General features: G+C 65.7%; 50 protein-coding genes and 4 pseudogenes (1 of these 54 cut by a window edge). 23 read left to right on the top strand and 31 right to left on the bottom strand.

The features are described from left to right. Positions 1–179, top strand: partial view of an MFS transporter gene (locus J6500_RS29770; protein WP_376707874.1) — the end only. The gene continues 1,447 nt to the left of window position 1, outside the view; the window shows 179 of its 1,626 coding nt (coding positions 1,448–1,626); the start codon falls outside the window, past its left edge; it ends in the stop codon at positions 177–179. Positions 180–246: 67 nt separating this feature from the next. Here J6500_RS29770 and J6500_RS29765 read toward each other — a convergent pair whose 3' ends face one another. Then, entirely contained in the window at positions 247–720 is a 474-nt protein-coding gene (locus J6500_RS29765) for a secondary thiamine-phosphate synthase enzyme YjbQ (RefSeq protein ID WP_225716269.1), read from the bottom strand. 156 nt (positions 721–876) lie between these two features. Continuing rightward, positions 877–1,395 (bottom strand): hypothetical protein, encoded by a 519-nt coding sequence (locus J6500_RS29760; protein WP_225716268.1) that lies wholly within the window; start codon positions 1,393–1,395, stop codon positions 877–879. A 426-nt stretch (positions 1,396–1,821) separates the two neighbouring features. Here J6500_RS29760 and J6500_RS29755 point away from each other — a divergent pair, with 426 nt between their 5' ends. The 5 genes from J6500_RS29755 to J6500_RS29735 all read left to right on the top strand — a co-directional run bounded on the left by J6500_RS29755 (position 1,822) and on the right by J6500_RS29735 (position 4,437). Then, positions 1,822–2,193 carry an AtpZ/AtpI family protein gene (locus J6500_RS29755; protein WP_225716267.1) on the top strand — a complete coding sequence of 124 codons (372 nt, stop codon included), beginning with the start codon at positions 1,822–1,824 and terminating at the stop codon, positions 2,191–2,193. A gap of 71 nt (positions 2,194–2,264) precedes the next feature. Further along, on the top strand, positions 2,265–3,014 hold the full coding sequence (locus J6500_RS29750) for a F0F1 ATP synthase subunit A (protein ID WP_225716266.1): 750 nt from the start codon (positions 2,265–2,267) through the stop codon (positions 3,012–3,014). Positions 3,015–3,067: 53 nt separating this feature from the next. Further along, complete coding sequence (locus tag J6500_RS29745; RefSeq protein ID WP_016847054.1) at positions 3,068–3,298, top strand: F0F1 ATP synthase subunit C; 231 nt, start codon at positions 3,068–3,070, stop codon at positions 3,296–3,298. Positions 3,299–3,380: 82 nt separating this feature from the next. Next, positions 3,381–3,947 carry a F0F1 ATP synthase subunit B gene (locus tag J6500_RS29740; RefSeq protein ID WP_225716265.1) on the top strand — a complete coding sequence of 189 codons (567 nt, stop codon included), beginning with the start codon at positions 3,381–3,383 and terminating at the stop codon, positions 3,945–3,947. Positions 3,948–3,951: 4 nt separating this feature from the next. Then, the gene (locus tag J6500_RS29735) at positions 3,952–4,437 is read left to right on the top strand and encodes a F0F1 ATP synthase subunit B family protein (protein ID WP_225716264.1); all 486 of its coding nucleotides are present in this window, start codon (positions 3,952–3,954) and stop codon (positions 4,435–4,437) included. A gap of 112 nt (positions 4,438–4,549) precedes the next feature. On the opposite strand, the gene J6500_RS29730 is transcribed toward J6500_RS29735, so the two are convergent. From J6500_RS29730 to thrC, 4 genes are all read right to left on the bottom strand, one after another. After that, a complete protein-coding gene (locus J6500_RS29730) occupies positions 4,550–5,197 on the bottom strand; it encodes a hypothetical protein (protein ID WP_225716263.1) in 648 nt (215 codons plus the stop codon). Positions 5,198–5,321: 124 nt separating this feature from the next. Continuing rightward, on the bottom strand, positions 5,322–5,909 hold the full coding sequence (locus tag J6500_RS29725) for a GNAT family N-acetyltransferase (RefSeq protein ID WP_211983824.1): 588 nt from the start codon (positions 5,907–5,909) through the stop codon (positions 5,322–5,324). A gap of 191 nt (positions 5,910–6,100) precedes the next feature. Beyond that, positions 6,101–7,390, bottom strand: coding sequence for a M16 family metallopeptidase (locus J6500_RS29720; RefSeq protein ID WP_225716262.1), 1,290 nt, complete (start codon positions 7,388–7,390; stop codon positions 6,101–6,103). Continuing rightward, the gene (thrC, locus tag J6500_RS29715) at positions 7,387–8,805 is read right to left on the bottom strand and encodes a threonine synthase (RefSeq protein ID WP_225716261.1); all 1,419 of its coding nucleotides are present in this window, start codon (positions 8,803–8,805) and stop codon (positions 7,387–7,389) included. Before thrC ends, J6500_RS29720 begins: the two co-directional genes overlap by 4 nt. Positions 8,806–9,538: 733 nt before the next feature. Here thrC and J6500_RS29710 point away from each other — a divergent pair. Then, positions 9,539–9,727 (top strand): hypothetical protein, encoded by a 189-nt coding sequence (locus J6500_RS29710; RefSeq protein ID WP_225716260.1) that lies wholly within the window; start codon positions 9,539–9,541, stop codon positions 9,725–9,727. Positions 9,728–9,740: 13 nt separating this feature from the next. Here J6500_RS29710 and J6500_RS29705 read toward each other — a convergent pair whose 3' ends face one another. Then, complete coding sequence (locus J6500_RS29705; RefSeq protein ID WP_225716259.1) at positions 9,741–10,853, bottom strand: Cj0069 family protein; 1,113 nt, start codon at positions 10,851–10,853, stop codon at positions 9,741–9,743. A 265-nt stretch (positions 10,854–11,118) separates the two neighbouring features. Here J6500_RS29705 and J6500_RS29700 point away from each other — a divergent pair, with 265 nt between their 5' ends. After that, complete coding sequence (locus J6500_RS29700; RefSeq protein WP_225716258.1) at positions 11,119–11,835, top strand: dihydrofolate reductase family protein; 717 nt, start codon at positions 11,119–11,121, stop codon at positions 11,833–11,835. Between the two features lie 153 nt (positions 11,836–11,988). Here J6500_RS29700 and J6500_RS29695 read toward each other — a convergent pair whose 3' ends face one another. After that, a complete protein-coding gene (locus tag J6500_RS29695) occupies positions 11,989–12,750 on the bottom strand; it encodes a TetR/AcrR family transcriptional regulator (RefSeq protein WP_225716257.1) in 762 nt (253 codons plus the stop codon). Between the two features lie 158 nt (positions 12,751–12,908). Here J6500_RS29695 and J6500_RS29690 point away from each other — a divergent pair, with 158 nt between their 5' ends. Together J6500_RS29690 and J6500_RS29685 are read left to right on the top strand one after the other, a co-directional pair. Continuing rightward, entirely contained in the window at positions 12,909–14,177 is a 1,269-nt protein-coding gene (locus J6500_RS29690; RefSeq protein WP_225716256.1) for an HlyD family secretion protein, read from the top strand. Next, complete coding sequence (locus J6500_RS29685; protein WP_225716255.1) at positions 14,174–15,760, top strand: DHA2 family efflux MFS transporter permease subunit; 1,587 nt, start codon at positions 14,174–14,176, stop codon at positions 15,758–15,760. The genes J6500_RS29690 and J6500_RS29685 overlap by 4 nt, the downstream gene beginning before the upstream one ends. Positions 15,761–15,784: 24 nt before the next feature. On the opposite strand, the gene J6500_RS29680 is transcribed toward J6500_RS29685, so the two are convergent. The 8 genes from J6500_RS29680 to coxB all read right to left on the bottom strand — a co-directional run bounded on the left by J6500_RS29680 (position 15,785) and on the right by coxB (position 22,510). Continuing rightward, positions 15,785–16,543, bottom strand: a complete 759-nt coding sequence (locus tag J6500_RS29680; RefSeq protein WP_225716254.1) for an SURF1 family protein — start codon at positions 16,541–16,543, stop codon at positions 15,785–15,787. Beyond that, entirely contained in the window at positions 16,543–16,929 is a 387-nt protein-coding gene (locus tag J6500_RS29675; protein WP_225716253.1) for a DUF983 domain-containing protein, read from the bottom strand. The genes J6500_RS29680 and J6500_RS29675 overlap by 1 nt, the downstream gene beginning before the upstream one ends. A gap of 196 nt (positions 16,930–17,125) precedes the next feature. Then, a complete protein-coding gene (locus J6500_RS29670) occupies positions 17,126–18,022 on the bottom strand; it encodes a cytochrome c oxidase subunit 3 (protein WP_225716252.1) in 897 nt (298 codons plus the stop codon). A gap of 106 nt (positions 18,023–18,128) precedes the next feature. After that, positions 18,129–18,770 (bottom strand): cytochrome c oxidase assembly protein, encoded by a 642-nt coding sequence (locus J6500_RS29665; protein WP_225716251.1) that lies wholly within the window; start codon positions 18,768–18,770, stop codon positions 18,129–18,131. A 5-nt stretch (positions 18,771–18,775) separates the two neighbouring features. Then, positions 18,776–18,940: a cytochrome c oxidase system small membrane protein gene (locus J6500_RS29660; protein ID WP_225716250.1), complete on the bottom strand. Its 165-nt coding sequence runs from the start codon at positions 18,938–18,940 to the stop codon at positions 18,776–18,778. A gap of 29 nt (positions 18,941–18,969) precedes the next feature. Beyond that, positions 18,970–19,908, bottom strand: a complete 939-nt coding sequence (locus tag J6500_RS29655) for a heme o synthase (RefSeq protein ID WP_225716249.1) — start codon at positions 19,906–19,908, stop codon at positions 18,970–18,972. Positions 19,909–19,970: 62 nt separating this feature from the next. After that, positions 19,971–21,587, bottom strand: a complete 1,617-nt coding sequence (gene ctaD / locus J6500_RS29650; protein ID WP_225716248.1) for a cytochrome c oxidase subunit I — start codon at positions 21,585–21,587, stop codon at positions 19,971–19,973. An 83-nt stretch (positions 21,588–21,670) separates the two neighbouring features. After that, positions 21,671–22,510 carry a cytochrome c oxidase subunit II gene (gene coxB / locus J6500_RS29645; RefSeq protein ID WP_225716247.1) on the bottom strand — a complete coding sequence of 280 codons (840 nt, stop codon included), beginning with the start codon at positions 22,508–22,510 and terminating at the stop codon, positions 21,671–21,673. 578 nt (positions 22,511–23,088) lie between these two features. Here coxB and J6500_RS29640 point away from each other — a divergent pair. The 3 genes from J6500_RS29640 (at position 23,089) to lepB (ending at position 26,327) form a co-directional block, all read left to right on the top strand. Further along, on the top strand, positions 23,089–23,622 hold the full coding sequence (locus tag J6500_RS29640) for an invasion associated locus B family protein (RefSeq protein WP_225716246.1): 534 nt from the start codon (positions 23,089–23,091) through the stop codon (positions 23,620–23,622). Between the two features lie 504 nt (positions 23,623–24,126). Further along, a complete protein-coding gene (gene tldD / locus J6500_RS29635; RefSeq protein WP_225716245.1) occupies positions 24,127–25,554 on the top strand; it encodes a metalloprotease TldD in 1,428 nt (475 codons plus the stop codon). Further along, a complete protein-coding gene (lepB, locus tag J6500_RS29630; RefSeq protein WP_225716244.1) occupies positions 25,551–26,327 on the top strand; it encodes a signal peptidase I in 777 nt (258 codons plus the stop codon). The genes tldD and lepB overlap by 4 nt, the downstream gene beginning before the upstream one ends. Before the next feature lie 70 nt (positions 26,328–26,397). Here the strand turns inward: lepB and J6500_RS29625 are convergent. After that, a pseudogene (locus J6500_RS29625) lies at positions 26,398–27,066 on the bottom strand (outer membrane protein); the annotation flags it as partial. A gap of 219 nt (positions 27,067–27,285) precedes the next feature. Between J6500_RS29625 and J6500_RS29620 the strand changes: the two are divergent. Next, positions 27,286–27,615 (top strand): annotated as a pseudogene (locus J6500_RS29620) (MmcQ/YjbR family DNA-binding protein); the annotation flags it as partial. On the opposite strand, the pseudogene J6500_RS29615 reads toward J6500_RS29620, so the two are convergent. The 3 genes and pseudogenes from J6500_RS29615 to J6500_RS29605 form a co-directional block, all read right to left on the bottom strand. Further along, positions 27,595–28,056: pseudogene (locus J6500_RS29615) on the bottom strand (PAN domain-containing protein); the annotation flags it as partial. The pseudogenes J6500_RS29620 and J6500_RS29615 overlap by 21 nt on opposite strands. 200 nt (positions 28,057–28,256) lie before the next feature. Continuing rightward, entirely contained in the window at positions 28,257–29,627 is a 1,371-nt protein-coding gene (locus J6500_RS29610; protein ID WP_225716243.1) for a glutamate--cysteine ligase, read from the bottom strand. A 93-nt stretch (positions 29,628–29,720) separates the two neighbouring features. Next, positions 29,721–30,245: a MarR family winged helix-turn-helix transcriptional regulator gene (locus tag J6500_RS29605; protein ID WP_225716242.1), complete on the bottom strand. Its 525-nt coding sequence runs from the start codon at positions 30,243–30,245 to the stop codon at positions 29,721–29,723. A gap of 130 nt (positions 30,246–30,375) precedes the next feature. Between J6500_RS29605 and gstA the strand changes: the two genes are divergently transcribed. Further along, a complete protein-coding gene (gene gstA, locus J6500_RS29600) occupies positions 30,376–30,993 on the top strand; it encodes a glutathione transferase GstA (protein WP_225716241.1) in 618 nt (205 codons plus the stop codon). A 276-nt stretch (positions 30,994–31,269) separates the two neighbouring features. Here the strand turns inward: gstA and J6500_RS29595 are convergent, their stop codons facing one another. The 4 genes from J6500_RS29595 to J6500_RS29580 all read right to left on the bottom strand — a co-directional run bounded on the left by J6500_RS29595 (position 31,270) and on the right by J6500_RS29580 (position 37,115). Next, the gene (locus J6500_RS29595) at positions 31,270–33,495 is read right to left on the bottom strand and encodes a 3-hydroxyacyl-CoA dehydrogenase NAD-binding domain-containing protein (protein WP_225716240.1); all 2,226 of its coding nucleotides are present in this window, start codon (positions 33,493–33,495) and stop codon (positions 31,270–31,272) included. A gap of 19 nt (positions 33,496–33,514) precedes the next feature. Then, the gene (locus tag J6500_RS29590; protein WP_225716239.1) at positions 33,515–34,723 is read right to left on the bottom strand and encodes an acetyl-CoA C-acetyltransferase; all 1,209 of its coding nucleotides are present in this window, start codon (positions 34,721–34,723) and stop codon (positions 33,515–33,517) included. 76 nt (positions 34,724–34,799) lie between these two features. Beyond that, complete coding sequence (locus J6500_RS29585; protein WP_225716238.1) at positions 34,800–36,590, bottom strand: acyl-CoA dehydrogenase C-terminal domain-containing protein; 1,791 nt, start codon at positions 36,588–36,590, stop codon at positions 34,800–34,802. 108 nt (positions 36,591–36,698) lie between these two features. Then, complete coding sequence (locus J6500_RS29580; protein ID WP_225716237.1) at positions 36,699–37,115, bottom strand: nuclear transport factor 2 family protein; 417 nt, start codon at positions 37,113–37,115, stop codon at positions 36,699–36,701. Positions 37,116–37,263: 148 nt separating this feature from the next. Between J6500_RS29580 and J6500_RS29575 the strand changes: the two genes are divergently transcribed. The 5 genes from J6500_RS29575 to J6500_RS29555 all read left to right on the top strand — a co-directional run bounded on the left by J6500_RS29575 (position 37,264) and on the right by J6500_RS29555 (position 44,584). Then, positions 37,264–37,851: a PadR family transcriptional regulator gene (locus tag J6500_RS29575; RefSeq protein ID WP_225716236.1), complete on the top strand. Its 588-nt coding sequence runs from the start codon at positions 37,264–37,266 to the stop codon at positions 37,849–37,851. A 212-nt stretch (positions 37,852–38,063) separates the two neighbouring features. Continuing rightward, entirely contained in the window at positions 38,064–41,579 is a 3,516-nt protein-coding gene (locus tag J6500_RS29570) for a tetratricopeptide repeat protein (protein WP_225716235.1), read from the top strand. Between the two features lie 362 nt (positions 41,580–41,941). Further along, positions 41,942–42,604, top strand: a complete 663-nt coding sequence (locus tag J6500_RS29565) for a COG3904 family protein (RefSeq protein WP_312018250.1) — start codon at positions 41,942–41,944, stop codon at positions 42,602–42,604. A gap of 256 nt (positions 42,605–42,860) precedes the next feature. Continuing rightward, on the top strand, positions 42,861–43,793 hold the full coding sequence (locus J6500_RS29560) for a sulfite exporter TauE/SafE family protein (protein WP_225716233.1): 933 nt from the start codon (positions 42,861–42,863) through the stop codon (positions 43,791–43,793). Next, complete coding sequence (locus tag J6500_RS29555) at positions 43,790–44,584, top strand: TIGR02186 family protein (RefSeq protein ID WP_225716232.1); 795 nt, start codon at positions 43,790–43,792, stop codon at positions 44,582–44,584. The genes J6500_RS29560 and J6500_RS29555 overlap by 4 nt, the downstream gene beginning before the upstream one ends. A gap of 73 nt (positions 44,585–44,657) precedes the next feature. Here the strand turns inward: J6500_RS29555 and J6500_RS29550 are convergent, their stop codons facing one another. Genes J6500_RS29550 through J6500_RS29540 form a run of 3 tightly spaced genes read right to left on the bottom strand, consistent with a single transcriptional unit; the run spans position 44,658 to position 47,740 of the window. Further along, positions 44,658–45,989 carry an NRAMP family divalent metal transporter gene (locus J6500_RS29550; protein WP_225716231.1) on the bottom strand — a complete coding sequence of 444 codons (1,332 nt, stop codon included), beginning with the start codon at positions 45,987–45,989 and terminating at the stop codon, positions 44,658–44,660. A gap of 58 nt (positions 45,990–46,047) precedes the next feature. Then, on the bottom strand, positions 46,048–46,812 hold the full coding sequence (locus J6500_RS29545) for an MBL fold metallo-hydrolase (protein ID WP_225716230.1): 765 nt from the start codon (positions 46,810–46,812) through the stop codon (positions 46,048–46,050). 1 nt (position 46,813) lies between these two features. Next, positions 46,814–47,740 (bottom strand): DMT family transporter, encoded by a 927-nt coding sequence (locus J6500_RS29540; RefSeq protein ID WP_225716229.1) that lies wholly within the window; start codon positions 47,738–47,740, stop codon positions 46,814–46,816. Between the two features lie 98 nt (positions 47,741–47,838). Here J6500_RS29540 and J6500_RS29535 point away from each other — a divergent pair, with 98 nt between their 5' ends. Continuing rightward, positions 47,839–48,702 (top strand): LysR family transcriptional regulator, encoded by an 864-nt coding sequence (locus J6500_RS29535; protein ID WP_225716228.1) that lies wholly within the window; start codon positions 47,839–47,841, stop codon positions 48,700–48,702. A gap of 54 nt (positions 48,703–48,756) precedes the next feature. On the opposite strand, the gene pdeM is transcribed toward J6500_RS29535, so the two are convergent. The 4 genes from pdeM to J6500_RS29515 all read right to left on the bottom strand — a co-directional run bounded on the left by pdeM (position 48,757) and on the right by J6500_RS29515 (position 54,833). Continuing rightward, positions 48,757–49,428 (bottom strand): ligase-associated DNA damage response endonuclease PdeM, encoded by a 672-nt coding sequence (gene pdeM, locus J6500_RS29530; RefSeq protein WP_225716227.1) that lies wholly within the window; start codon positions 49,426–49,428, stop codon positions 48,757–48,759. A 54-nt stretch (positions 49,429–49,482) separates the two neighbouring features. Further along, complete coding sequence (locus J6500_RS29525; RefSeq protein WP_225716226.1) at positions 49,483–52,245, bottom strand: ligase-associated DNA damage response DEXH box helicase; 2,763 nt, start codon at positions 52,243–52,245, stop codon at positions 49,483–49,485. 278 nt (positions 52,246–52,523) lie between these two features. Continuing rightward, positions 52,524–53,750, bottom strand: coding sequence for an ABC transporter substrate-binding protein (locus J6500_RS29520; protein WP_225716225.1), 1,227 nt, complete (start codon positions 53,748–53,750; stop codon positions 52,524–52,526). Positions 53,751–53,906: 156 nt separating this feature from the next. Beyond that, positions 53,907–54,833, bottom strand: a complete 927-nt coding sequence (locus tag J6500_RS29515; protein ID WP_225716224.1) for a class I SAM-dependent DNA methyltransferase — start codon at positions 54,831–54,833, stop codon at positions 53,907–53,909. A 136-nt stretch (positions 54,834–54,969) separates the two neighbouring features. On the opposite strand from J6500_RS29515, the gene J6500_RS29510 reads away from it, so the two are divergent. Together J6500_RS29510 and J6500_RS29505 are read left to right on the top strand one after the other, a co-directional pair. Continuing rightward, positions 54,970–56,043 carry a ligase-associated DNA damage response exonuclease gene (locus J6500_RS29510; protein ID WP_225716223.1) on the top strand — a complete coding sequence of 358 codons (1,074 nt, stop codon included), beginning with the start codon at positions 54,970–54,972 and terminating at the stop codon, positions 56,041–56,043. Then, positions 56,040–56,479 (top strand): annotated as a pseudogene (locus J6500_RS29505) (ATP-dependent DNA ligase); the annotation flags it as partial. The gene J6500_RS29510 and the pseudogene J6500_RS29505, both read left to right, overlap by 4 nt.

Here is a 56,479-nt window from a genome sequence, read left to right as displayed (position 1 = left end):
ATCACATCGGCAACGGCTGGTTCGGCGGTCTGCTCCCGGCAACCGCCTTCGCGATCACCGCCTCCACCGGCGATATCTATTCCGGCCTGTGGTATCCGATCATCTTCGCAGCGATCACCTTCGTGATCGGCGCACTGTTCGTTCCGGAGACCAAGGACGTCGACATCAGCAAGACCTGATCGCAAGATCAGATCAAGCGACATCGCCATCACGATGCATCGGCCGCGGAGCAATCCGCGGCCGATGTCATTTGGTAGCGCCGATGAATTGCAGCACGATCTCGCGGCGATGCGGACGGGCGCGATGCTCGATCAGATAGATGCCCTGCCAGGTGCCGAGCGCCATCTCGCCATCGAGCACCGGGATCTGCAGTGAGGTCGCCGTCAGCATGGTCTTGATATGCGCCGGCATGTCGTCGGGGCCCTCGGTGTCGTGACGCCAGCCGCCGTCTTCCGGCGCGGCACGATCGAGCGCCGTCATCAGGTCGACGAGCACCGTTGGATCGGCATTCTCCTGGATCGTCAGCGAGGCCGAGGTGTGGCGGATGAACAGGCTCACCGCGCCCTCCGCGGCGCGCGCCTCGCGCAGGAATTTGGCGACTTCACTTGTGATGTCGGCAAAGCCTGCGCCCGACGTCTGCACCGCCAGGCGCGCGGAGACGATGCCGGTCGCCGCGACAAACGACGGCGCCGAGCGGGAAGCTGTTCTCGCTGAGTTCATCTGCAATCTCTCAATTCGTCGTCCCGGCGAAGGCCGGAACCCATACTCCGCGGCCCGCCCCTCAATGGCAAAGACTCGGAGTTGACCTCTCATAGCCAACCAACTGCTGTGGTTATGGCCTTCGCCGGGACGACGCCGTGGAAAAGTCGGACAAGGTCAGATCTTGCCGCCGTTGAAGTCGCGCTGCACCCGGTTGGCCATCTCGATCAGCCGCCGCCATGCGCGCTCCACGAACGACATCATGCGATCCATGTCGCGGTCGCTCGGCAGCGGGATTTCGATTTTGCGCTCGCTCTCGGCCGTCTTCGGCTCGCCCTTCTTCAGTTGATCCGATTTCGGCAGCGCCTCGTCGGTCTTGCCCGATGCGGCGGGCTCGCGAGCCGCCAGGTCGGTCCTCAGCCTGTCGTTGTCGGCCTGAAGCCGCCCGATCTCGGCATCCAATGCCGCACGCTCGTCCGGCACCATGTAACAGGCCCAGCCGGCGCTCGAATTGGTGCAGGTCGACACGGCGCCGGTGCGGGTGTCGAGCCGCAGGAAGCCGCTGCCGGCCGGGGACAGTGTGTAGCGGCCGTTCTCAGTGTCAGGAGCCGATTGCGCCATCGCCGTGCCGGCGGCGGACACAAGCACAACGGCAATCGCGGCAGACAATCTCGAGGGCGATATCGCTGTCGGCATGGCTCGCTCCGCCTCAACCTGATTCTGCCCCTGTGTTAAGTGAACTATAGGCTCGCTACCCGATTTCAACGCGCGTGGCGCACCTGCCCGGTTGATCCTCCCGTCCGTCCAGCGGATGCGCTTGCGCGGTTCCGCTCGCGGCCGTCCAGCCGAAGATTCGAACGGCCCGGCGCGCGCCGAGCAATTTGCTTGAGATCGTAACGGCTTACAAAGTCGACGGAGGGCTTTCGCGGGCGCCAGCTGTTGCACTGCGATCACTGCGTCACTGTGACCTTGAATATCTCCAAATATCTCCAGCAGAATCAATGCAATAGCTGGTTACGACGCAATCTTGACTTGATTGGACGCGGTCAGTATGGTCCGCGCGGCTTTTGACGGGGACGGGCGTAATTTCCATCATCCGCGGCTTCGATTAGTGTTTGCAGCATGGCTGAAAACACCAACGACCGCACAAGTGGAAATCGCGATCAATCGTCTCCCGACGAAGCTGCGCTTTCCGCAAGGCTCGGAAGTCTCGATCATCGGTTGTCTGAAATTCGTGACAGCCGCAGGAGCAAGACTGATCAATCCGGTACTGAAGGCGGGGACAGTGCGGCCAGAGCTTCGGCGATGGCGCTCGGTTTTCGTCTTTCCTCGGAACTGATCGCGGGCGTTGCCGTCGGGGCGGCGATTGGCTGGGGAGTCGACCGTTGGCTGTCGACGTCGCCATTCGGCTTCATCGTGTTCATGCTGCTCGGCTTCGTCGCCGGCGTGGTCAACGTGGTGAGGTCTGCTGGCAGGGCCTCGGGCAAACGCTAAGCGCTGGCGGAAGTCACGACATTTGAAATTCGATAACCGGCAGGATGGCCGGTGGACCAAGAGCCGCGCGGATGAAAATCGACCCGATCCACCAGTTCAACATCGAGCCCCTCTTCACGCTCGGCCATATCGGCAATCACACGATCGCCTTCACCAATTCGTCGCTCTACATGTTCATCGCGGTGCTGTTGATCGCGCTGCTGATGCTGGCGAGCGGCCGCGAGCTGGTTCCGGGACGGCTGCAGTCGGTCGCCGAGATATCCTACGAGTTCGTCGCGACCACGATTCGCAGCACGGCCGGCTCGGAAGGCATGAAGTTCTTCCCGCTGATCTTCTCGATCTTCATGTTCATCTGCGTCTCGAACCTGGTGGGCATCATCCCCTACACCTTCACGGTCGCGAGCCACCTGATCGTCACCGCGGCCCTCGCGCTCCTGGTGTTCTTCACCGTCCTGATCTACGGCCTCTACAAGAACGGCGTGAAATTCTTCAAGATCTTCGTTCCCTCCGGCGTTCCGATCTACATCCTGCCGCTGGTGATGTTCATCGAGGTGCTGTCGTTCTTCCTGCGTCCGGTCTCGCACAGCGTGCGTCTGTTCGCCAACATGCTGGCCGGCCACATCGCGCTGAAGGTGTTCGCAGGCTTCGTCGCAATGCTCGGCTTCTCGCTCGGCGCGCTCGGCTGGTTCGGCGGCGTGCTGCCGCTGGCGCTCACGGTCGCGCTGCAGGCGCTGGAACTGCTGGTCGCGTTCCTGCAGGCCTATGTGTTCGCGATCCTGACCTGCATCTACCTCAACGACGCCATTCATCCGGGACACTAAGCGGTCCGGGGAATCTCCACCCACCAATCTGTCTATCTCTCAAGGAGCTAAAAATGGAACCGGCAGCAGCAAAACTTATCGGCGCGGGCATCGCGTGCATCGGCATGGGCGGTGCGGGCGTGGGCGTGGGCATCATCTTCGGCAACTACCTCGCCGCTGCGGTGCGTAACCCCTCGGCCGCGCAGGGCCAGTTCGGCAACCTGATCTTCGGCTTCGCCGTGACCGAAGCGCTCGGCATCTTCTCGCTGCTGATCGCGCTGCTGCTGCTGTTCGTTCCGCTCTGAGCGGGCACCCCCGGTTCCGCTGCGGCGGCAACCCTTCGCGCCGCCTTCAGGGCGGCGCGCATGACAGCAACAGGAGAACACCATGGCTGAGAGTCATGGCGAGGCAAAAGGCCAGAAAGCCGGCGCCCACACCGAGGCCGATGGCGGACATCACGGCGGAACCTTTCCGCCGTTCGATTCCACCTATTTCGCCTCGCAGCTGGTGTCGCTGGCGATTGCATTCGTCGCGCTCTATCTGATCGTGTCGCGTATCGCGTTGCCGCGCGTCGGCGGAGCGATCGATGCACGGCAGGACAAGATCGAAGGCGATCTGGCCGAGGCGCAGAAGCTGAAGGACGAGTCCGACGCGGCGCTGAAGGCCTATGAAAGCGAGCTGGCGAATGCGCGTTCCCGCGCCCAGGCAATCGGCAACGAGACCCGCGAGAAGCTGAACGCGGCCTCCGAAGCCGAACGCAAGGCGCTGGAGGAGAAGCTGGCCGTCAAGCTCGCCGACGCCGAGAAGCAGATCGCAACGACCCGGGCGAACGCCATGAGCAACGTCCGCGGCATCGCGGCCGATGCCGCCGGCGCCATCGTCCAGCGGCTCGCCGGCGTAACGCCGGACGCGAACGTGGTCGGCAGCGCCGTCGATGCTTCGCTGAAGGGATAAGCGAATGTTCTACGAACCGGAAACCTGGGTTGCGATCGCCTTCATCATCCTGATGATCGTGTTCGCCTATCTCGGCGTCCACCGCACGTTGCTGACGGCGCTCGATCATCGTGCCGACCGCATCAAGGCCGAACTGGACGACGCCCGCCGTCTGAAGGAAGAAGCCGCCAAGCTGCTCGGCGAGTACAAGGCCCGCCGTTCCAGCGCCGAGCGCGAGGCCGAGGAGATCATCTCCAGCGCCAAGGCCGAAGCCGAACGGATCGCGGCCGAGGCCAAGACCAAGATGGAGGATTTTGTCGCGCGGCGGACCAAGACCGCCGAGAGCAAGATCGCCCTCGCCGAGGCCCAGGCCGTGGCCGATGTCCGCGCCGCCGCGGCCAACGCGGCGGTTACCGCCGCCTCGACCATCCTGGCACAGCAGGTCAAGGGCCCGGTCGCCGACGACCTCGTCAGCAAGGGCATCGCGGAAGTCCGCTCCAAACTGAACTGACGCGAGAGCCGATCCCAAACAAAAGGCCGGTGCGAGACAATCGCGCCGGCCTTTTTGTTTGCCCGGACGGGCAGCCATTGCCGAGCCGCCATCGCCAAGGCGGCTTGCGCGGCTACTTCTTCTTGTGCGGCCTCGCCTTGGGTTCACTCTTCAGGGCCTGCGGATCGAAGCCGATATAGAACACGTAATTGTCGTTCTCGGCTGGCGACGGCGCCGGGTAGACGACGTCTTCGGCGACCAAGCTGAACGGCACGCTGCCGCTCTCGTCGATCTGCACCGTGGTCACATAGGCCTTGGTCATGATCGTCCGCTCGCCGATGCCGCCCTTCACCACGGCGACGCGCAGCGGCACGTCCACCGTCGGCGGCGCGCCCGAGGGGCCGACGATCACCCGTCCCTGGATACCGATCTTGGCGGTGATCTCGCCGCCGTTCAGACTGCACTGCCGCGCGGTGCGCGTGATCGAAGCCTGGAACTTGATATCATTGCCGACAGGCTGCTTGCCGGGCGCGGCCACCGCATAGGTCGAGGCGCCGGAGCGAATCGAGACCTGCGGACAGGTCAGTTCGGCGGCGCTGTCGTCGAGCATTGGCGGCGCCGCGGGCGAGGCCGGCTTGTCCGATTCGGACGACCCGCCAAACAGGCTCTTGAAACGGTCGCTGAGGGATTGCGCCGATGCCGTGGTGGCAAACAATCCGGAGCCGAACCCGATCGCAACCGTCGCCACAACCGCGAGCCTGATCACGCCTTTGTCACCCATTTCCGCTTCAGCCGCCTCCAACCCAAAAATGCCGATTTCGCCGGGGTTATAGCAAGGCAATGGCGGCGAACCCAAGGCATCACAGGGGGTGCGCGGCTGCCTGCCGTCAGCCAATAGGCGAAGATTATCCGCGAAAATCCTCGTGCAGCAGTCCGAACAGCAGGTGATCCTGCCAGATCCCGTTGATGCAGAGGTAGCGCCGCGCCAGCCCCTCGCGGGTGAAGCCGCACTTCTCCAGCACCCGGATCGACGGAGCGTTGGAGGGAATGCAGGCGGCCTCGATGCGGTGCAGGTTGAGCTCACCGAACAGCGATGGCAGCAGCACCCGCAGCGCCGTCGTCATGTAGCCGCGATGCGCATGCGGCTGGCCGACCCAGTAGCCGATGGTGCCGGCCTGCACGATGCCGCGCCGGACATTGGCGAGCGTGATGCCGCCAATCATCACCCCGTCCGCCTCGCGGAAGATGATGAACGGATAGGAGCGGTCGGCGGCGATATCCTCGGTGTAGCGACGCAGGCGGCGGCGGAAGCCCGAGCGGGTCAGATCGTCGGACGGCCAGATCGGCTCCCAGGGTGTGAGATAGGCCCGGCTGAGCTCGCGGAGCTGCGCCCATTGCGGAAAGTCCGACATTTGCGGCGCCCGCAGCAACAGCCCGTGACCGCGCGGCATCAATGCAGCCGGTCCGCTGGATGGCAAACGAAACAGGGCCATGGCCCAACACTCCCCGCCTATTGCTCCCTCGCCCCGCTCGTGTGGGGAGAGGGTCGGGGTGAGGGGCTCCATCCACGTGCGAGCCGATTGTCGGGACCTGTACCCCCTCACCTGGATTGCACCGGACGATCCTTCACATCGCCAGGGTCATCCGACCTCTCCCCGCACGCGGGGGGAGGTAAACTGAACTCCTAATGCAGCAGCGTCTTTGCCTTCGACGTGGTCAATCCTTCCGCAAAAGACACCGCCGTGTCCAGACCCCTGCCGCTGCCGAGTGCGACCACGGCTGGCCGGCTTCGCGACAGCAGCGCGCGGGCGGCAGCCCGGCTCGATTCGACGCTGACGCCGTCGATCCGCGCCACCAGTTCCTCGACCGTCTGCGGCCGTCCATAGGCCAGCACATGGCGGGCCAGCTGCTCGGCCCGCGACGAGCAGCTTTCCAGCGCCATCAACAGGCCGGCCTTCATCTGCGCCTTGGCGCGCGCCACCTCGGCTTCGGTCAGGGTCTCCACGGCGTCGTTGATGACGTCGACGATGACTTCCATCATCTCGGGCGCGTCGGCGGGATCGGTCCCGGTGTAGAGGCCGAAGAAGCCGGTGTCGCTGTAGGGCGCGTGGAAAGAGTAGATCGAGTAACACAGCCCGCGCTTCTCGCGCACTTCCTGGAACAGCCGCGACGACATTCCGCCGCCGAGCGTGTTGGTGAATACCTGGAGCGAGAACAGCGACGGATCAGCCTGCGGCACGCCCTCGAGCGCCAGCGTCAGATGCGCCTGCTCGAGCTCGCGATGCACGACCTTCGAGCCGCCTTTGCCGAACTTCGCGGCTTGTGGCTTCGGCGCCGGCGTCGCCTCGAAGCTGGCGAATTTCTGCGTGACGTCCTCGACGATCCGCTTGTGATCGACAGCGCCGGCGGCGGCGACCACCATGTCAGGTGCGCGATAATGCGTCGACAGATAGCCGCGCAGCATGTCGCGGTCGAAGGCCTTCAGCGTCTTGGCGGTGCCGAGCAGCGAGCGGCCCATCGGCTGCTCCGGAAAGCAGAGCTCGTTGAGATGCTCGAACACGACGTCGTCGGGCGTGTCCTGCGCCGCGCCGATCTCCTGCACGATCACGCTCTTCTCGCGCTCCAGTTCGTCGGGCACGAAGGAGGGATTGGCCAGGATGTCGGACAGCACGTCGAGCGCCAGCGGCACGTCCGCCTTCATCACGCGCGCGTAATAGGCCGTGGTCTCGGTCGAGGTCCCGGCATTGAGATCGCCGCCGACCGCCTCGATCTCCTCGACGATCTCGCGCGAGGAACGCCGGGTGGTGCCCTTGAACGCCATGTGCTCGAGCAGATGCGAGATGCCGTGCTCGTTCGGCTTCTCGTCGCGGCCGCCGACCCCGGCCCAGACGCCGAGCGCCGCGGTCTCGAGATGCGGCATGGTATCGGTGACGATGGTGAGGCCGCTTGGAAGCTTGGTGATTTCAACGCTCATCCGATGACTCCTTGCTTGGCGGCGCGGCTGACCGACAGCACGAAGCGCTCGATCTCGGCGGAATCGTTCTTCATGACAGTCATGTGCTCTGACTTCGTCATCAGGCCGCCGAGCCAGGCCGGCAGTTGCGGGCGTACCCCGCAGGCGGCTTCGACCGCGTCGGGGAATTTCGCGGCATGCGCGGTCGACAGCACGATGTTCGGGATCTTCGAATCGGACGTATCGCGATCGGCGACCGCGAGCGCCACCGCGGTATGCGGATCGACCAGATCGCCCGCCTCGCGCCAGGCGGCGCGGATCGCGGCCGCGGTCTCGGTCTCGTCGGCGCGGCCGGCGTCGAAATCCTTGCGCACGGCGGCGAGCGTCGCATCCGGCAGCACGAAGCGGCCGGACTGCTTCAGCGAGGCCATCAGGCGGCGGACCTGATCGGCGTCGCGGCCGCTGGCCTCGAACAACAGTCGCTCGAAATTCGAGGAGACCTGGATGTCCATCGACGGCGACGTCGTGGCATGCACCTCGCGCACCTCGTAGATGCCGGTCTTCAGCGTGCGCGGCAGGATGTCGTTGACATTGGCGGCAATCCGCAGCCAGCGGATCGGCAGCCCCATCCGTTTCGCCACGTAGCCCGCAAAGATGTCGCCGAAATTGCCCGTGGGCACGGTGAAGTCGACGGTGCGCGCGGGTGCGCCGAGCGCGACCGCCGAGGTGAAATAGTAGACCACCTGCGCCACGATGCGTGCCCAGTTGATCGAGTTGACGCCGGACAGCGCGACCGTATCGCGGAAGCGATGGTTGTTGAACATCGCCTTCACCAGCGCCTGGCAATCGTCGAAGGTGCCTTCGATCGCCAGCGCATGGACGTTGGCGGCGCCGGTCGTCGTCATCATCCGGCGCTGCACGTCGGAGATGCGGCCGTTCGGAAACAGCACGACGAGATCGACATTGTCGAGATTGGCGAACGCCTCGACGGCCGCGCCGCCGGTGTCGCCCGAGGTCGCGACCACGATGGTGGTGCGCTGTGCGCGCTTGGCCAGCACGTGATCCATCAGCCGCGAGATCAGCTGCATCGCGACGTCCTTGAACGCCAGCGTCGGGCCATGGAACAGCTCGAGCAGAAACTGGTTCGGTCCGGCCTGATCGAGCGGCACCACCGCGGGGTGGCGGAAGGTGGCGTAAGCCTCGTTCGCCATGCGGCCGAGCTCGGCGTCGGAAATCTCGCCGGCGGCGAAGGGGCGGATGATCTCGACCGCGACTTCCCAATAGGGCCGGCCGAAGAAGGACGCGATGGTCTCGGGCGACAGCTGCGGCCAGGTCTCGGGCACGTACAGCCCGCCGTCGCGGGCAAGCCCGGTCAGCATCACGTCGCAGAAGCCTAAATGAGGGGCTTCGCCCCTGGTCGAAACATACCGCGTCAAACCGCCCTCCAAAGGCTTCGAACCCAGCCCTTTAAGCCTTTGATATCATGGAATTATCGTGTCCGCCTCCAGCGAACCGAAGGGCCACCATAGAAGATCGGACCAGCAAAGGGTAGCCCGAACCATACGTCCCGGGGTCGCTCGGATGGGCGACACTGTTCATTCCGTGCCCCTGAGGAGCACCAACGGGTCCGCGCGTGGCACGGGCCCGACGACAGGCTTCGCGTCTCGAAGGGGCGAGGGCCACCAGCCGGGCCGATTCATCCTTCGAGGCTCGCCCAGCGGCGCAATTGCGCCGCAAGGCTCGCACCCCAGAGGGTGTGAAGCTTTGTCCTACCCACCGCTGTCATCGCTCGGCTTCCGGGTGATCCAGTACGCCGCGGCCTATCGGCTCAAGAACGACTGTCTCTGGAATACTGGATCGCCCGGTCAATGTGCGCAATTGCGCACAGGCCGGGCGATGGCAGCGGTGGTAGGACAAAGCTTCACTCCCTCTCTGGATGACGGGGCGGGTCGATGCGCCGTCGTCTCCATCGTCATTGCAAGAAGCGAAGCGACCGGAACAATCCATCGCTCCGCACAAGCGGTGAGATGGCTGCTTCCCCCCTCGCCAAGGTTTCGACAGACAAGTCGCTTCGCTCGCAATGACGGCATCCCGTGGTAGCATTGATCCAGATCAATACCGCCACGGAAATTCATGAAGCCTGCCACGCCGTAATTCCTGGAGACGCTCATGCCAGCCGATGCCACCGATGCGATCGAGGCCGGAATTCGGTCTGCGTTCACTGCGTATTCCAAGGAGGACGATCCGGAGTGGCGGAGCTCCTGCTGGATCAAGCCGGATGAGTGCTCGCACCTGGCGCAGAGCATTCTGAAGGAATTGGCCGCCAGAGGATTCGAGATCGTCAGGAAGCCTGCCTAGCAGAGGGCTCGGCTCATCCGCCGATATCCGCTCCGGAAGCCTGAGCGATGCGATCTCTCACCGTTCGCGCGATGGCCGCCGGCGCCTCGTCGGGGATGGCAAAGCACGAACTGACGTTGATCTCGCAGAGCACATAGCTGTCGGTGCCGTCGGCATGGCGCGGACCATAGAGGAAATCCGCATCCCAGATCACCGGTAGCGAGGTCTCCTCGATCGCCAGCAACTCCCTCATCTGCGGAATCCACTCGTCCTCCATCAGCCTGCGCAGCGTTTGAAATTGCGGAGCATCGGGACCGTGCATGATGCGCGGTCCCGCCTGGGCTTCCGGGGAATCGGGGCCTTGCGGAGGCGGCGGGATCAAGGCCTTGATCAATTGATGGCCGAAGCCTGCGACCGTCGATCCGCTCACATAGCAACGGATCATGCCCTCCGGCAAACGAGGCTGGAATGCCTGATCGATGATACAGCCACCCCATCCGAAATACGGCTCGCAGCGCGCCACCAACGCTTCCAGCGGCATGTCTTCCGGCGAGCTGCCGCGCTGGGCGTGAAGCACGCGAACGGTCGTATCAGCGTCAGACAAGCCACCTTTCGACAAAGCTTCCACCTTCCAGACGCCCTGCCCGCCGTTGCCGCGGTTCTGCTTGAGCACGCGTGGGCCGGCCGAGCGAAGGCGTGACGGGAATTCGGTGCGGAACGCATCGGTGGTGGCGTATCGATGCGTGTCGGTCCCCCAGCCGAGATGACGCGTGCGATAGAGCACCTCCTTGACGCCCATCTTGAGGATGACATCCGGATGTGCGCTCACCCAGGGGCGCTTGGTCGCGACCTCGCGGAGCAACAGGTCGAGGGCGACGCGCGTCTTGCCCTGATGGATCGGGTCGACCCAGACGAGGACGCCGTCCATTGTCAGGAGTTGCTCCCTGACGTCGTCGGCGAACGCCTCGTCATAGACCACGGGAATGGCCTCGATGCCGCAGGCGACGAGCGCCTCAAAGACGCGCACGAAGCGGTTGCTGTGCGGCGTCACCTCGCGGCGCGCGGCGGCATCGCCACGCCACAGGATGGCAATCTTGGAACGAAGGGCTGTCTTGGAACGAAGGGCTGTCTGCTGTTCGGTGTCCATGTGCAAAGCTCCACGACGATTCGTGTGTCGCGCAGAGCTTGGACCGAAGTCTCACGGGGAGTCTGGCCTGTCCCCGTAGCGGCGACTGTAAACGACCCCGCGAAGGTTTCAAGATGGACGTGCGGTGGATCGCGCCGATGTGCCCACCTAACGCCGCACAACCAAAGTTGACGCGCCGCATCGCGATGGCCGTTGAGTGCTCGGCCGCAGCGACCTACATGAGGAGGCTACAACCCAGCCGCGGCCGTCCTTCGAGAGCAATTCCATGCGCCCCCACATCATTTGCCACATGGGCACGTCAATCGACGGCCGTCTGCATCCCAGCCGCTTCACGCAGGCCGCCGCCGGCGTCTCGCGCGAGGTCTTGCGCTCGCATTATGAGCGGATCCACGATGCGTTCGACGCCGACGGCTGGATCATCGGCCGCGTCACCATGAACGAGATGGCCAAGGGACCCGAGCGGCACATCGCCAACGCGCCGCAGGTTCCGCGCGAGCCGCATCTCGGCAATCGCAACGGCCGCAAGCTGGCGATCGGGATCGATCCGTCGGGCCGGGTGCATTTCGGCAAGGACAATGTCGGAGGCGATCATGCCGTCGCGGTACTGGGCGCGCAGGTCTCGGACGCGCATCTCGCCGAGCTGCGCGAGGACGGCGCGTCCTACATCTTTGCCGGGGCGAAGGGCGATGACCTGCCCGGCGCGATGACGCAGCTGGCGTCGCTGTTCGGCGCCAGGACGCTGCTGCTGGAAGGCGGCGGCGGCATCAACGGCGCGTTCCTCAAGCACGGGCTGATCGACGAATTCAGCACGCTGATCTTTCCAGCGGTCGACGGCGTCGCGGGATCACAATGCATCGTCGACTATCACGGCCCGGAAGGCGATCGCCCCGGCGCCGGGCAGGCGCTGCGGCTGACCCACTGCGAGACGCTGGACGGCGGCATGGTATGGCTGCGTCACGCCGTGGAGCGGGTGGCGGGGTGAGCGCTGACGGGGAGCAGTCTCCCTGCCCATTACGACGCCAAACCTCTCTCCACCCGTCGTTGCGAGCGGAGCGAAGCAATCCATCGATCCCCATACGCTGACGCATGGATCGCTTCGCGTCGCTCGCAATGACGTGGAGGGAGCGCGCTCCGTCTACGGCTTTGTGCCTACGTCGTTCCGGCACGCGGCGAGAAAGAACGCGACGCCGCGCGCCACATGCGCGTCGATCTCCGCATCGAGCGCCTTCAAGTCCACCTCGAACAGCGCCCTGAGCAGCATCGGCACGGCGATCAGATCGAGGAACAGCCGCGCTGTCTCGTGGAGACGCTGGGGGGCGAAGGCCGGCAGCGTGCCGATCTCGTCGGATTGCGTCAGCTCGTGCAGCAGGTGAACACCAAGCTCGGTGCTGAGCTCGCGGGCCCGGCGGTTGACCGTGGCGGCAAGCTCGGGAAAGCGCTGCGCTTCGGCGATCGCGAGGCGCATCAGCCCGATCCGGTCGGCATCGAGCCCCCAATGCAGCAGCGTAGCCGCCGCGCTGGTCAGGCGCTCCTCGATCGTGGTGCCGGTCGGCGCCCCCGCCTTGAACTCCGCAATGCGCGCCAGGATGTCGTGCGTCACCACCTCGGTGAACAGCGCGCGCTTGTCGCGGAAGCGCGCGTAGATCGTGCGTTTGCCGGAGCGGGCCGCCTCGGCGATCTCGTCGATGCTGGCGCCTTCGAACCCACGCAGCAGGAAGACCCGGCGGGCCGCATCGAGGATGCGTCCGTCGACCTCGCCGGCGAGCTCCTTCGGCGGACGGCCGGCGCGAACCTCGGAGCGCCGCGCCTTGGGCGCGGGTGGCTGCTTGAGTGTGCTGGTTTTCATGGCGGCGAGGTTCCGGTTCCGCTGCCGGCCCTGCCGGCGAACATCCGCCAATATAGCTCTATCACATCTAGTTGTAAATAGAACAGTACAGTTCCGTTCTTATTGACGCTGCCGCGCGGCAGGACTATTTCCCGCAGCGGAACGAAACTGTTTCGTTCCTTTACGCAGGCCCGCACGGATCTCGCCCTGACCAAGCAGGAGCAGCCACCATGTTCGATGACAGTGTTCTTGAGCGTGACCACGCGAAACGCGACAGCATCGAGGGCTCGCTGTCGGTTCCGGTTTCACACAAGCCCGGCGTCAAGCCCGACCGGCCGGAGACCGCGCGGGCTCCCACGCAAGAGCGCCCCGTCGGCAGGGAGCCCGCCGGGCCCGATGTCGCCGTACCTGTGACGGCCGGCGCCGCGCCGCGGAGCAGCTTCCTGCGCCGCCGCCCCGTCATTTCCGCTGTCGGCGCCGTGCTGCTCGCCGCCACGCTCGTCAGCGGCTATCTCTACATGGACTACACCGACCATTTCGAATCGACCGACGACGCCTTCATCGCGGCGCGGCAGTCGACCCTCGCCCCGAAGGTCGCCGGCTATATCGTCGCCGTCCCGATCACCGACAACCAGCATGTCAACGCCGGAGATGTGATCGCCCGGCTCGACGACCGCGACTATCGCGTCGCGCTGACGCAGGCCGAGGCGCAGGTCGCGGCCGCGCAGGCCAGCATCCAGAACGCCGACGCGCAGCTCGACGTGCAGCGGGCGCAGATCGATGCCAACCAGGCCCAGGTCGACCAGGCGCAAGCGGCGCTGGTGTTCGCGCAGCAGCAGGCGGCGCGCTTCCAGCATCTGGAGCAGACCGGCTACGGCACGGTGCAGAACTCCGAGCAGTACACCTCGCAGCTGCATCAGCAGCAGGCCGCGCTGCTCAGCGCCAAGGCGACCCTCAACCTGGCGCAGCGGCAGATCGAAGCGCTGACCGCGCAGCGCAAGAGCGCGGTGGCCAACCTCGCGCAGATGCAAGCGCAGCGCGACCAGGCCGAGCTCAATCTGTCCTACACCACGGTGCGGGCCGCGCAGCCCGGCCGCGTCGTCAACCTCACCGCTGCGGTCGGCCAGTTCGCGCAGGCCGGCACCAATCTCTCGATGTTCGTGCCCGACCAGACCTGGGTGACCGCGAACTTCAAGGAGATCCAGCTCAACCGGATGCGGCCGGGCGAGAAGGTGACGCTGCGAATCGACGCCTATCCGAACCGTACGATCCAGGGCCATGTCGAAAGCGTGCAGCCCGGCTCCGGCACCGCGTTCTCGCTCCTGCCGGCGCAGAATGCCACCGGCAACTACGTCAAGATCGTGCAGCGCGTGCCGGTGAAGATCGTGATGGACAATCCGCCGACCGACGTCGCGCTCGGCCCAGGCATGTCGGTGATGCCGACGGTGCGGGTCGATGCCTCGCCGTCGCTGCTCGAGCGGCTCGGGAGCATGCTATGAGTGCCGCCGCGATCGACGCCAAGGCCTTTCCCCTTCCAAGCATCGCGCTCAATCCCTGGCTGATCGCGATCGTGGTCGCGCTGGCGAGCTTCATGGAGGTGCTCGACACCACCATCGCCAACGTCGCGCTGCCCTATATCGCCGGCGGCATGGGGGTGAGCCAGGACGAAGCGTCCTGGGTGGTCACCACCTATCTGGTCTCCAACGCCATCATCCTGACCATCTCCAGCTATCTTGCGAAAATGCTGGGGCGCAAGACGTTCTTCCTGACCTGCCTCGGCATCTTCACGGTGAGCTCGATCCTGTGCGGCTTCGCGCCGAACCTGAACGCGCTGCTGCTGTTCCGCATCCTGCAGGGGCTCGGCGGCGGCGGCATGGTGCCGGTGGCGCAGTCGATCCTCGCCGATGCATTTCCGCCGGCCAAGCGCGGACAAGCTTTTGCGGTATTCGGCGTCGCCGTGGTGGTGGCGCCGGTGGTCGGGCCGACGCTCGGCGGCTGGCTATCCGACAATCTGTCCTGGCACTGGTGCTTCCTGATCAACGGCCCGGTCGGCGCGTTCGCGATCGCGCTGATCGCGGCGGTGCTGCCGGCAAAGAAGGAGGCGCCGAACCGGCAGGACACCGGCTTCGACATCATCGGCTTCATGCTGGTTGCGACCTTCCTCGGCGCGGTCGAGGTGATGCTCGACCGCGGCCTCGAGGACGACTGGTTCGCCTCGCCCTTCATCGTCACTTTCGCGGTGATTTGCGGCTCGGCGTTCGTACTGATGATTCCCTGGGAGATGACCCGGCGCAATCCGATGATCGACCTGCGCATGGTCGCGACCCGGCAGTTCGGCGCCTGCTTCCTGGTGATGCTGGCGACCGGCGCCATTTTGCTGGCGACGACGCAGTTCCTGCCGCAGCTGGTGCAGCAGGATTTCGGCTACACCGCAACCTGGGCCGGCCTCGTGCTGTCGCCCGGCGGCCTCGTCACCATGACGATGATGTTCGTGGTCGGCCGGCTCGCCGCCAGGGTGCAGCCGAAATACCTGATCGTCGCCGGCGCGCTGGTCATCGCGGTCGCGATGTACGACATGACCAGCGTCTATGCCGATCTCGGCTTCTGGTTCATGGCGCGCTCGCGCATGCTGCTCGGCGTCGGCCTGCCGCTGATCTTCGTGCCGATCATGGCGGCGTCCTATGACGGCGTTCCGCCCGACAAGACCGACCAGACTTCCGCGCTGATCAATGCGGCGCGCAACACCGGCGGCTCGATCGGCGTCTCGCTGGTGTCCAACGTGCTGACGCATCGCGAGCAGTTCCACCAGAGCCGGCTGGTCGAGCAGGTGACGCCGTCGAGCCTCCAGTACCAGGACACGCTGCAGCAGGTGACGAACTTCTTCGCCGCGCAGGGCTCGTCGCTGGCGCGGGCGCACAGCCAGGCGATCCAGTGGATCGGCCAGCAGGTGCAGAACCAGGCCTCGTTCCTGTCCTACATGGATGCGTTCTGGGTGTTGATGCTGATCTCGCTCTCCGCCGTGCCGCTGGCGCTGACACTGCGCAAGGTCAAGCTCGGCCGCCCGGTGCGGGCGGGGCATTGAACAGCGGAAGCCCTGCGTGCGGCGCTATGCCTTCCGCCGCTGGCCGCGCCACCAGAGGCCGAATGCGACGGTGACGGCCGCGGCGAGCGTGAACCAGGTGATGGCGTATTGCATGTGGTCGTCCTTGAGGCGCACCTTCAGCGGACCCGGCTTCGGCGTACCAGAGTCCGGCACCGGCGTCTCCAGGTCGATGTAGAACGGCGCGACGTCACCCCAGCCGAGCGCCTGCGCCATCGCGCGCTGATCGCGCGAGAACCACAGCCGCTTTGTGGTGTCCGGCTTGGGCGTCAGCCGGCCAGGCGGCTCGGGGAAGCGGAGATAGCCTGACAACGCGACCGGCTCGCCGGTGACGAGCCGGCCGGCGACGCGATCTTCGAAGGCGCGATCCTGCATCGTGTTCTGCACGAAGCCGGCGTTGATCACGACAGTCTCGCCGCTCGCAAGCTTGGCCGGCAGGAACGCCCAGGTGCCGGGCCCGGCGACGTCGTCGCGCACCGCCGAGCCGGAGCTGTAGACCATCGCATCCGGCAGTTTGGCGTAAGTGGCGGTGAAGGTGACGCGGCGGAATTCGTCCTTGGCCGAGGTGATCGTCGGCCAGGCCGAGGGCGGCGGGAGCACCTCGGGTGCAGCGGTGAGCCTCGTGTCGAGCGTCGCGATCAGCGCGTGCTTCTGGGCGCGGCGCTGCAATTGCCAGACGCCGAGGCTGATGAAGACCGCGATCAGGATCAGGGTGAAGATGCCGAAGCCGGCGGCGCTCGGCCGGCGCGCTGTTGTGTCGTTCATTATTTCGGTTCGCGCTCGATCAACTGGCCTTCGGCCGCCTTGTGGTGGAATTGCAGCGCGATCAGCAGCGCCTTCATGGAGCGGAGCGGGAGGATCGTGGTCACCAGGATCAGCGGCAGCCACAGCGCCGCATGGACCCAGAACGGCGGCTGGTACTTCACCTCGACGATCAGCGCCGCGGCGACCACGATGGCGCCGGCCAGCATGATGATGAAGACCGCCGGCCCGTCGCCCGCATCGATGAAGGCGTAGTCGAGGCCACAGCTCTCGCAGCGCGGCGCCAGGGTCAGGAAGCCGGAATACAGCTTTCCCTTGCCGCAGCGCGGACACCGGCAGGCGATGCCGCGCAGCGCGCTCTGGGTCACGGTGGGCAAGGTCTCGGTCAAGTTAGGTCCTTCCCCTCTCCCCTTAGGAGAGGGTGGTGAAATCGAGCGGAGCGAGATGGAGCCGGGTGAGGGGTCTGTCTCCGCGATGGAGACCCCTCATCCGGCGCGGATTACATCCGCGCCACCTTCTCCCATGAGAGAAGGAAAGAAAAAGGGCGGCCATTCGGCCGCCCCTCTTAGCACGTCGAAGGTGCGGTTAGTGCGCGCCGTGCGCCATGGTCTCGGCGCCGCGGCCCCATACATAGATGCAGACGAACAGGAACAGCCAGACCACGTCGACGAAGTGCCAGTACCAGGCGGCGAACTCGAAGCCGAGGTGCTGCTTCGGCGTGAAATGGCCGGCATAGGCACGGAACAGGCAGACCAGCAGGAAGATGGTACCGACCAGCACGTGGAAGCCGTGGAACCCGGTCGCCATGAAGAAGGTCGAGCCGTAGACGTTGCCGCCGAATGAGAACGTGGCGTGGGCATACTCGTAGGCCTGCACGCAGGTGAAGCAGGCACCGAGGATGACGGTCAGGATCAGGCCCTGCTTGAGGCCCTGGCGGTCGCCCTCGAGCAGCGCGTGGTGCGCCCAAGTCACAGTCGTGCCGGAGGTCAGCAGCAGCAGCGTGTTGAGCAGCGGCAGATGCCAGGGGTCGAAGGTCTCGATGCCCTTCGGCGGCCAGGTGCCGGGCACGTTGCAGGCGCCCATCGCCGTGCCGGGGCCGCAACCGAACACCGCATCGCGGGTGGCGTGAACTGCGTCGGCCGGGAACAGCGCCGAATTGAAGAACGCCCAGAACCAGGCGACGAAGAACATCACCTCGGAGGCGATGAACAGGATCATGCCGTAGCGGTGGCTGATCTGCACCACGCGGGTGTGGTCGCCCTTGTATTGGGCTTCCTTGATCACGTCGGCCCACCAGCTCGCCATGGTGTAAAGCACGCCGATGGTGCCGATGCCGAACACGATCGGAGCGCCGGAGAACATGTGATGCATCCAGCCGATTGCGCCGACCGCCATGATGAAGGCCGACACCGAACCGACCACCGGCCACGGGCTCGGATCGACCAGATGATAGTCGTGATGCTTGACGTGCGCCTCAGCCATTGCCGCCTCTCCATTCGCGTGCCGCAAGGCACGTCTTAAGTCTCATCGTTATCTCGCGACCATGACCCCGCGCAACCGCCCCGCGTTTGCGCAGATCATGCCCGTATCACAAATTGCCCTTGCGCTGATCCGCCTCGCCCGCCGCCACCGGCTTCGGCACGGCGTCGCGCACCGGGAAGAAGGTGTAGGACAGAGTGATCGTCTTCAGCGTGTCGTTCTCGCTGTCTTTCGCCAGCGCCGGATCGACGTAGAACACGACGGCCATCTCGCGCTTCTCGCCCGGCGCCATGGTCTGCTCGGTGAAGCAGAAGCAGTTGATCTTCTGGAAGTAGGCGCCGACCGTCAGCGGCGCGACGTTGTAGGAGGCCTGGCCTGTGGTGGTGCGTGCCGACTGGTTGGTGACGGTGTAGTAGACCGTGACCACCTGGCCGATCCTGACGTCGACGGAGTTCTGCTCCGGTTCGAACTTCCAGGGCAGTCCCGGCGCGACGTTGGAATCGAAGCTGACCGCTATGGTGCGCGCGAGCGGCGCGTCGGAAGGCGCCGAGGTCGCGACCTGGGTGGTGCCGTTGAAACCGGTGGTGCGGCAGAACCAGTTGTAGAACGGCACGGCCGCGTAGGACGCGCCGACCATCAGCACCACGACGAAACCGCAGATCGAGGCGACTACGGCGTCGCGCGTCAGGGTGCGGCGCGTCACCTTGGCACCTTCGGATCGCGGATTCTGCGTGGGGGGCTGGTTCGCCATCTCGCTCACAGCGGCCGCACCAGCACGGCCGGCCCCTTGACGATGGTGACGGCGAAGAACAGCACGACGAGGACACCGAGCGCGAGCGCGATGGCGATCGAGCGCTGGCGGCGGCTCTTGAGCTGCGCCTCGGTGAGGACGATGCCCTCTGGTTCGCGTTTCTCGTCCATGGCTATCCCTTGCGCCCCCATCGCATCCCCTACCCGATGATGACAGGCGCGATCGCGCGGATCACGACCTCGGCGAGGAGGACGGCGAACAGCGCGAACAGATAAAGAATCGAGAAGGCGAACAACCGGCGGGTGGCGCGGCCAGCGGCCGTGCCCTCGCGGCGGCGATAGACCTCGACCGCAAGCCACAGCATTCCGGCGCCAAGCACCAGCGAGGTGACGCCGTAGATCGCATCGAAATAGCCGAGCGGCCACGGCGCCAGCGCGACTGCGACCAGCACGATGGTGTAGAGCAGGATCTGCAGCCGCGTCGCATCGGGACCGGCGACCACGGGCAACATCGGGATGCCGGCTCGCGCATAGTCGTTGCTGCGGAACAGCGCCAGCGCCCAGAAATGCGGCGGGGTCCAGAAGAAAATGATCAGGAACAGCAAGATGGGCTCTGTTGACAGCGAGCCGGTGGCCGCGGCCCACGCCACCACCGGTGGCAGCGCGCCGGCGGCGCCGCCGATCACGATGTTCTGCGCGGTCCAGCGCTTCAGCCACATCGTGTAGATCACGGCATAGAAGAAGATGGTGAAGGCGAGCAGCGCGCCCGCCACCCAGTTGACGAGGATGCCGAGCGTCATCACCGAGAAGAAGGCGAGCGTGATGCCGAAAGCGGCAGCTTCGGCCTGGGTGATGCGGCCGCGCGGGATCGGCCGGTTGGCGGTACGCGTCATCAGCGCGTCGACATCGCCCTCATAGGCCATGTTGAGCGCGCCGGAGGCGCCGGCGCCGACCGCGATGCAGAGGATCGAGGTGAACGCCAGCACCGGATGCACGTGCACCGGCGCGATCATCAGCCCGACCAGCGCTGTGAAGATCACCAGCGACATCACGCGCGGCTTGAGCAGCGCGATGTAGTCGCCCACTTCGGCCTCGGAGATCCGGGGCAACTCGATGGCGTTGTGATCGACAACCGACAAGATCAGGTCTCACTTCTCTCAAAAGGCGCGGCGCACTTCGGGTGCGCCGCGCGTTCGCTCGCTTACTGCACGCGCGGCAGCACTTCGAACTGGTGGAAGGGCGGCGGCGAGGTCAGCGTCCACTCCAGCGTGGTCGCACCCGCACCCCACGGATTATTCGCGGCCTGCTCCTTGCGGACGAAGGCATCGATCACGCCGTAGATGAAGATCAGAACGCCGACGCCCGAGATGTAGGAGCCCCAGGACGAGATCAGGTTCCAGCCGGCGAACGCATCCGGATAGTCGACATAGCGGCGCGGCATGCCCGACAGGCCGAGGAAGTGCTGCGGGAAGAACACCAGATTGACGCCGACGAAGGTGAACCAGAAGTGCGCCTTGGCGATGGTCTCCGAATACATGTAGCCGAACATCTTCGGGAACCAGTAGTACCAGCCGGCGAAGATGCCGAACACGGCGCCGAGCGACAGCACGTAGTGGAAGTGCGCGACGACGTAATAGGTATCCTGCAGCACGCGGTCGACGCCGGCATTGGCCAGCACGACGCCGGTGACGCCGCCGACGGTGAACAGGAAGATGAAGCCGATCGCCCAGACCATCGGCGCCTTGAACTCGATCGAACCGCCCCACATCGTGGCGATCCAGGAGAAGATCTTCACGCCGGTCGGGACGGCGATCACCATCGTGGCGGCGACGAAATAGGCCTGCGTCGCCGAGGACATGCCGACGGTGTACATGTGGTGCGCCCACACCACGAAGCCGATGCCGCCGATCGCGACCATGGCGTAGGCCATGCCGAGATAGCCGAACACCGGCTTGCGCGCGAAGGTCGAGACGATCTGGCTGATCATGCCGAACGCGGGCAGGATCAGGATGTACACTTCAGGGTGGCCGAAGAACCAGAACAGATGCTGGAACAGCACCGGATCGCCGCCGCCGTCGGCCGCGAAGAAGGTGGTGCCGAAGTTGCGGTCGGTCAGCAGCATGGTGATCGCACCGGCGAGGACCGGCAGCGACAACAGCAGCAGGAACACCGTCACCAGGATCGACCAGACGAACAGCGGCATCTTGTGCAGGGTCATGCCCGGCGCGCGCATGTTGAAGATCGTGGTGATGAAGTTGATGGCGCCGAGGATCGACGAAGCACCCGCCAAATGCAGCGACAGGATCGCGAAATCGACGGCCGGGCCCGGGTGGCCCGAGGTCGAAAGCGGCGCATAGATGGTCCAGCCCGCACCGACGCCGTTGGCGCCCGGCTCGCCTTCCACGAAGGTCGACATCAGCAGCAGCGCGAAGGACGCCGGCAGCAGCCAGAACGAGATGTTGTTCATGCGCGGGAACGCCATGTCAGGCGCGCCGATCATCAACGGCACCATCCAGTTGCCGAACCCGCCGATCATTGCCGGCATGACCATGAAGAAGATCATGATCAGACCGTGCGAGGTCACGAACACGTTGTAGGTATGGGTCTCGTGGAAGATCTGGACGCCGGGATACATCAGTTCGGCGCGGATCGCGATCGACATCGCGGCGCCGATGATGCCCGCGATCACCGCGAACACCAGGTACATCGTGCCGATGTCCTTGTGGTTCGTGGAGTAGAGATAACGCCGCCATCCGGTCGGATGATGGGCGTGATCGTCATGGGCGTGATCGTCGTGTGTCGCAGCGCCAGTAGCCATGTTCCAAATCCTGCCTTGCAGTCCCTCTTGGACCTTGCGGTCCCGTCGCCCTTATTCTTCCAATCGCGCAGATAGGCCCCGGCCTATTGCGCGGCCTCACCAGCCGAGGCGTAGGTATTCGCCGGGTTGGTCGCAAACTTCTTCTTCGCGCCTTCCACCCAGGTCGCGAATTCCTGGTCGCTGACGACCCGGACCGCGATCGGCATGAAGGCGTGGTCCTTGCCGCACAGCTCCGAGCACTGGCCGTAGAACACGCCGGTCTTGGTGGCCTTGAACCAGGTCTCGTTGAGGCGGCCCGGAATCGAGTCGATCTTGATGCCGAAGGCCGGCACCGCGAAGGAGTGGATCACGTCGGCACCGGTGGTCTGCACCCGCACCACCTTGTTGACCGGCACGACCATCTCGTTGTCGACGCCGAGCAGGCGGGGCTGCTTGTCCTTGTCGAGCAGCGAGTCGAACTCGAACTTGCCATTGTCCGGATAGGCGTAGGACCAGTACCACTGCTTGCCGGTGACCTTCACCGTGAGATCCGGCTTCGGCACGTCGAGCTCGAGGAACAGCAGGCGGAACGACGGCACCGCGATGCCGACCAGGATCAGCACCGGGATCAGCGTCCAGGCCACCTCGATCAGCGTGTTATGGGTGGTCTTGGAGGGGACCGGGTTGGCCTTGGCATTGAACTTCATCACCACGATGACGAGCAGCGCCAGCACGAACAGCGTGATCAGGGTGATCAGCACCAGGAGGAAATTGTGAAACCAGATGATGTTTTCCATCACCGGCGTCGCGGCTTCCTGAAGCGTGTGCTCCCACGGCGCCGGCTGCCCCATCTCGGCGGATGCCGACCCTGCGGCGTCAACCGCCATGCCCGCCACCGCAAATCCCAGCAATTGTCGGCCCATCCGGCCAATCGACATCTTCATGCCGCTCGCGCTCCCTAGATATTTCCCCAACGCATTCCCGGCGCCCTGGCCGGAAATACGGCACGATCCGCCCTGCCAAACGGCCTACCGGACGTACCCGTCGTCGAGTCAAGGTGGGTACGGGAGCCAGATCGCTAGAACGCGTCGAAATCCAGCCTCTCAAACCATAATTCGCAGGCGCTCGCAATGCAGTAGTGGGGCCGCTAGCCATGCGCACATGGCTAATCTGCCGACCGCAATTTTTCCCGCAAAATCAAGCGAAAGTATCCGAAACAATGCCGCATGCAGTTGACAGGCGGATTACCGGATGTACCCACAGGTAGGGTGACCCGCAGGAACTTGATTCGCGGTGGGCCGCCCCAATCCGGCGCGGGAATGGCTGCAAGATCGCCTTCAAGGCGCCGTCATTGCGGTATCAGTCGACTTTCGAGCGTGATCCGGAAAGTGGAGACCAGCTTTCCGAAAGATCATGCTCAAACAAGTAGATGAGATCATGATGCGATTCTTGAAGCGCATGATGATTGAGCGTGCTACCGGCGGCCGGAACGGCCGGACCCAACACATGAGGATCGACCCGGATGGGCGCTTCGAACATTCAGGCAAGAGGTAGCGTGCTGCCGGGCTGGCTCGGCGGCCTGTTGGCAGCTGTGGTCCTGTTCGGCCTGAGCCAAGCGGCAAACGCGCAGGGCGCGGTGCGCTCGGTCCATGGCGACTGGCAAATCCGCTGCGATACCCCGCCGGGCGCGCAAAACGAGCAATGCGCGCTGATCCAGAGCGTGGTGGCGGAAGACCGCTCCAATGCCGGCCTGACCGTGATCGTGCTCAAGACCGCCGACCAGAAGAGCCGGCTGATGCGCGTGGTCGCGCCGCTCGGCGTGCTGCTGCCCTCCGGCCTGGGCTTGAAGCTCGATAATCAGGATGTCGGCCGCGCCGGCTTCGTGCGCTGCCTGCCGAACGGCTGCGTGGCGGAGGTCGTGATGGACGACAAGCTGCTCGGCCAGCTCAAAAACGCCAAGACCGCGACGTTCATTATCTTCGAGACACCGGAAGAAGGCATCGGTTTCCCGCTCAGCCTGAACGGGCTGTCCGACGGCTATGACAAATTGCCCTAGGCAGGACTTTAGTCATAAGATCGACGATCCGTAGCCCGCATGAGCGCAGCGACATGCGGGACAAGGCACCGGTGCGGTCGGCAGGCCACCGACATCGCGACGCTCATCTGGCTACGGCAGTTCGGCGGGCGGCAGCGCCGGCGCAATAACCGAACGGTTGGTTCGCCCGAGTGGACAGCCAGTTCGCCGCCCCCGTCATGTATCGCCCGACCTGTCCGGCGACGCTTGGGCGATGACGACAAGGTGAGAACCGCGACGGGCTGCCATGATCATCGGCAGGGCCGCCGCCTCTCCCGGTTTACTGGTGCCACCACTATGTCTCACAATCGCCGCCTAGCCCCCGGAGCCGGACCGGCAGCCACAGGTTTCCAGGTTGTAAGGTGAGTTTGACGCTCATCTCTGCTTCAATCAGGCCGTAATCCTGGCTGCAAGTTCCCTCCACTGGCGTTCAGTTGCGCTTCGGGCAAGGATGGCAAGACGACCTCGCACTGCTTCGGAGTGACCATGACCAATCCCGCCACGACTTCCCTGCTCGACCGCGCCAATCTCGACCGCGATGCCGTCCGCCGCGAGCTGACGCGCGGACTTGCCGGCGCCGATGACGGCGAGCTATTCTTGGAGTTCGGGCAGACCGAGGCACTGGTGTTCGACAACGGCCGCCTGAAGCAGGCGACCTACGACACCTCGCAGGGTTTTGGCCTGCGCGCGGTAAAGGACGATGCGGTCGGCTACGCGCATTCCTCCGACGTCTCGATCCCGGCGCTGATCCGCGCGGCGGACGCGGTCGCGGCGGTGCGCGGCGGCTATTCCGGCAGCTTCGCCGCAGCACCGGCGCACACCAACGTCAAGCTCTACGGCGATGAGAACCCGCTGGATGCGCCCGGCTTCGAGACGAAAGTAAAACTGCTCGGCGAGATCGACGCCTATATCCGCGACAAGGATCCGCGGGTGCGGCAGGTCTCCGCCAGCCTCACCGCGACCTGGCAGGTGGTCGAGATCCTCAGGCCCGACGGCGAGAGCTACCGCGACATCCGTCCGCTGGTGCGCGTCAACATCTCCGTGGTCGCCGGCCAGGGCGACCGGCAGGAGAGCGGCAGCAAGGGTTATGGCGGCCGCGAGGGCTATGCCCGCTTCATCGAGACCAAGGCCTGGCGCGATGCCGCCGACGGCGCGCTGCGCGAGGCGCTGGTCAATCTGGAGTCGGTGCCGGCGCCGGCCGGCGAGATGGACGTGGTGCTCGGGGCCGGCTGGCCCGGGGTGATGCTGCATGAAGCCGTCGGCCACGGGCTCGAGGGCGACTTCAACCGCAAGCAGACCTCAGCCTTCGCGGGCCTGATGGGCAAGCAGGTCGCGGCCAAGGGCGTCACCGTGGTCGACGACGGCACCATGGCCTCGCGCCGCGGCTCGCTGTCGATCGACGACGAGGGCACGCCGACCAACCGCACCGTGCTGATCGAGGACGGCATCCTGGTCGGCTACATGCAGGACCGCCAGAACGCGCGCCTGATGGGCATGAAGCCGACCGGCAACGGCCGCCGGCAGAGCTACGCCCATGTGCCGATGCCGCGCATGACCAACACCTACATGCTGTCAGGCGACCGCGATCCGGCCGAGATCATCGCCTCGGTGAAGAAGGGGATGTATGCCGCCAATTTCGGCGGCGGCCAGGTCGACATCACCTCGGGCAAATACGTGTTCCAGTGCACCGAGGCCTACAAGATCGAGGACGGCAAGCTCGGCGCGCCGCTGAAGGGGGCCATGCTGATCGGCAACGGGCCGACCGATCTCCACAGGATCACCATGATCGGCAACGATCTTGCGCTCGATACGGGAATCGGCACCTGCGGCAAGAACGGCCAGGGCGTGCCTGTCGGCGTCGGCCAGCCGACGCTGCGAATGGAACGGATTACGGTCGGAGGAACAGGGTCGTGAGCAGCGGAAACGAGGTGGCGACGGCGAAGCCGAAGCAGTCGACCTGGCGCGGCCAGGCCGCACAACTGGCCGCGATCGTGGCCGTCGTATTCCTCGCCAAGGGCGCGATCGCCGAGCCGTTCTACGTGCCGTCGGGCTCGATGGAGCCGACGCTGTTGATCGGCGATGCGCTGGTCGCCTCGAAATTCCCCTATGGCTACGGCGCGGCGTCGCTGCCGATCCAGATCACGCTGCCGGAGACCGGCCGCGTGTTCGGCGAGACGCCGAAGCGCGGCGACGTCGTCGTGTTCCGCTGGCCGGGCGACCGCTCGCAGGCCTGGGTCAAGCGCGTGGTCGGATTGCCCGGCGACCGCATCCAGATGCGGCAGGGCCAGCTCTTCATCAACGACCGCCCGGCGGCGCTGAACCCTGACGGCACCGGCTTTGCCGAGGACGATCGCGGCGGCGGCGAGGAAGCCTACCGCTATATCGAGACGCTGCCGAACGGCGTCAGCCATGCGATCTTCAAGATTCGCGACAATGGCCGGCTCGACAACACGGCGGAGGTGACAGTGCCGCCGGGGATGCTGTTCGTGCTCGGCGACAACCGCGACAACTCCGCCGACAGCCGCGTACCGGTGCGCGACGGCGGCGTCGGCCTGCTGCCGATCGACAATCTGATCGGCCGTGCCGACGCGGTGGTCGGCTCGTGGGACATGGGCATCCGCAGCCAGCCGGTCTACACATGGTTCTCCGGCTTCCGCCTCGCCCGGTTCTTCACCTCGGTGAGGTGATCAAGTAGCCCGGAAGAAGCCCCGTAGCCCGGACTGCGCTTCGCTCCGTCCGGGCTACAGAACGCTTCCCTCAGTACTTCGCGACCACGGGTCCGCCCCAATTGAAGTGATAGTTGATGCCGGCCTTCACGGTGTGGAACGAAGCGCCGACATCGGCGCCCGGCGGCACGACACTGGCGAAGTAGGTCTCCTTCGCATAGTCCGCATACATGTACTCGACCTTGCCCGACCATGACGGCGCGAACATGTATTCGAAGCCGCCGCCGACGGTCCAGCCGGAGTGCAGATTGCTCTCGGAAACGCCGAGCACCGTAGCCTTGTTGTTGGCCCAGGCGTAGCCGCCCTTCACGTAGAACAGCGCGGCGTTGTAGGCGAGGCCGAGCCGGCCGGTGACGCTGCCGAACGCATTGAGCTCGTCCTTGCCGATGCCGGCGAGCGTGTACTGGATGCCCGAGCCAGCCGCATCGACCTCGATGCCGCCGACGAACGTACTGCCGGGCGCCTGCCAGTTGTAGCCAAGCGTGCCGCCGCCGAAGCCACCCTTCACCTCGTCGGTAGAGAAGTCGATGCCGCCGACGCCGGTGGCGCTGGCATGGACCTCGTTCGACCAACCATAGCCGCCGAAGCCGCCGATGTAGAAGCCGCTCCAGTTGACGGCCGGACTGACCACCGGCGCCGGGGGCGGCGGCGCCTTGGTGTACACCGGCAGGTCGGCTGCCGAAGCCGCCGTCGCCGATAGTGCCACCAGCAATGCGGCGGCTGCGATTGTCTTGTCGTTGTGGCCGGTCTTCATGACGTCCTCTTCCCATTGCAAATGAATCAGTGACAGAGCGTTGCAGCCCTTGCGCGCATGGTGGGCTCGAGGAGGATCAACACGCGTCATCCGTTGAGGTGAGACGGCAGAGAAAACCGGCGTTGCGACAAATTGGCCACAGGCTCGGTATAGGGAGAAGCCATGATGACGTTCGACGAGGTCAGACACATCGTGCTGGCGTGGCCGGAGGTGGAGGACGGCACCTCCTACGGCACGCCGGCGCTGAAGGTGCGCAAGAAGCTGCTGGCGCGGCTGAAGGAGGACGGTGACAGCCTGGTGATGCCGGGCGTGCCGCAGGACGAGCGCGACCTGCTGGTCGAGCGCCGGTCCAGGGTGTTCTACTTCACCGATCACTACCGCGATTATCCGATCGTGCTGATCCGCCTGTCGCGGGCGACGCGCGCGAGCGTCGAGCCGCTGCTGCGCCGGCACTGGCGCACGCTGGTGTCGAAGAAGACGCTGCGGGAGTACGATGCGCGCGTCGCGGCCGGTGTAGCCGGGTCGGGCGTAGGTCCACGCGCGGCATTTGTTGTCGGCGGTGCAGGCGGCCTGGCAGGCCTCGTCGCCGTCGCTAGCCTTCAGTTCGAAATTCTTGTAGTCGCCGCCGAACCGGTCGATCGAGGTTTCGATCGGACCGAAGCGCGGCTCGACCACGCCGGCGCCGCGCACGCCGGAGACGCAGCACGAGCTGGGCACGCGCACCGGCACCGTGTTCTTGAGCCAGCAGACCGCGCCTGCCGCCACGTCGGTCGGATAGTTGAAGCTCCAGGCGCGGCAGCGGCGGTCGCGCTCGCAGGCCAGCGCACAATCGGCCGGATCGCCCGACGTCACCGGCGAACTCGAATAGTCGCCGCCGGGACGGTCGAAACTGGACTGCGCCAACGCCGGGCACGCGACGAGGCCAGCCGCGATCATTGCGACCGTCGTCACAAACGCCCTGAAGACGCGGCCTATCCTCATGAGATTGCTTTCAAATTCGTGCAGCCCCGCGCCAGTTCGCAGGCCGTCATTTGAACGCCATGAACCTGTACGGCGGATGAACGGCAGGTTGCGACATCGCGCAACTTGCCGCCCCAGCAGCGCCAGTTCAGGCCAGCCTCATTCGCGACCAATGGCTAGAAGGCGTATTCCGAGTACGCCGGTTCCACCGAGCCCTTCCAGGCCCCGTTGAACTTCTCCAACATCTCCTCGGCCGGCGAACGGCCGGTTTCGATGATGCGCTCGAGCGGTTCGAGGAAGCGGCTCTCGTCGCGCCCGACATGATCGATCCGGCCGCGCCGCCGCAGGCCGGCATGGGATAGCACCAGGCATTCCTTGGCGATCTCGAACAGATAGCGGTCCTTGATGCGCGCCTTGAAGCCGAAGCGCGGCACGTCATCGCGGAGCGCCTGCCGCTCCGGCGCGGTCCAGTGCCGCACGATGTCCCAGGCGGCATCGAGACTGTCGTTGTCGTAAAGCAGCCCGACCCAGAACGCCGGCAATGCCGGCAGCCGGCCCCACGGCACGCCGTCGGCGCCGCGCATCTCGAGGTATCGCTTCAGCCGCACCTCGGGGAAGATCGTCGACAGATGGTTGGCCCAGTCCGACAGCGTCGGGCGCTCACCGGGGAAGGCCGCATTCTTGCCGGCGAAGAAATCGCGGAACGAGGAGCCGGAGACGTCGATATACTCATCGCCGCGCTTGACGAAATACATGGGAACGTCGAGCGCATAATCGACATAGCGCTCGAAGCCCATGCCGTCCTCGAACGCGAACGGCAGCATGCCCGAGCGCGCATTGTCGGTGTCGCGCCAGATCTCGGAGCGGAACGACAGGAAGCCGTTCGGCTTGCCCTCGGTGAATGGCGAGTTGGCGAACAGCGCGGTTGCGACCGGCTGCAGCGCCAGCGACACCCGGAGCTTCTTGACCATGTCGGCTTCGGAGGAGAAGTCGAGATTGGTCTGCACCGTGCAGGTCCGGAACATCATGTCGAGGCCGTATTTGCCGACCTTCGGCATGTAGTTGCGCATGATCTTGTAGCGGCCCTTCGGCATCACCGGGATCTGCTCCCGCGACCAGGACGGCGTCATGCCGAGGCCGAGGAAGCCGATGCCCAAGGGCGTTGCGATCTCGCGCACCTGCGCCAGATGCGCCATCAGCTCGCTTTGCGTCTGGTGCACGGTCTCGACCGGCGCGCCCGACAATTCGAACTGCCCGCCCGGCTCCAGCGAGATCGCGCCGCCGCCGGTGACGTCATAGAGGCCGATGATGTTGCCGCGCTCCATGATCGGCTCCCAGCCGAGCAGGAGCTTCATGCCCTCGAGCAGTGCGCCGATGCCCTTGGCGCCGGCGTATGGCACTGGCTCGTGGCCGTCGAGCGTGAACGGCGTCTTCTCGTGCTCGGTGCCGATCCGGAATTCCGACTCCGGCTTCACGCCCGCTGCAATCCACGCCACAAGTTCGTCGCGCGACTCAAGGGGCGTCATGTCGATCTGGTCACGCGCCATACGAAATCCAACTCAAGGGCGCTTCGATCGAAGGCGCATAGTGACAGGGACATCCGCGCGCCGGAGCGGCCGCGGATGATGGGGTCAAGGATATCATCGAGCAGGCACGCCGTCTCGCGCCGGGGCCGGCTTGGTCTCGCTCTTCGTCTCGGCCTTTGCCTCGCCTTTCGCATCGGCGCAAGAGCAGCCGAGACGGTCGAGCAGGCCGCAAAGCTTCGCAGCCTCGGCATCGGACAGTTTGGAGCCGACATGCTTGTCGATCGCGGCGGAATAGGCGCTCCACATCCGCTTTTGCAGCTCGCGTCCCGCTTCGGTGATCTCGACGAACTGGCCGCGCTTGTCGATCTTGCATTCGCGGCGGGCCGCGAGCCCTTCGTCGACCAGTTTGTCGATCAGCCGCGATGTCGAATATTGCGGGATCAGCATCTGCCGCTCGAGCTCGACCGGACGCAACTCGCCGGACGGCGCGCGCGACAGTTCGAGCAGGGCATCGTACCAGGCGAGCGGCGGGTAGCCGGCCTTCTTCAGATCCTGCTCGACGCAGTCAAGCACGCGGCTCGGCACCCGCATCAGGCGGATCCAGGCGGCGGTCGCCTCGGTCGATAGCTTGCGTTTCATGGTCTAGCTCATAAGGTCCCGGCGCCAAGTGTACCGCGCTGAATGCATCTGCATCAATCTTGACTATTCCATGCAGGTGCATGTAGGCAATCCCCCTCCGGCCGCCAAGAACAAGGGAAGGAATACCCCCATGAAGCTCTATTACTCCCCCGGTGCCTGCTCCCTCTCCCCCCACATCGCCCTGCTCGAAGCCGGGCTGCCCTACGATCTCGTGAAGGTCGATCTGCGCGCCAAGAAGCTCGAAAACGGCGACGATTTCTGGCAAGTGAACCCCAAGGGCCAGGTGCCCGCGCTGGCGCTGGAATCCGGCGAGATGGTTACCGAAGGACCGATCATCATCCAGATGATCGCCGACAAAGTGGCCGACAAGAAGCTGGCGCCGGCCCGCGACTCCAACGAGCGTTACAAGCTGCTCGAATGGCTGAACTACATCACGACCGAGCTGCACAAGAACCTCGGCCCGATGTTTTCGCCCGTGCTCGCCGACGACGCCAAGGCGTTCTTCAAGGACCGCGCGATGGGCAAGTTCAAATATGTCGACAGCCAGCTCGCCGGTCGCGATTATGTGATGGGCAGCCAGTTCACCGTCGCCGACGGCTATCTCTTCACCATGATCATGTGGGCGTCCGACCGGCTCGGCTTCGACCTGTCCGGCTTGCCCAATGTGACGGCCTACAAGGCGCGCGTCGCCGCGCGCCCGATGGTGCAGGAAGCGCTGAAGAAAGAAGGCCTGCTGAAGGCGGCGTGAGGTTTTCGCACGCACTATAGTAAAAGGGCCGGATCGACGATCCGGCCCTTTTGTTTGTGCGGGGCACGTAGCCCGAATGGAGCGCAGCGCAATCCGGAGCCGAGCGTCCGCGGAAAGGGCCAGGCCCGAATTTCGCTACGCTTCATCCGGCTACGAACTTTCGTTAAAGCATGATCCGGAAAAGTGCGAAGCGGTTTTCCGAAAGACCATGCTCAAACAAAGAGCTAAAGCGCACCAAATCTCATCGCGCGTTAGTGGCGGGATATTGCGATCCTCCTACTCCGCGGCCTGCGTCGCCTGCTTCTTCGGCGGGAAACGGCCGTAGAAGGTTTCGCCCTTAGCGGCCATCTCCTCCAGGAGCTTCGGCGGAGTGAAGCGCGAGCCGTATTTCTTCTCGAAGGTGTGGCAGAGCGCGACGAAGTTCTTGGTGCCCATGAAGTCGATATAGGACAGCGCGCCGCCGGTGAACGGCGCGAAGCCGAAGCCGAGGATCGAGCCGACATCGGCCTCGCGCACGTCGATGATGACATGGTCCTCGACGGTGCGGGCGGCTTCCACCGCCTGCGCCACCAGGAAGCGCTGCTTCAACTCCTCGACGCTGAGCGTATCGGGGTCGAGCTGTTTCGGCTGCAGGCTGGCGAGCCCCGGCCACAGGCTCTTCTGCCCCTTGCCCTTCTCGGGATAATCGTAAAAGCCCTTGCCGTTCTTGCGGCCGAGGCGGCCTTGCTTCTCGACCATCTCGACCATCAGCTTCTTCTGCGCCTGGTCGACGGCGTTGGGGCCGAGATCGGCTTCCGTCGCCTTGGTGATCTTCAGACCAAGATCGAGCGCGACCTCGTCCTGCAGCGACAGCGGTCCGACCGGCATGCCGGCCATCTTGGCGGTGTTCTCGATCATCGCCGGCGGCACGCCTTCGAGCAGCATCTCGTTGCCTTCGCCGATGTAGCGCATCACCAAGCGGTTGGCGAAGAAGCCGCGGGAATCGTTCACCACGATCGGCGTCTTGCCGATCGCGCGGACATAGTCGAGCGCGGTCGCCAGCGCGACGTCGCCGGTGTTCTTGCCGAGGATGATCTCGACCAGCATCATCTTCTCGACCGGCGAGAAGAAGTGGATGCCGATGAACTTGCCCTGGTCCTTGAACTCTTCCGCCAGCGAGTTGATCGGCAGTGTCGAGGTATTGGAGGCGAACACCGCGTCCGACTTCAAGAGCGGCTGCGCCTTGGCATAGGTATCGGCCTTGACCTTGCGGTCCTCGAATACCGCCTCGATGACGAGGTCGCAATCCGAGATCGCGTTGTAGTCGGCAGTTGGCGTGATCCGCGCCAGGATGGCCTCGCCCGCCTCGGCCTTCATCCGGCCCTTGGCGACCTGCCCGTCGATCACGCTCTTGGCGTGCCCTTTGCCCTTGTCGGCACTCTCCTGGTCGCGATCAACAAGCACAACGTCGATGCCGGCCAGCGCCGAGACATAGCCGACGCTGGCGCCCATGAAGCCGGCGCCGATCACGGCGAGCTTCTTGACCTTGGTCGGCGGCACGCCGGCCGGCCGGCGCGCGCCCTTGTTCAATTCCTGCATCGACAGGAACAGCGAGCGGATCATCGCCGCCGCTTCCTTCGAGCGCAGCACCTTGGTGAAGTAGCGCGACTCGACGCGCAGCGCGGCGTCGATCGGCAGCTGCAGGCCCTCATAGACGCAGCTCATGATGGCGCGCGCAGCGGGATAATTGTCAAAAGTCTCGCGGCGGTAGATCGCGTTGCCGGCCGGGAACATCTGCATGCCCATCTTGGAGAAGACGGGACCGCCGGGCAGCTTGAAGCCCTTCTCGTCCCACGGCGCGACCGCCTTGCCGCCGCCCTTGATCCAGTCCTTCGCGGCCTTGATCAGGTCGGCGGCGGGCACGATGGCGTGGATCAGGTTCAGCGCCTTGGCGCGGTCGAGCTTGACCGCCTCGCCCTTGAGCAGCAGCGTCATCGCATCCTGCGGCGGCACAAGACGCGGCACGCGCTGGGTGCCGCCGGCGCCGGGAAACAGGCCGACCTTGATCTCGGGGAGGCCGAGCCGAGTCTTCGGATTGTCGGCGGCGACGCGATAGTGGCAAGCCAGCGTGACCTCGAAGCCGCCGCCGAGGGCGAGGCCGTTGATGGCGGCGACCCACGGCTTGCCCGAGGTCTCGATGGCGCGGAACGCCAGCGACATCTGGCGGCTCTGGTCGAACAGCATCTGGTTCGCGGCTTCCTCGCCCTTCTCCTTCAGGAGCCTGGCGTAGGCGTGGTTCATGCCCTCGAGCATCGAGAGGTCGGCGCCGGCGCAGAACGCCTCCTTGGCCGAGGTGATGACGACGCCCTTGATCGCGGCATCGCCCGTGGTCTGCCTGATGATCTCGCCGAGTTCCTGGTTGGAGAGCTCGTCGAACACGTTCATCGAACGGCCGGGAATGTCCCAGGTGACCAGCGCGATGCCGTCGGCGTCGGTTTCGAACTTGAAATTCTTATAAGCCATGTTGTTCGCTCCCCTCGCCTTACACGCGCTCGATGATGGTGGCGGTGCCCATGCCGCCGCCGATGCACAGCGTTACCAGCGCGGTCTGCTTGTCGGTGCGCTCGAGCTCGTCGAGCACGGTGCCGAGAATCATCGCGCCGGTCGCGCCGAGCGGATGGCCGAGCGCGATCGCGCCGCCATTGACGTTGATCTTGGCATTGTCGATGTCGAACGCCTGGATGTAGCGCAGCACCACCGAGGCGAAGGCCTCGTTGAGCTCGAACAGGTCGATGTCCGACTTCTTCATGCCGGAACGCTCGAACAGCTTCTCGGTGACGTCGACCGGACCGGTCAGCATCATCGCCGGCTCCGAGCCGATATTGGCGAAGGCACGAATTTTTGCCCGCGGCTTCAGGCCGTGCTTGGCACCCGCCTCCTTGCTGCCGAGCAGCACCGCGCCGGCGCCGTCGACGATACCGGAGGAGTTGCCGGCGTGATGCACATAGTTGACCTTCTCGACTTCCGGATGCGACTGCGTCGCCACCGCGTCGAAGCCGGCCATCGCGGCCATCGCCGCGAATGACGGCTGCAGCTGCGCCAGCGACTGCATCGTCGTTGAGGGGCGCATATGCTCGTCCTTGGCGAGGATGGTCAGGCCGTTGATGTCCTTGACCGGCACCACCGACTTGCTGAAGCGGCCTTCTTCCCAGGCCTTGCTGGCGCGCTGCTGACTCTGCACGGCATACGCGTCGACGTCTTCGCGCGAGAAGCCGTATTTGGTCGCGATCAGGTCGGCCGAGATGCCCTGCGGCATGAAATAGGCCGGCACCGCCATCGACGGATCCATCGGCCAGGCGCCGCCGGAGGCGCCGATGCCGACGCGGCTCATCGATTCGGCGCCGCCGCCGATCACGAGCTCATGCTGGCCGGCCATGATCTGCGCGGCGGCAAAGTTCACGGCGTCGAGGCCGGAAGCGCAGAAGCGGCTGATCTGCACGCCCGGCACTTTTTCACCGAGACCCGCCTTCAGCGCGGCGAAGCGCGCGATGTCGCTGCCGGCCTCGCCGACCGGATCGACCACGCCGAGCACGACGTCGTCGACGGAATCTTCCGGCAGGTTGTTGCGGTCCTTCAGCGCCTTCAGCGGCACCGTGGCGAGCGCCAGCGCCGTGACCTCATGGAGCGCGCCGTCGGCCTTGCCGCGGCCGCGCGGGGTACGAACGTGATCGTAGATATATGCCTCAGGCATGACGCCCTCCTTGATATGAGGATCATAATATATAGCCGAAAGAAGCGCCGCCGCAGAGGGTGCGTCGGCAACTTTTTCAGAACGCTTCCGCGGCCAGTTCCATCGTGGTGGCGCTGCCGCTCTGGATCCGGGCCAGGTGCACGGCGGTCTCCGGCAGCAGCTTCTCCATGAAGAAACGGCCGGTGACGAGCTTGGTGGTGAGATATTGCGAGGCGTCGCCGGCGGCGATCTTGTCCTGCGCCACCTTGGCCATCTTCGCCCACATGTAGGCGAGCGCGACGAGGCCGAACAGCTTCATGTAGTCGGTCGCGGCAGCACCGGCATTGTCGGGCTTGCTCAGCGCGTTCTGCATCAGCCAGCCGGTGGCCTGCTGCAGATGGCCGAGCGCGGTCGACAGCGGCGTGATGAACGGCTTCATCGCCTCGTCGCCGCCATGCTCCTTGGCGAAGGCACCGACCTCGCCGAAGAACGCCATCGCGGCGCGGCCGCCGTCGCGCGGCAGCTTGCGGCCGACCAGGTCGAGCGCCTGGATGCCGTTGGCGCCCTCATAGATCATCGCGATGCGGGCGTCGCGCACGAACTGCTCCATGCCCTGCTCGGCGATGTAGCCGTGACCGCCATACATCTGCTGCGCCGAAACGGTGTTGGCAAAGCCGGTGTCGGTCAGCACGCCCTTCAGCACCGGCGTCATCAGGCCCATATGGTCGTCGGCCGCCTGGCGATCCTTGGGATCATCCGAACGGTGCGCGACATCGCTCTTCAGCGCGGTCCAGATCACCATGGCGCGCGCCGCCTCGTTGAAGGCGCGGATCGTGAGCAGCGTGCGGCGGACGTCGGGATGCACGATGATCGGATCGGCCGGCTTGTCCGGCGCCTTGGCCCCGGTCAGCGAACGGCCCTGGATGCGCTCGCGCGCATAGGCCACCGCGTTCTGATAGGCGACCTCGGACTGCGCGAGGCCCTGCACGGCGACGCCGAGACGGGCCTCGTTCATCATCACGAACATGCCCTGCATGCCCTTGTTCTCTTCGCCGATCAGCCAGCCGGTGGCGTTGTCGTAGTTCATCACGCAGGTGGAATTGCCGTGGATGCCCATCTTGTGCTCGATCGAGCCGCAGGACACGCCGTTGCGCGCGCCCAGCGAGCCGTCGGCATTGACCAGCACCTTCGGCACGACGAACAGCGAGACGCCCTTGATGCCGGCCGGCGCGCCTTCGATGCGCGCCAGCACCAGATGGATGATGTTTTCGGTGAGGTCGTGCTCGCCGGCGGAGATGAAGATCTTGGTGCCCGTGATCTTGAAGCTGCCGTCGGCCTGGCGCACCGCCTTGGTGCGGAGCAGGCCGAGATCGGTGCCGCAATGCGGCTCGGTCAGGTTCATGGTACCGGTCCATTCGCCGGCGACCATCTTCGGCACATAGGTCTTCTTCTGCTCGGGCGTGCCGTGCACCAGAAGCGCGGCGGTCGCGCCCATGGTGAGGCCGCCATACATCGAGAACGCCATGTTGGCGGAGATCTGGAATTCGTTGACCGCTTGCGAGAGCGTCACCGGCAGGCCTTGCCCACCATACTCGGCCGGCGCCGACAGGCCGAGCCAGCCGCCCTCGGCAACCTGCTTGAAGGCGTCCCTGAAGCCCTTCGGCGTGGTGACGCTGCCATCGTCGTTGCGCTTGCAGCCCTCGAGGTCGCCGACGCGGTTGAGCGGCTGCAGCACTTGCTCGCTGAGCTTGGCGGCTTCGCCGAGAATCGCCTCGCGCACGTCCGCCGAGGCGTCGGTGAAGCCGGGAAGGTTGTCGTAGCGATCGATCTGGAAGACGTCGTTGAGCAGGAAGCTGACGTCCTCGACGGGGGCTTTGTAGATCGGCATGCTGGTCTCCCGGCTGGCCCGTGATCGCATTCGCGACGGACGCGGCGCAGCTTTGTGCTTGGTTTGTTGGAACGGACCTTATCCGCTTCCGGAGGTCCGCGGCAGGTACTATCGGGACTGTGATTGCGACGTAGCGCCGCCCTGCTTCATCAGCTCGGCTCCCATCATCTGATGCAGCAGGTTGATCGCCTTGAGCGGGCGCACCATCACCTTGAAATGCGTGATGCGGCCGTCGCCATCGAATGTGATGATATCGACGCCGTTGAGCTTGATGCCGTCGATCTGGTTCTCGAATTCGAGCACCGCGCCTGCGTCGCTGGTCCACTCGCCCAGATATTTGAATGTGGGACCGCCGAGCACCTTGGCGGCGCTGGTCAGGTATTTGAAGGTGATGTCGCGGCCGCGCTGCGGCGTGTGCACGACCGGGCTTTCGAACACCGCGTCGGGATGCAGCAGATCCCACAACGCTGCGGTGTCGTGGGACTTCATGTAGGCGTACCACTTGTCGAGGCCCGGCTTGCTCATTCGGACGTCTCCTGCGGCGGGGTTGGGAAGCCTGAACGGGCGCGCACCAAAAAGGCAGCGCCCATCACCGTATGCATATTGACGCATATGCACAGTGATGCATAAAGTCAAGCGAACTGCAGAATGGGAACCCAGATGGAGGTGGGCGTTGGCACTCGGTGACGCAATCCTCGCATGCCTCACGGAACGTCCGATGACGGGCTATGAGCTCGCCAAGACGTTCGATGCCTCGATCGGCTTCTTTTGGAAGGCCGACCACCAGCAGATCTATCGAGAGCTGTCGCGGCTGCGCGACAAGGGCCACGTCCAGGGCCGGGAGGTGGTGCAGTCGGGCAAGCCCAACAAGCTGGTCTACACGCTGACGGCCGAGGGCCGGGCGGCGCTGAAGCATTGGGCGGCGCGGCCGAGCGTGCCGCCTTCGATCAAGGACGACCTTTTGGTCCGGCTCTATGCGCTCGACGGCGTCGACATCGAGGCGCTGCGCACCGACCTGATGGCGCGGCTGGAGCACCACCGCGACCGCTGCGAGCGCTACGAGCGGATGCTGGGCAAACGCTTTCCCGACGGTACCGCGCCGCCGGCTGACCTCGGCAAGATGCTCAACCTCCGCCTCGGCATGCGCCATGAGCGCGTCGTGGTGGAATGGTGCGAGGAGGCGCTCGACGCGCTCTTGGCGATCGCCCATCGGGGCAATGTGCGGCCGCTCGACGACGCCAAGCGCGAGAGCAACGGCTAGAAACAAATCACTGTCCTGTTCCGGCGCAACAGGTTCCCGGATTCCTAACTTTAAGCCGCTCCGGCCGCATTCCTTAACCCGTTATTTACCGTGACGGGAAAAAGTCGGCAACTGAGGCAGACGCCCTGCGCAGAATTCGATTGTCTCTTAACCGGGATGCGCGGGGGGGCTGCGGGCGCAGGTGTAGCGCCGAGTCGGGACCGGACGGAATCATGAATTCGCGCGTATCGTGGAGTGTTGACGGCATCGATCCTTCCGTCCGCGAGAGGGCTGAGGCGGCGGCGCGCCGCGCCGGCATGTCGCTGAACGAATGGCTCAATTCCACCGTCGGCGAAGCGAGCCCGCCGGATTACCGGGCCGGCTACGAGCAGCAGCAACGGCCGCAGATGCCGAGCCGGGAAAGCCGCGAGGTCGCCGACATCCATCAGCGGCTCGACGCGATCACCCGCCAGATCGAACAGATTGCAAAGCCGGCGTCGCACGGTGAAGCCGTGCGTGCCGAGGTGCCGCGCGGCCAGCCCGCCGTCGCCCGGCAGCTCAACGACGCGATCTCGCGCCTCGATGCGCGGCTGTCGCAGATTTCGAAGCCGCAGCCGGTGCGCGAGGTGCAGCCTCAGTCCATGCGCGAGCCGCCGATGCAGGAGCGGCTGCGCCAAACCGAGATGGTCGAGCGCGCCGCCGCACAGGTCTATCGCGCCTCCCCGCCGCTGAGCCCGGCATCGTTCGACTATGCGATCGCCGAGATCTCCGCGCGGCAGAACGAACTCGACGAGCCCACACCGCGGCAGGCGCCCCCACGCGGCGCACCGCCGACGCAGCCGATGGGCGCCCATGCGCCACCCCCGCCATCCGCGCCCAACGGGCCGGATTTTTCTTCGCTCGAACGTCATCTGCTCAAGATCACGAGCCAGATCGAGGCGCTGCAACGGCCCGACCAGGTCGAGCAATCGATCGCGGCGTTCCGCGGCGAGCTTGCCGAGATCCGCCAGGCCATCACCGAGGCGATGCCGCGCCGGGCGATCGAATCGATCGAGAACGAGATCCGCTCGCTGCACCGCCGGATCGACGAGATCCGGCAGGAAGGCAGCAACGGCCATGGCCAGGCGATCGCCGGCATCGAGCGCGCCCTGTCCGAGATCCGCGAGGCGCTGCGCACGCTGACCCCGGCCGAGCAGCTCACCGGCTATGACGAGGCGATCCGCAATCTCGGCGCCAAGCTCGACACGATTTTGCGCGCCAACGACGATCCGTCGACGGTGCAGCAGCTCGAGAGCGCGATCGCGGCGCTGCGGGCCATCGTCTCCAACGTCGCTTCAAATGACGCGCTGCTGCGGCTGTCCGAAGACGTGCATGCGCTGTCGTCGAAAGTCGAGCAGCTGGCGCAGATGTCGCGCGGCGACACCGCAAGCGACGCCTTCGCCGTGCTGGAGCAGCGCATCGCCGCGCTTGCCTCGACATTGGAAGGCCGCCAGCCGCCAGCCGGCTACGAGAATACCGACGCGATCGAAGGCGCGGTGCGCGCGCTGTCGGATCGGATCGACCGCCTGCAGGTCGGCAACGACAGTTCCTCCGCATTCACCCATCTCGAACAGCGCGTGTCGTATCTGCTCGAACGCCTCGAGGCGACCGACCAGCGCACCAGCAATCTCGGCCGGGTGGAGGAAGGGCTGCATGACATCATGCGGCACCTCGAGGCCCAGCACGCCCACATCGCCTCGCTCGCCGACGCCACCCGCAGCATGGGCGGTTCGCCACAGCCGATGATGGACTCCGGCATCGTCGACATGGTCAAGCGCGAGCTGTCGGACATCCGTTTCAGCCAGTCGGAGACCGATCGCCGCACCCAGGATTCGCTGGAAACGGTTCACAACACGCTCGGCCATGTCGTCGATCGCCTCGCAATGATCGAGAACGATCTGCGCACGGTCCGGACGGCACCACCCGCGCCGGAGCCGCCGCCGGCGCAGTCGCGGATGGAGATGCCGCGCGCAGCAGCGCCTCAACCCAGCCAGGAGACATACAGGCCTGAGAGCTACCGGGGCGAATCGTACAAGCCCGACTCCTACAAGCCCGAGCTACCCAACCCGGCACAGGCGCAGGAGCACTTCGTCGCTGCCTCGCGCGAATTCCACGCCGCGCAGCCGAGCGTCGCCATGCCGCCGCCGCTGGCGCCCGCGACGCCGCGCGCGATCAGCGAGATCCTCGAGCCGCATACCGCGCCGGCGCGTCCCGCGCTCGCGCCCGAATTGCCGCCGGATCATCCGCTCGAGCCCGGCACCCGTCCCTCCGGGCGCGCGTCCACGCCGTCGGAGCGGATCGCCGCGTCCGAGAACGCGATCAGTGATCTGCCGGCCGGCAAGAAGGAACCGGTCTCGACCTCGAGCTTCATAGCCGCCGCGCGCCGCGCCGCCCAGGCCGCCGCCGCGCAGCCGGTCAACGAGAAGGCAGCGCGCGCCGCCGGCAAGGCTGCGGCGAAAGCCAAAGACAAGGCCGACAAGGCGGCGAAGGCCGCTGCGACCAAGGCCGCCGCGCCCGAGGAGGGTCAAGGCTCGACCATCACCTCGAAGATCCGCTCGCTGCTGGTCGGCGCGAGCGTGGTCGTGATCGTGCTCGGCGCGTTCAAGATGGCGATGAACATGCTCGATACCGGCAACCCGACATCGGCGCCGGCCATGGAAAGCAGCGAGCCCGCAATGGCTCCAACGCAGACGCCGACCGAGAATTTCACCCTGCCCGCGCCGGCAGCGCCGTCGCCGGCACCCGGCCCGTCGATGACCTCGCCGACCCCGCTCGACCGGCAGTCCAACAACACGCCGGCGCCGAACACGCTGTCCGGCGCGCAGGTCACGATCCCGCAGACGATCGCGCCCGCGGCGATGCCGACTGCCCCCGCGGCGGCTCCGGCCGCAGCGACGCCGGCCGTCAGCAATGACGTCACCGGCGCAATCCCGGTCGCGGTGGCGCCGCCGCTCGGCGGCAAGCTCGGCACGGTCCAGATTCCGGCCGGCGAGAAGCTGCCCGACGCGATCGGCGGACCGGTGCTGCGTGCCGCTGCGCTGAAGGGCGATGCCGGCGCGGCCTACGAGGTCGGCCTCCGCTTTGCCGAGGGCAAGGGCGTCCCCGCCAATCTCGACGAAGCCGCCAAATGGTATAGCCGCGCGGCGCAGGCCGGCGTGGTGCCCGCGATCTTCCGGCTCGGCACCTTCTACGAGAAGGGCCTCAGCGTGAAACGCGACTTCGACGTCGCGCGGCGCTATTACGTGCAGGCCGCCGAGCGCGGCAACGCCAAGGCGATGCATAACCTCGCTGTGCTCGACGCCGATGGCGGCGGCAAGGGCGCCGACTACAAGAGCGCGGCGCAGTGGTTCCGCAAGGCTGCCGACCGCGGCGTCGCCGACAGCCAGTTCAACCTCGGCATCCTCTATGCCCGCGGGATCGGCGTTGAACAGAACCTCGCCGAGTCCTTCAAGTGGTTCAGCCTGGCGGCCGCGCAGGGCGACGCCGATGCTGGCCACAAGCGCGACGATATCGCCAAGCGGCTCGACCCGCAGTCGCTGGCGGCGGCCAAGCTCGCGATCCAGACCTTCACCGCCGAGCCGCAGCCGAGCGATGCGATCGGCGTGCAGGTCCCGGCCGGCGGCTGGGACGGCGCCGCCGCCCAGCCCGCGGCCGCAAAGCCGGCCAGGCCCGCAGCGAAGCGAACCGCCGCGCTGACCCCCGCTCACTAAAGCGCGACGAGATTGCGCTTTAGTTGATTGTTTAAGAATGATCTTCTCGGAAGACCGCGTCGCACTTTTCCGGATCATTCTCCAAAGCGAAACCATCGCGGCGCCTTGCCGGCGTCGCGCTCCTATCCCTCCGCGCTTCCGCCGTGTAGAAACGGCCCCAGTGTTCCGGAGGATCAGGTTTGTCTGTCGATGATCGTCAGGATGATGGACCGGGCGTCCATCGTTCGTCGCCGACCGGGCCTCGGATTGCACCACGGCGCCTGCCGCCACGCGATCCGCCGCGCCCTGCGTCATCTCCGCTATGGAATACACCTTCCGGCGCCCCGGCGCGGCGCGCAACCTTCAGGCCGTCGTTCTGGTCAGTGATCATCTTTGTCCTGCTGCTGACCGGCATCGCCATTCCCGCCTACCGGGATCTGTCGCAGCCGGGCGCCTGGGATTTCTGGCGCGAGAGCTATGTCTCGGCGAGCATGACGTCGAGCGTGATTTCCGGCGCCGACATCGACGGATCGGGCCGCGGCCGTCGCGCGCTCGCGATCAACGGCAAGATCGGCTCGGCCAGCGCGAACTGGTTCCGCGACCGGCTCGATGAGGCACGCCTGTCGCCGGGCGATGCCGTGCTGCTGTCGTCGCAGGGCGGCGCGCTGGATCAGGCTGCGATCATGGGCGACGTCATCCGCGCACGCGGGCTGGTCACCGCGGTTGCCACCGCCGACGCATCGGGCAAGCTGCGCGCCGCCTATTGCGCCAGCGCCTGCGTCCTCGTCTATGCCGGCGGCAGGGAACGCTACGGCATCGAGGGCTCGCGGCTCGGTGTGCATCGTTTCACCACCGCGACCAAGGTGAGCGATCCCCTCGCCGAGGCCCAGCGCATCCAGGGCATGGTGCTGAGCTACATGACCAGGATGGGCGTGTCCTCGAAAATCATCGAGGCAATGTCGCAGACGTCCGATATCCGCTGGCTGAGCCCGAAGGAGGCGCTCGCGATGAACCTCATCACCAGGCCCGCCTCAGGCCGGTCCTGACGCCCGCAGCGCCGTCGTTAATCTGAATCATCAACCACGGTAGCGGCTGCGGCGAAAAAAGCCGCGGGAGGTGGATTCTTTAGTCCCTCCTCCCGCCGATTTCAGTTATGCAGGGACGCGGCAATCGGCCCGCGTTCGCGCAGCTTCCTTATGCGCCGACCGGATCGCTCTGCCGGAGAATGCCGACGAAGAACGACACCACGCCCGTGATGCGGCCCTGCGCCCAGCGTGCGGCGAACCGACAGAAGCGACGCGCGTGCAGCTCTACCTCCCGATCGCCGACATCCCGGTCAATGTCTTTCTCATCCTGGCGATGGGCGCGGCGGTCGGGTTCGTCTCCGGCATGTTCGGTATCGGCGGCGGCTTCCTGATGACGCCGCTTCTGATCTTCGTCGGCATCGCTCCCGCCGTCGCGGTCGCCTCGGTCGCCAGCCACATCGCGGCCTCGTCGTTTTCAGGCGCGATCTCGTATTGGCGAAGACGCGCGATCGATCCGCTGCTCGCGGCGGTGCTGCTGATAGGCGGCACGATCGGCACCGCGCTCGGCGTGTGGACCTTCACCTTGCTGCGTTCGCTCGGCCAGCTCGACCTGATGATCGCGCTGTCCTACGTCATCCTGCTGACCACGGTCGGCGGCCTGATGTTCTGGGAAGGCCTGCGCGCAATGCTGCGCGTCCGCCGCGGCGGCGCGGTCACGCTGCGCAAGCCCGGCAGCCATGGCTGGGTCCACGGCCTGCCGCTGAAGGTGCGCTTCAAGCGCTCCAAGATCTACCTCTCGGTCATTCCGGTCGTCATGGTCGGCCTCGCGATCGGCTTCATCGGCGCCGTGATGGGCATCGGCGGCGGCTTCATCCTGGTGCCCCTGATGATCTATTTGTTGCGGGTGCCGACCTCGACCGTGATCGGCACCTCGATGGTACTGACCCTCGTCACCATGGTGTTCGCCACCATGCTGCATGCCGTGACCAACCATCTGGTTGACGCCGTGCTGGCGCTGATCCTGATGGTCGGCGGCGTCACCGGCGCGCAGTTCGGGGCGCGCGCGGGCCAGAAGATCCGCGGTGAGCATCTGCGCCTCCTGCTCGGTCTACTGGTGCTCGCGGTCGGCATCCGTTTCGCGGTGGAACTCGTGATCCGGCCGCAGGATCTCTTCAGCATCCGCGAGAGCGGCGGCGGGGGCCCGCCATGAGGCTGCGCAGGCTGCTCGCAAACACACTTGCGACCCTGGGCCTGGTTGCCGCGACCTCTGCTGCGACGCCGGGGTGGGCCGAGCGGCTGATCGTGTCGGTCTCCAACCACCGCGTCACGGTGACGCCGAACTATTCCGGCGGCGAGCTCGTGCTGTTCGGCTCGGTCGAGAAGGACGACAAGACGCTGCCGCATCAGGGCAGCTACGATCTCGTCGTGACCGTCTCCGGCCCGCGCGCCGACATGGTGACCCGGCGCAAGGAACGCAAATTCGGCATCTGGATCAACACCGATTCGCGCCAATTCCTCCAGGTGCCGGGCTATCTCGCGCTGTTCTCCAACCGTCCGTTCGATCAGATCGCCTCTCCCGAGGTGCAGCGCCGCCAGCAGCTCGGGCTCAACAACGTGCTGCTGATGCAGCGCGTCGGCCCGGACTATGGCGACGTGGTGCCGAACGACCCGTTCCGCAGCGCCTTCGTCCGGCTGCGCACCGAGCACGGCCTCTATCGCGAGGCGACCTCCGCCGTGACGTTCCTGACGCCGACCTTGTTTCGCACCGGCATCCCGCTGCCGGCCGAGGTGCCGATCGGCACCTACAATGTCGAGATCAAGCTGTTCGCCGACGGCGCGCTGGTGACCAAGGCCGATACCGCATTTGAAATCGTCAAGGTCGGCTTCGAGCAGTTCGTCGCCACCACCGCGCGGCAGAACGGCTTTGTCTATGGCCTCGTCACGGCCTTCATGGCGCTGATGACCGGCTGGATGGCCTCGATCGTGTTCCGCAAGGATTGAAGACGCCTGCGTAGGTTGGGTGGAGCGAAGCGATACTCAACCTCGAGCGTCGCGTCGCTTCGCTCCAACCATTCTACAAGAGCTGCATGACTCCCATCGCAAGCACGCTGAGCGCCATCGCGGCGGTGGCGAGCCAGCCGAGCCAATAGAGCCACCCGCCGATCGCGAAGCGGCCCATGATGTCGCTGCGGCGCGCCATCAGCATCAGCAGCGCCATCACAGGCACGGCGAGCACGCCATTGACCACCGCGCTCCAATACAGCGCCGAGATCGGATTGATCGGCGTGAAGTTGAGCGCGATGCCGATCCCGCCCGACAGCGCCAGCACCGAATAGAACGCCACCGCCTCGTTCGGCTTGCGCGTCAGCCCGACCGGCCATCGCCGTGCCTCGCCGACGGCGTAGGCGGTTGCCCCGGCGAGTACGGGGATCGCCAGCAGGCCTGTCCCGACGATGCCGAGCGCAAAGATCGCCTCGGCGAACGGCCCGGCGATCGGACGCAACGCCTCGGCGGCCTGTGCCGAGGTCTGGATGTCGGTCTTGCCGGACGCGTGCAGCGAGGCCGCGGCGGTGACGATGATCGACAGTGCGATCAGGTTGGAGAACGCCATGCCGGTGACGGTGTCGGCGCGGATCCGGGAGAATTCCCGCCGCGCGCCGTAGTGCCGCACGATCAGCGGATGCTTGGTGGCATCGACGCGCTGCTCGTCTGCCTCCTGCGCGGCCTGCCAGAAGAAAAGATAGGGCGAGATCGTGGTGCCGAGGATCGCGACGATGGTCGTGAGATAATCCGCGCTCCAGGCGATGCGCGGCACCAGCACGCCGGCGAGAGCCTCGCCCCACGACACCTTGGCGCAGGCGAGCGCCGCGACATAGGCGAACAGGCTGAGAGTCAGCCATTTCAGCACCGCGACGTAACGCTTGTAGTTCATGAAGACCTGCGCGGCCACGGAGGTCACGCCGAACAGCACGACGTAGAGGATCGCCGGACCGCCGACCAACAGCCGCGATGCATCGGCCATTGCCGACAGGTCGGCCGCGATGTTGATGGTGTTGGCGACAAACAGCAGCGTCACCACCATGACCAGCAGCCAGCGCGGATAGTGCCGGCAGACATTGCCCGAGATGCCGCGCCCGGTGACGCGGCCGACCCGCGCGCAAATCTCCTGGATCGCCGACATCAGCGGGAAGGTCACGAGCATGGTCCAGCCGATGCCGTAGCCAAGCTGTGCGCCGGCCTGGCTGTAGGTGCCGATCCCCGAGGGATCATCGTCGGACGCGCCGGTGATCAGGCCGGGGCCGAGCGTCTTCAGGGTGCGGCCAAAGCTGAACCGCCGGCGCCGCCCCTTGCCGTGCGGCGCATACTCACACTTGTCCTCTCGCGAGATCGTCTCTTGCCGCGTCATGTCCGGTTCCAGCCCTCGCGACAACGAGCCGGACATGACCAAGGTTCCTCGACGAAACCTATGGCGCGATGACGGTCGCAACCCCGGGCTCGAGGACGCGCAGGCGGCGGCCGAAGCCGAGCGTGTCGAAGGATTTCCTGAGATCATCGGCACTCTGGCGGAAATGCGCCCAGCCGTCGGTATGAACCGGCACGATCATGGCATCCGCAAACGCGCGCGCGGTCTCGATCGTGTCGTTGGTGTCCATGGTGAGATGGAACGGCCCGCGAGTCTGTGCCGCGCCGGCGAACGGCAGCACCACGCCGCAGTTGAAGCGCCGCGCCACCTCGGCAACGCCATCGAACCAGGTGGTGTCGCCGCTGATATAGACCGGACGGCTGCCTGCCTTCGATTCCACGACAAAGCCGATGACGTCGCCCGACAGCGGCTCGATCCCGGCCGGTCCGTGCCGCGCCGGCGTCGCGGTGACCGTCAGCATTCTGCCGCCCTTCTTCAACTCGGTCGATGCCCACGGCGCAAAACCCTCGGCATTGCCGCCGAGCCGCTTGGCGCCCGCCTCGGTGGTCAGCACGCGCTTTGCCTTGCTGAGGAAATCGCGGCCCGAATGGTCGAGATTGTCCGAATGCTGGTCGTGGCTCAGCAGCACCGCATCGATCTCGCCGACATCGCGCGCGCTGAGCGCGGGTCCGGTCAGTTTCTCCAGCTTCACATGCGGCAATTGATAGTCGCCGGGAGCATCGAAGGTCGGATCGGTAAGCAGGCGGAACCCGTCGATCTCAATCAACGCCGTAGGGCCGCCGACCAGGGTGATGGTGATGCTCATGTCACACTCCTTTGGGTGATGCAGCGGCCGCAGCCGGGCGGGTCACCAGATAAATGCCGAGGGCGACCGGAACGATCCCGAGCAGGTCGCGGAATTCGACATGCTCACCGAGCACGAGGAACGCGAACAGCATGCCGAGCGGCGGCATCAGGAAGTGATAGGCGCTCGCAGCGGTGGCGCCACACACTTTCAGAAGATGAAACCAGAGCAGATAGGCGAGGATCGAGCCGCCCAGCACCAGGAAGGCGAAGGCGCCGACGAGCCGCATGCTCGGCACGATCTCAGTGACACTGGACAGCGTGAAGGCGAACGGCATCACGGCAAGGCCGCCGGCGATGTTCTGGATGCCGTTGCCGATCCACAGACTGCCCTTCGGCGACAACAATTTGAACAGGATGGTTCCGGCGACGATCGAGGCCAGCGAGGCCAGCGTGAACAGGATGCCGTGCGGATCATCGGTTCCGACCGACATGCGGTGCCAGACGATGAGGGCAACGCCGGCGATGCCGAGCACGAGGCCGACGACCTTGCGCAAGGTCAGGCTCTCGCCGAGGAACACCGCGGCCAGCACGGCGGTGAACACCGGATTGGCCGAAACGATCAGGCCGCCAAGGCCGGCGGAGACGGTCTTCAGGCCGGTGTAGCCGAGACCGAGATAGAGCGCGTTGTTGGCGACGCCGAGCACGGCGAATACCGCCGCATCGCGCCAGCTGAGATTCCATTCGTCCCGGCGCAGCAGCGAGATGGCGAGAATCAGGATGCCGGCCAGCGAAAAGCGCGCGGCGAGCAGGATCAGCGGCGGGCAATCGGTGACGCCGATCTTGCCGGCGACGAAGGCATAGCTCCAGAGCAGGCAGAACAGGGCGATCAGGAACGGCAGCGTGTTGAAGCGGGCTCGGGGGACGGCCAGCGAGGATACGGTCGACATGGGAAGGTTCTCCTTCGCCCATGATCTAGGCCCGCGCCTTGATATTTGGAAATTAAATGATAAACTGGAATCCAGTTGATTTCTTAATGGAGGCTGCCATGCTCGACCTGGAGCTGTTGCGCAGTTTCGTCTCGGTGGTCGATGCCGGGGGCTTCACCCGCGCCGGGGAGCGCGTCCACCGCACCCAATCGACGGTGAGCCAGCAGATCAAGCGGCTGGAGGAGGATGTCGGCCAGCCGCTCTTGATCCGCAGCGGCAAGGATGTGACCCCGACGGAAGCCGGCGAGCGGCTGTTGTCCTATGCGCGGCGGCTGCTGGCGCTTGCCGAAGAGGCGCGCGACGTGGTCTCGCAGCCGGGCAATCAGGGTGCGATCCGGCTCGGGGTACCCGAGGATTTCGCTGCGTTCCGGCTGGCAAAGGTGCTGGCCGGCTTCTCGCGCTCACATCCCACGCTGCGACTCGACGTGCGGACCGACCAGAGCACCCAGCTCCGGCGCGACCTCGAGCGCGGCGAGCTCGATCTCGCGCTCTTCAAGCGCCCGGCCGGCGAGAAAGGCGGCATCGCCGCATGGCCCGAGCGGGTGCATTGGGTGACCAGCAAGCAGCATCCGCGCGACACCACCACCGGCTCGGTGCCGCTGATCGGTTTCCCGCTCGGCTGCCTCTACCGCGCCGGTGCGATCCACGCGCTGGAGAGCGCGGGGCGCAGCTGGCACATGGCCTACACCTCGTCGAACCTGTCGGGGATCCAGGCCGCGATCGCAGCGGGCATGGGGCTCAGCATCCTGTCCGAAATGGCGATCCAGGCCGATCACCGCGTGCTGACGGCAAAGGACGGTTTTGCACCGATCGACAAGACCGAGGTCGCGCTGGTCGCAGCCCCCGATGCCAGTCCCGCGACGCTGCGGCTGGCGGAACGGCTAGCGGAGTTTTGCGAGAGCGTGCAGCCGAAGGCGGCGTAGGCCGCCGTCATTCCGGGGCGCGCGCAGCACGAGCCCCGGAATGACGATGAGGGTTCAATAACACCGCGAGGCGGCAAACGCGTGGACGCGGTTGTCGCCGAGCACGTGGACCATGAATGTCGACGCTCCAAAAACCCTTGCAAACGCAGCGTCGCGGATGCTGAGGCCGCCGGTGTAGGCGCCGAACGCCGGCATCACAGCGCGCTCGCCGTCGCTGGCAAAGCAACGGCGCTCGATCGAGCGGCCGCGGGTCGGCACGCGGGCCTTGGGATGCAGATGGCCGGCGATCTCGCCGCTCCTCCCGGTCGGCTCGTGGTGGAACACGATCGGGCCAATCGCGACTTCCGTTGCGACCACGCCGCCGAGATCGGACGGCAGCGCCGGGTCGTGATTACCGGAAATCCAGATCCAGCTGCGCCGCGCCTGCAACGCGGCGAGCACCTCGCGATCCGCCTCCGACAGCCGCTCATGCGCGGTACGATCATGAAAGCTGTCGCCGAGCGCAATCACCTGCCGCGGGTCGTGCCGCGCGATCACGGCGGCGAGCCGGCTCAGCGTCGCCACGGTATCGTAGGGCGGCAGCAGCACGCCGCGGCTGGCGAAGCTTGAGCCCTTCTCCAGATGCAGGTCGGAGACGATAAGAAGACGCTGCTCTTCCCAGAACAGCGCGCCGGAACAATCGGCGAGGAAGCCGACATCCGCCACCGTGACCCTCGAAACGCGCATGTCGTCACTCGTCTCCGAAGCCAGCGCGCCTGCCGTCACATTCTCTTCCCAGCTTTATGTCATCGCCTCCCGCACGAGTTCCTCGGCCGCTTCGGCCAGGAGTTCGTCGGATGCTTCGCCATAAACTGACTCGCGGCCGATTTCCAGCAGCGCGGGGACGGCAAGCGGAGAAACGTGGTCAAGGTCCTTGTGGGTGATTCGGCCGTGGATGCGCGACAGCATGTCGCCAAGACGGCGGAGATCAAGCAATCCCGTGGCGGCATCACCGCGCGCGGCGCGCAGCAGCACGTGGTCGGCCTGGTGCTTGCGCAGCACGTCATAGATCAGATCGGTCGAGAACAGCACCTGGCGGCGCGACTTCTCTTCGTCGGTGAAGCGGCGTGCGATCAGGCCGGAGATGATGGCGCAGTTGCGGAAGGTGCGCTTCATCAGCGCGGATTCCGCCAGCCACGCCTCTAGGTCGTCGCCGAGCATGTCGGGATCGAACAGCGCGTTGAGGTCGAGCCTGCCCTGCCGGATCATGGAAGGCACGTCGCTCACACACCAGATCGCCAGCGCATATTCATTGGCAACGAAACCGAGCGGCCGGGCGCGGGCGCGTTCCAGCCGCCGCGTCAGCAGCATGCCGAGGGTCTGGTGCGCAAGGCGGCCCTCGAACGGATAGCAGATCAAATAATGCTTGCCGCCGCGCGGAAAGGTTTCGACCAGCAGCTCGCGCAGAGCCGGCACGCGCGAAAACCGCTTTTGCAGCGACAGCCAGTCGTGCACCTGATCCGGCAGCGCATTCCAGGCGCGGCTGTTGTCGAGCAGATTGCGGACGCGCTCGGCGAGATAGGTCGACAGCGGGAACTTGCCGCCCATATAGGACGGCACTTTGGCGTCCTTGTCGTTGGCGCGGGAGACATAAACCTGGTCCTCGACCAGCGCCTCGTAACGCACCACCTCGCCGCCGAACACGAAGGTGTCGCCGACCACGAGACCCTCGATGAAGACTTCCTCGATCTCCCCTAACATGCGGCCGCCGCGTGCGATCGCTCCGGTCGATCCGCTGCCGCCGGCGCGCGAACGCACCAGCCGGACTTTCAGCATGGTCTCTTCGACGATGGTGCCGACGTTGAGGCGGTAGCTCTGCCGCACCTTGGGATTGGCGACGCGCCAGCGGCCATTCTTGTCTTGCTTGATGCGGGCGAACCGCTCATAGGTCTTCAGCGCGTAGCCGCCGGTTGCAACGAAGTCGACAACGTCGTCGAAATCGGTGCGCGACAGCGCGGCATAAGGCGCTGCGGTCCTGACCTCGGCGTAGAGCTCGTCGGAAAAAAACGGTTCGCCGCAGGCGCAGCCGAGCACGTGCTGGGCCAGCACATCGAGCGCGCCGGAGCGCAAGGGCGGCGTGTCCTGCGCATTTTCCGCGATGGCGTCGATCGCGACGCGGCACTCCAGCACCTCGAAGCGGTTGGCCGGCACCAGCACGGCGCGCGAGGCCTCATCGAAACGATGGTTGGCGCGGCCGATCCGCTGCATCAGCCGCGACGAGCCTTTTGGCGCGCCGATATTGATGACGAGGTCGACATCGCCCCAGTCGACGCCGAGATCGAGCGAGGAGGTGCAGACCACGCCGCGCAGCTTGCCGGCAGCCATCGCATCCTCGACCTTGCGGCGCTGCGCGACGTCGAGCGAACCGTGATGCAGCGCGATCGCCAGGCCATCATCGTTCATGCGCCAGAGATCCTGGAACAGCATCTCGGCCTGGCTGCGGGTGTTGACGAACACCAGCGTGGTCTTGTTTCGCTTGATCAGCTCGTAGACCTCGGGCAGCGCATGGCGCGCGCTGTGGCCGGACCACGGCAGCCGCTCGCGCGTGTCGAGCATCTCGACGAGAGGCGGCGCGGCGCCGCCGGCGATGACGACATCGGCCGATGCGGACTGCCCGCCCGGCTGCGGCACCAGGAAGCGGGCAAGCTGCTCCGGATCGGCGACGGTCGCCGACAGCCCGATCGCGCGCATCTGCGGCGCGATGGTCCACAGCCGGGCGAGGCCAAGCGACAGCAGGTCGCCGCGCTTCGATGTCACCAAGGCGTGCAGCTCGTCGAGCACGATGCGCTTCAGCGACGAAAACAGATAGGGCGCATCGTCGGACGCCAGCAGCAGCGCCAGTTGCTCCGGCGTGGTCAGCAAGATGTCCGGCGGATAACGCCGCTGCCGCTGCCGCCGCGACACGGGCGTATCGCCGGTGCGCGTCTCGATCCTGATCGGCAGCCCCATCTCGGCAACCGGTGTCTCGAGGTTGCGCGCGATGTCGACGGCGAGCGCCTTCAGCGGCGAGATGTAGAGCGTGTGCAGCCCGCCGCTGCGACGGACCGAGCGGCCGGTAGAGATGAGGCTGGGACGAGGCTGTTCGACGACCGCATCTTCACCGCCTGCGAGCTGATCGGACTCCCTCCCCCTGAAAGGGCGAGGGCTGGGCTGGGGGTCAGCCGTCTGCTCCGAGCCCGCGGCTGAGCCCCACCCGTCCCGCCCGGTTGCGCTGTCGCGCCCCCGGGCGTGCCGACCTCCCCCTTTCAGGGGGAGGTGAGAATCCTTGCGGCCGGGTGTTTCGCCCGACAACTCCACCAGCGTCGGCAAGAACCCCGCCAGCGTCTTGCCGGCACCAGTGGGCGCGATCAGCAGCGCGGATCGCTGCTCACGCGCCTTCGCCAGCAGCGCGAGCTGATGCTCGCGCGGCGCCCAGCCGCGCGAGGCGAACCAGTCGCGAAACCGGCGCGGCAACAGATCGGCCGCCTCGGACGGCGTGACGGAGAAGAGATCGAGCGTCGACACGCTCCAGAGGTAAGTGGTTCAGGCGGGTTCGTCGAGGGCCGGCAGAAATGGCGGCAGGTGGCAGGGGGCAGGGGGCATCCTTTGCTCGAGATCCTCCACGCGAAGCGCCTTTGAAGTCACCTCGCCCCGCTTGCGGGGAGAGGTCGTATCGCATCGCCAGACGCGATCCGGGTGAGGGGTACGGGTCGCGCAGCTTGCACCGCCTAGTGGAGAGATGGCCCTCCCCCCCCCCTCTCCCCGCGAAGAGCGGGGCGAGGGAGACGCGAGCGCGCGCCCGTCTACTCCGTCACCGGCTTGTCGGAGATATCCCAATCCTTGCCGTTGAAGATCGAGATGTAGAGCGTCTTCATCGGCGTGTAGTCCTCTTGCGTGTAGCTGTAGTTGATGCCGTCGAGGAAGTAGGGCGAGTGGAAGCCGGCCAGCGTCGTGGCGTGCCTCAGCACATTGGCGCGGGTCAGATCGTCACCGCAGCGGCGCAGTATCTCGGCCATGGTCGCGACCTGGCCATAGCCGGCGAAGGCAATGGTGTTGTCGGGGTCGATGTTCGGCAGATATTTCTTGCGCAGCTCCTCGAACGCGACGACGTCGGGGTCCTTCTCGAAGCGCGGCACGCCGACTTCCTTGGCATAGCGGATCGCGACGATGTCCTTGGCGTTCTCGAAGCCGGCGGCGCTGAGGATCGAGCGGCCGGTCGAGCCCGCCGACAACAGCTGCAACGGCTTCCAGCCGAGCTCGGCGACCTTACGGATCGATTGCGACGTCGCCTTGCCGGTGCTGATATTGTAAAACACGTCGGCGCCCGACTTCGAGAGATTGATCAGCTGGGAATCGACCGTCGGATCGGTGAGATCATAGGTCTGCTCCATGATCACCGACGCCTTGCCGCCGGCATCGGCGAGCACCTTCTTGAACGGACCGAGGAAGTCGCGGCCGAAATCGTCGTTCTGGTAGAGGATGCCGATCTTGGCGTTCGGCCTCACGCTGACGACGTGCTTGGCGAGGATGCGCGCCTCGGTCGGATAGAGCGGCAGGCCCGCCATGGTCCATTTGAAGTTCTTCGGATCATTCCACTTCGAGGCACCGGTGTTGAGCAGCAGCTGCGGCACGCCCTTGGAGTTGAGGTATTTGTGCACGGCGGTCTGCGGCGCGGTGCCGAGCGAGCCGTAGAGCGCCAGGACTTCCTCCTGCTCGACCAGGCGGCGGGTCGCCTCGACGCATTTCGGTGCACTGTAGGCGTCGTCCATGGTGAGGAATTTCACCTTGCGGCCGTTGATGCCGCCCTTCTCATTCAGCATCTGGAAATAGGCTTCGCCGACGCGACCGAGCACGCCATAGAGCGAGCCGGGCCCGGAATGCGGCACGGTCTGGCCGAGCTTGATCTCGGTGTCGCTGGCGCCAGGATCGTATTTCTTCTCCGCGGCCCAGACGAATGGTGCGGGCAACACGGAGGCGGCGATGGCTGACAATGCGGTGACGCCGAACTCGCGGCGAGTATGCTTTTTCATTGTTTCTCTCCCTGGAACGCAAGCTGTCGCATTCCGTCTTGCGCCGGGCAAGTATGAAGTCGCGGCTTTGCGGCGCAATGCCGCGCGACGGCGCGCGCGTAGCGTCTAGACTCAAGTTTTTCCCTTCTCCCCTTGTGGGAGAAGGGAAGAAGGGACTCACGGCTTCGTTGCGACCACGACAAGTCCGGGAGCCGGAATATTGTCTTCGTTGCGGGCCGAGAGATCTTCCAGCAGCGCCAATGTCAGCCCCGCGGCAGCCACGCACGCGCGCACATACGATGCGCTGTGAGCGTAGCGCAGCCCGTCGCCGACGATGACGTCTTCGCCGTCATGGGTCTCGGTCGTGAAGGCGAGCACGCCGCCGTCGACCAGCACGCGCTTCGCTTCGTTGAGCACCGGCGCGAGATCGGCGACGTAGACCATTGCGTCCGCGGCGAGGATCAATTCGGCGCTGGCATCGGGCTTGGTCGCAATGCCCTTCAGCATGTCGTCCACTTCGAGCTCGGCATAGAAGCCCGTGGCGCGCGATTTCTCGATCATGCGCGGCGACAGGTCGATGCCGATGAAGCGGTCGACGTGCTGGGCGAAGGCACCGGCGGCAAGACCGGTGCCGCAGCCAAGATCGATCGCGCGCTTGAAGAATGCCGGCTTCCTCGCCGACGCCCGCACCGACAGCACCGCCTTGAACAGCAGCGCCGGGCCGCGATAGCCGAGATCGCCGACCAGGGCGGCCTCGAAGCGCGGCGCATATTGGTCGAACAGTGTCTGCACATAGGCCGGCGGCATCGCCGCGACGGCCTCGGCGCCGAGCTGCATCAGACGCAGGCTGGCGCCGTGCCGGTCTTCGGGATCGGCCTCGCGCGCGGCACGGAGTGCTGCGACTGCGGCCTCGTGCTGGCCGAGCTGGCGGCGAATTTCACCCAGCGCGAACCAGGCCGAAGCGAAGTTGGGCGCCAGCTCGATCGCCTGTTCGAGCAACTCGGCGGCGGCCGGCAGATCGCCCTTCAATTGCAGGTCGCGCGCGAACTCGTAGCGGCGGTCGGCGACGAGATCGCCGGAGGACAGGAACAGGCGGGCGGGCATTCTGTCTTAAGGAACCGGTTGTCGCGGCCGGCTTCGGCCGTGAAAGGCGGAACTCTTTCCGAAGATGGATGCGCCGGTCAAGCCTGCGCATCGCATGACGGCTAAACATCGCGGACCGAGCGCCTATATTGGGACAATGCGTCCGCAAGACATCCTGATCCCCGTGCCGGCCGGCCTCTGCTGCAAGCCAGGCGGCTTTCATATCGACCCGGTCAAGCCGGTCGAGCGGGCGCTGATCACCCACGGCCATTCCGACCATGCCCGGCCCGGTCACGGCGCGGTGCTTGCCACGCAAGAAACGCTCGACATGATGCGGCTGCGCTATGGCGACGAATTCGCCGGCTCGACGCAGGCCGTTGCCTACGGCGAGGAAATCAGGCTCGGCGACGTCACCGTGACCTTTCATCCTGCGGGCCATGTGCTGGGCTCGGCGCAGATCGCGGTGACCTGCAAGGATACGCGCATCGTCGCCTCCGGCGACTACAAGGACGCGCGCGATCCGACCTGCGCGCCGTTCGAGCTGGTGCCGTGCGACATCTTCATCACCGAGGCGACGTTTGGGCTGCCCGTGTTCCGCCATGGCGACGCCGCCGATGAGGTGAAGAAGCTGCTGGCCTCCGTAAAGCTGTTTCCGGAGCGTGCGCATCTGGTCGGCGCCTACTCGCTCGGCAAGGCGCAGCGCGTGATCGCGCTGCTGCGCGAAGCGGGCTTTGACGCGCCGATCCATCTGCATGGCGCGATGGAGAAGATCACATACTATTATCAAGAACGCGGCATCCCGCTCGGCGAGCTGAGGCCCGTGCGCGGCATGAAGAAGGCTGAGCTCGCCGGCACCATCACGCTGGCGCCGCCGAGCGCGACATCTGATGTCTGGACTCGGCGCTTTCCCGATCCGGTCACCGCCTTCGCCTCGGGCTGGATGCGGGTGCGCGCCCGCGCCCGGCAAGGCGGCGTCGAGCTGCCGCTGGTGATCTCGGATCATGCCGATTGGGACGGGCTGACCGCGACGATTGCCGCCACCGGCGCCGGCGAGATCTGGGTCACCCACGGCCAGGAAGACGCGCTGGTGCATTGGTGCAAGACCAAGGGCCTTGCAGCACGGCCGCTCGATCTGGTCGGCTATGGCGATGAAGACGAAGGCGAGACCGCGGCGCTCATCGGCGAGGCCCAGCCCGCCGGCGGCGCCAGCAGCGGCGAGACCACGGCATGAACCGCTTTGCCGAACTGCTCGACCGCCTCGCCTACGAGCCCGGCCGCAACAACAAGATCAAGCTGCTGGTCGCCTATTTCCGCGACACCGAGGATCCCGATCGCGGCTATGCGCTGGCGGCGCTAACCGGCGCGCTATCGTTCAAGCATGCAAAACCCGGATTGATCCGCGATTTGATCACCGAGCGCGCCGATCCGGTGCTGTTCGGGTATTCGTATGATTATGTCGGCGATCTTTCGGAGACCGTGGCGCTGATGTGGCCGAAATCTTCAGGCGTGCATCACAACGAGTCTTTGCTGGGTGACCCCTCTCCCCCGCCCTCCCCCGCAAGGGATGAGGGAGCCCAACCATCGCGCTCACCTCACGGCGATGGTGAGGGACGCCACGGTAGACAGGCTCCCTCCCCCCTTGCGGGGGAGGGTTGGGGAGAGGGGTA

Origin of the sequence: Bradyrhizobium semiaridum (assembly GCF_020329505.1) — a bacterium.
GTDB classification, from domain to species: domain Bacteria; phylum Pseudomonadota; class Alphaproteobacteria; order Rhizobiales; family Xanthobacteraceae; genus Bradyrhizobium; species Bradyrhizobium semiaridum.
The sequence above is the reverse complement of the archived record's forward strand: the minus strand, read 5'-3'. Positions and strand labels throughout refer to the sequence as shown.

What these genes read in the sequence shown, in the direction of transcription:
- J6500_RS29590 (WP_225716239.1), bottom strand. Translation starts at nt 34,723, where the DNA reads ATGCCTGAGGCATATATCTACGATCACGTTCGTACCCCGCGCGGCCGC.
- J6500_RS29520 (WP_225716225.1), bottom strand. Translation starts at nt 53,750, where the DNA reads ATGAAAAAGCATACTCGCCGCGAGTTCGGCGTCACCGCATTGTCAGCC.
- J6500_RS29680 (WP_225716254.1), bottom strand. Translation starts at nt 16,543, where the DNA reads ATGAACGACACAACAGCGCGCCGGCCGAGCGCCGCCGGCTTCGGCATC.
- J6500_RS29735 (WP_225716264.1), top strand. Translation starts at nt 3,952, where the DNA reads ATGTTCTACGAACCGGAAACCTGGGTTGCGATCGCCTTCATCATCCTG.
- J6500_RS29705 (WP_225716259.1), bottom strand. Translation starts at nt 10,853, where the DNA reads ATGGACACCGAACAGCAGACAGCCCTTCGTTCCAAGACAGCCCTTCGT.
- J6500_RS29535 (WP_225716228.1), top strand. Translation starts at nt 47,839, where the DNA reads ATGCTCGACCTGGAGCTGTTGCGCAGTTTCGTCTCGGTGGTCGATGCC.
- J6500_RS29610 (WP_225716243.1), bottom strand. Translation starts at nt 29,627, where the DNA reads ATGGCGCGTGACCAGATCGACATGACGCCCCTTGAGTCGCGCGACGAA.
- J6500_RS29540 (WP_225716229.1), bottom strand. Translation starts at nt 47,740, where the DNA reads ATGTCGACCGTATCCTCGCTGGCCGTCCCCCGAGCCCGCTTCAACACG.
- J6500_RS29740 (WP_225716265.1), top strand. Translation starts at nt 3,381, where the DNA reads ATGGCTGAGAGTCATGGCGAGGCAAAAGGCCAGAAAGCCGGCGCCCAC.
- J6500_RS29730 (WP_225716263.1), bottom strand. Translation starts at nt 5,197, where the DNA reads ATGGGTGACAAAGGCGTGATCAGGCTCGCGGTTGTGGCGACGGTTGCG.
- tldD (WP_225716245.1), top strand. Translation starts at nt 24,127, where the DNA reads ATGACCAATCCCGCCACGACTTCCCTGCTCGACCGCGCCAATCTCGAC.
- J6500_RS29750 (WP_225716266.1), top strand. Translation starts at nt 2,265, where the DNA reads ATGAAAATCGACCCGATCCACCAGTTCAACATCGAGCCCCTCTTCACG.
- J6500_RS29640 (WP_225716246.1), top strand. Translation starts at nt 23,089, where the DNA reads ATGGGCGCTTCGAACATTCAGGCAAGAGGTAGCGTGCTGCCGGGCTGG.
- J6500_RS29665 (WP_225716251.1), bottom strand. Translation starts at nt 18,770, where the DNA reads ATGGCGAACCAGCCCCCCACGCAGAATCCGCGATCCGAAGGTGCCAAG.
- J6500_RS29700 (WP_225716258.1), top strand. Translation starts at nt 11,119, where the DNA reads ATGCGCCCCCACATCATTTGCCACATGGGCACGTCAATCGACGGCCGT.
- J6500_RS29725 (WP_211983824.1), bottom strand. Translation starts at nt 5,909, where the DNA reads ATGGCCCTGTTTCGTTTGCCATCCAGCGGACCGGCTGCATTGATGCCG.
- J6500_RS29755 (WP_225716267.1), top strand. Translation starts at nt 1,822, where the DNA reads ATGGCTGAAAACACCAACGACCGCACAAGTGGAAATCGCGATCAATCG.
- J6500_RS29550 (WP_225716231.1), bottom strand. Translation starts at nt 45,989, where the DNA reads ATGACGCGGCAAGAGACGATCTCGCGAGAGGACAAGTGTGAGTATGCG.
- J6500_RS29710 (WP_225716260.1), top strand. Translation starts at nt 9,539, where the DNA reads ATGCCAGCCGATGCCACCGATGCGATCGAGGCCGGAATTCGGTCTGCG.
- gstA (WP_225716241.1), top strand. Translation starts at nt 30,376, where the DNA reads ATGAAGCTCTATTACTCCCCCGGTGCCTGCTCCCTCTCCCCCCACATC.
- J6500_RS29760 (WP_225716268.1), bottom strand. Translation starts at nt 1,395, where the DNA reads ATGCCGACAGCGATATCGCCCTCGAGATTGTCTGCCGCGATTGCCGTT.
- pdeM (WP_225716227.1), bottom strand. Translation starts at nt 49,428, where the DNA reads ATGCGCGTTTCGAGGGTCACGGTGGCGGATGTCGGCTTCCTCGCCGAT.
- J6500_RS29510 (WP_225716223.1), top strand. Translation starts at nt 54,970, where the DNA reads ATGCGTCCGCAAGACATCCTGATCCCCGTGCCGGCCGGCCTCTGCTGC.
- J6500_RS29765 (WP_225716269.1), bottom strand. Translation starts at nt 720, where the DNA reads ATGAACTCAGCGAGAACAGCTTCCCGCTCGGCGCCGTCGTTTGTCGCG.
- J6500_RS29555 (WP_225716232.1), top strand. Translation starts at nt 43,790, where the DNA reads ATGAGGCTGCGCAGGCTGCTCGCAAACACACTTGCGACCCTGGGCCTG.
- J6500_RS29570 (WP_225716235.1), top strand. Translation starts at nt 38,064, where the DNA reads ATGAATTCGCGCGTATCGTGGAGTGTTGACGGCATCGATCCTTCCGTC.
- J6500_RS29605 (WP_225716242.1), bottom strand. Translation starts at nt 30,245, where the DNA reads ATGAAACGCAAGCTATCGACCGAGGCGACCGCCGCCTGGATCCGCCTG.
- J6500_RS29660 (WP_225716250.1), bottom strand. Translation starts at nt 18,940, where the DNA reads ATGGACGAGAAACGCGAACCAGAGGGCATCGTCCTCACCGAGGCGCAG.
- J6500_RS29515 (WP_225716224.1), bottom strand. Translation starts at nt 54,833, where the DNA reads ATGCCCGCCCGCCTGTTCCTGTCCTCCGGCGATCTCGTCGCCGACCGC.
- J6500_RS29670 (WP_225716252.1), bottom strand. Translation starts at nt 18,022, where the DNA reads ATGGCTGAGGCGCACGTCAAGCATCACGACTATCATCTGGTCGATCCG.
- J6500_RS29690 (WP_225716256.1), top strand. Translation starts at nt 12,909, where the DNA reads ATGTTCGATGACAGTGTTCTTGAGCGTGACCACGCGAAACGCGACAGC.
- J6500_RS29585 (WP_225716238.1), bottom strand. Translation starts at nt 36,590, where the DNA reads ATGCCGATCTACAAAGCCCCCGTCGAGGACGTCAGCTTCCTGCTCAAC.
- ctaD (WP_225716248.1), bottom strand. Translation starts at nt 21,587, where the DNA reads ATGGCTACTGGCGCTGCGACACACGACGATCACGCCCATGACGATCAC.
- J6500_RS29720 (WP_225716262.1), bottom strand. Translation starts at nt 7,390, where the DNA reads ATGAGCGTTGAAATCACCAAGCTTCCAAGCGGCCTCACCATCGTCACC.
- J6500_RS29685 (WP_225716255.1), top strand. Translation starts at nt 14,174, where the DNA reads ATGAGTGCCGCCGCGATCGACGCCAAGGCCTTTCCCCTTCCAAGCATC.
- J6500_RS29545 (WP_225716230.1), bottom strand. Translation starts at nt 46,812, where the DNA reads ATGAGCATCACCATCACCCTGGTCGGCGGCCCTACGGCGTTGATTGAG.
- J6500_RS29580 (WP_225716237.1), bottom strand. Translation starts at nt 37,115, where the DNA reads ATGAGCAAGCCGGGCCTCGACAAGTGGTACGCCTACATGAAGTCCCAC.
- J6500_RS29595 (WP_225716240.1), bottom strand. Translation starts at nt 33,495, where the DNA reads ATGGCTTATAAGAATTTCAAGTTCGAAACCGACGCCGACGGCATCGCG.
- coxB (WP_225716247.1), bottom strand. Translation starts at nt 22,510, where the DNA reads ATGAAGATGTCGATTGGCCGGATGGGCCGACAATTGCTGGGATTTGCG.
- J6500_RS29745 (WP_016847054.1), top strand. Translation starts at nt 3,068, where the DNA reads ATGGAACCGGCAGCAGCAAAACTTATCGGCGCGGGCATCGCGTGCATC.